Source organism: Paracoccus onubensis, from assembly GCF_003591515.1.
In the GTDB taxonomy this organism is placed as follows: domain Bacteria; phylum Pseudomonadota; class Alphaproteobacteria; order Rhodobacterales; family Rhodobacteraceae; genus Paracoccus; species Paracoccus onubensis.
The window spans coordinates 110,087-167,757 of sequence record NZ_QZCG01000009.1 but is presented as its reverse complement, the minus strand read 5'-3'; the positions used below and the strand labels follow the sequence as shown (position 1 = coordinate 167,757).

Sequence of the window (57,671 nt, the reverse complement as noted above, 5' to 3'; positions counted from 1 at the left end):
CATCAATTGATATGTCGCTGTAAAGACCGTTCATTGCATAAATAATGGCGAATTGTTTCAATTTCGGAACGGATATCATTTTCCTTGATCCAGATTCTCTTAATGGTTGAAGTCAGGGTGAGAATAAAATAGGGCGCAGATACTGTCCTATCGACTCTTCCATATCGACATTGTCATTACATGGATCGATGAGACCCGGCTTTGTCGATCCACAATTATTGGTATTTTGACAAATTCACGGCAACCAATCTGCGCGAGCGTTTTCAAACGGTCCTGATTCGGTCTAAGCTGACAGATGAACAAACCGGAGGTCGCGCCCATGTGTTTTTCGCTGTGCTCTTCCGCTCATCACTCGATCAACTGCATCGTTCCGCCTCATATGCTGCGGGTATTGGCTTTGCGAGGCGACGAAAAAACTGCTCAAATGGCGCGTAGCCTATTGAAGCAGACAGAGAAACTGCGTGATGATCGGGCAGGGCAGGTTACGCCGCCATTGCCGATCAGAACGGGCGCCCTTGGTGGACCTGCACTGGACGATGCCGGAGAGATTTGCTGTCCGGATCGCCGCATTCATGACGGCGAATACAAGGCCGCCTTGCCCGGCAAGCTGGTTCGCAGCGAAGGCGACCCGCCTTCGGGTATCGAGGACGCGGATCTTGCTTATGACGGTGCGGGGCAGGTATTTTCGCTTTTTGCCGAAGAATATGGCCGCAATTCGCTGGATGGTTCGGGCATGCCGCTGATTGCTTCCGTACATCACCGCCGGAACTACAACAACGCTTTCTGGGACGGCAGCCAGATGGCCTATGGCACCGGCGATGGCAAACTGTTCCGCAGCTTCCTGGAGCTTTCCGTCATTGGGCACGAGATGGCTCATGGCGTTATCCAGCATTCGGGCGGGTTGATCTATGAGAATCAGGCCGGGGCGTTGAATGAAAGCATCGCCGATGTGTTTGGCAGTCTGACGCTGCAACGCGGCCTTGGTCAACAGGTGCATGAAGCAGACTGGCTGATCGGCCGTGGCATCCTTGGCCCTGATATCAATGGCGTGGCGCTGCGCAGCATGAAGGCACCCGGCACCGCCTATTCGGACGATCTGCTGGGGCAGGATCCGCAGCCGTGGCATATGGACGGATTCGTCTCGACCGGCGAGGACAATGGCGGTGTGCATATCAATTCAGGCATCCCCAACCACGCCTTTTACCTGTTCTGCAATTATATCGGGGGCAAGTCGTGGGAATTGCCGGGTCGCGTCTGGTATCGTGCGCTTGAGCGGTTGAACAACCCGATGGCATCATTTGCGGAATGGGCGCGGCAGACAATGGATGCGGCGACGGAACTGGCAGGTCTGGGCAGTTCCGAAACCGCGATGCTGAGGCGGGCATGGAAACTTGTCGGAATCGGCATCTGAACCTACATTCGACACAGGCGGAACTTTACAGGCAAAAAGGTCATGCTCATTGAAATCGACGCTCAGGGAGGATTTGGCGGCATTGCGGCGTCGGCTCTGCACAAGCGAATCGATGTGGATGCACAGGCCGAGCCGACCCGGCAAGAGCTGAATGACGCTTTCCGCCCGGCAGAGCTGCAGCGCCTGGCCGCCCGCGATTGCGGGGATTGTGCCGATCGGGTGACCTATCATATCACCGTTACGATCGAAGGGCGCGGCAGCCGCAGCTTTACCCTGCGCGAAGATCAATTGCCGCCCGAGATGCTGGATCTGATCGACCGCTTTTAGAACAACCCGCCCGTCCCGAATGATTCCGGTTGAGTGCGAGTGATCACAGCGACTCGATGACCTGGTCCCGCAGATATGCGGCCAAACGCTGCGTAGCATCACTGCGACTGCTCCAATCATCTGCAAGCTCGCCCAGATAAGCGCGTCGCGCATAGTCCAGTGTCGAAGCATCCCGGCTCTGAATTTGCGGAATTGCCCAAACGGCCGCCGCATCTTTCGTGACGAATTCTCCGGTGCTGGCCGTGCGCCACATCCTCGCAAGAGTCAGCAGGACATTTCGCTCGTCCCCGTGTATTCCGCCCAGTAACGCCGGTAGCGCATCGCCTATGGCGCGCCGGACATGTTTCTGCGGAATTTCGGGCAGAAGCTTATCCGCGCCTGCGCCGAACAGAGGGATGGCATCCTGGCGCGCCTGCGCCAGAACCAGCGTATGCTCGGGATCCCGGGTGGGCATTGGTCTTTCACCAGCCTCGAAACCGTCCCGTAGCCATTCGCCATAGATAAATTCTGCCCGCGCCGGGTAAGCGGTGCGGGCAAGGTCAGATCGGCGAAACAGCATGACTTCAAGGCAGCGCGCGCCTCCTGCAGTGGCTGGGTGGCGACCGGAAATCCGGAGCAGAGCCGTCAGGAGACCGTCGCGCTGATCTTCGGTCAGGTCGCGCTCTGTAATGGCCAGAAGATCGATGTCGCTTTGTGGCTGAAGACGGCCCGAAACCGCCGATCCATGCAGATACACAGCCAGCAACATATCCCCAAGGATGTTGTGCAAGGCCGCCAACGCAGTCTGAATCTGCTCGGACATGTCAGAAATAGGCCCCGGCGAATCAGATGACCCGGACGGACAACTCTCCCAGACCGGCAATGCTGCCTGTCATCACGTCGCCCTTCTTGACTGCGCCTACGCCGGCAGGTGTGCCGGTCATGATCAGGTCACCGGGCTGAAGGTCGAAATACTGGGAAAGGATCGCGATCATCTCGGGAATTTTCCATATCATCTGGTTCAGATCGCCCGATTGCCGGCGTTCGTTATTGATGTCCAGCGTGATTTCACCCTCGGTCGGATGGCCGATCTCGGATGCCGGACTCAGCGGACCGCAGGGGCCAGATTGCTCGAAACTTTTGCCGACTTCCCACGGACGGCCCATTTTCTTCGCCTCACCCTGCAGATCGCGGCGCGTCATGTCGAGACCGATACCGTAGCCCCATACATGATCAAGGGCCGTCTCCTGGGGAATGTCCCTCCCTCCCTGTTTCAACGCGACGATCAGTTCGATTTCGTGATGCACATCCTCGCTCATCGGGGGATAGGCGAAGGTTCCGTCAGAGGTCAGGTTGCCCGGGCTTTTGAAGAAGAAGAAGGGGGGCTCGCGATCAGGGTCGTGGCCCATTTCTACGGCATGAGCGGCATAGTTCCGTCCGATGCAAAAGACCCGATTGACCGGAAAGACCTTGTCGCTGCCCGCGACCGGCAGGCTGGCCACTGGCGGGGGCGAGATCACGAATTCGGGTGAGATTTGACGAGTATCGGGCATCAGTTTCTTTCTCCTGCATAGTATTGAATGCGTTTTTCAAGGCGTGCGACCAGTTCGGCAAGGGACAATGCGCAAGCAAAAAGCAGAAGAACAAGCGCCCAGAAATGGGCCATCTGGAAATTCTGCTGATAAAGCGAAAACAACGCTCCGACGCCGATGATCGATACCAGAAGCTGACCAATCACAACGCCTTTCACGCCACGGATCATTCCAAGCCGGATACCGGCCAATATCTCGGGCAATGCGGCAAGGAAGATGATCTTGAACAGCTCGGGCCATGAGGCGCCGAAAGACCGGGACATCTCCAGCAGAGAAGGCGCGACATGCCGGACGCCCGCGCGCGTGTCCAGCACGATGATCCATACCGCGAACATGAAGACCGTCACGACCACCGTCGGCGTTCCCAGCCCGAACAGGATCATGAAGACCGGGACCAATGCGGATAGCGGCGCCGAAAGGAAAGTGTTGACCCACATGTTCAGAAGCTTGTCGGCGGCCCGCGAAAGCCCCATGAGAAAGCCAAGCGGGATGCCCAGAACAAGCGCAAGCGCCAACCCCAGAAGATAGGATATGACCGTTATCCTGATCGCCTCTGCGAAGCTGCGGGATGTCACGACCTCGCCCATCGCCGCGATCACCTCGGTGAAGGGCGGAAACAGCATGAGCAGACCGAAGCGCCCGACGATTTCCCAGAGGATGACCCAGACGATCAGCGAGGCCATCTTGGGCACGTGGTATCCGTAAAGGGTCATCACATCACTCCACGTATTTCTTGATACCGGTCCAGATACGCTCGACGGTATCAAGATAATTTTCGTCGCGGCGCAGGTCGTCGGGCGAAATCTCTCTGGAGATCTGCGGATCGATGATCTCGGATACGCGGCCCGGACGCGGCGACAGCAATACGATCCGGTCCGAGACATAGACCGCTTCCTCGATCGAATGGGTTACGAACAGGAAGGTCTTGTTCTCGACTTCACGCAGGTGCATCAGGTCCTCTTGGAACTTGCGCCGCGTCTGCTCGTCCACGGCCGAGAAAGGCTCGTCCATCAGCAGGATGTCGGCATCGACCGCCAGCGCACGGGCAAGACCGACACGCTGCCGCATTCCGCCCGAAAGCTCATGCGGGTATTTCTTTTCGAAACCGTGAAGGCCCACTTCACCGATATAATGCCGGGCGCGGTCCTCCCGTTCGGATTTCGCGACGCCCTGCACCTTCAAACCGTAAGCCGCGTTTTCAAGCACCGACGCCCAGGGCATCAAGGCAAAATCCTGAAATACGAAGGCCCGTTCCGCTCCGGGACCATTCACGGGTTTGCCTTTGACCCGAATTTCGCCCGAACTGGGCTGCAAAAGACCGGCCACGATTTTCAGCAGGGTTGTCTTGCCGCAGCCCGACGGCCCCAGCAGACTGGTCAGATGGCCCTTCTCGAAGCTGAGATCGATATCCTGAAGGGCGACAACGGTATTCCCGTAAAGTTTCGAGACATTCCTGACCTCCACAATCGGCTCGCGGACCGGCGCGATCGGAACACCGGATCCGGCTGCGGTCGTCATCGAAAGCTGCATCATTCTCTCCTTTCGGGGCGGAACAGTTTCGCCTCGACCCATTGCAACAGGCCAACAGCGATGATTGCGAAGAGCACGATGGCCACGATGGTCGCGTACATATGCGCGAAATTGGCGATCGAGCGATGATAGGTGATCAGGTCGCCGACTCCGGTCGGGGTGATCAGAAGCTCGGCCAGCACGGCGCCGGAAAAGCCTTCCGCCACGCCAAGCCGCAATCCGGCGAACATCATCGGGCTGGCCGCGGGCAGAATGATCTGGGTAATCTGCTGCCGGCGCGTTCCCGTATAGGATCGGCACATGTCGACAAGCGAGGGCGAGACGTTCCGTACGGCTTTATAGCTGTTCATCGCGATGACCGGCAGCGACAACATCACGACCGCCACGACCTTCGAGGCAAGACCAATGCCATAGACGAATGTTACAAGCGGGATCAGCGCGGCCATCGGTGCGGCCTGCATGGTGATGAAGATCGGCAAAGTTATCCACTCGACATCAGAACGCAGGCCCATGGCGATCCCCGAGCCCACACCCACGACGACAGAAAAGACCAGGCCGATCACCAGCGGCTCCATTGTCCGCAGGAAAGCCGCGATCAGCGATCCATCCGCAAGCATCTCCCATAATGCAGCGATCATGGCCGTGAAGGATGGAAAGGCGAAGTTGAAACCGCTCATGGCAGCAAGCTGCCAGATCAATGCGAACAACGCGACCGAGGCGATTTTCCAAGGAAGCCCGGATCGCAGAACGCGGGCGAAAAGACCGGGATCGGCTGTATTGCGCATCCGGCTGATATCCATGCTGGTCATTGTAAGGTCCTGTAACCGGCAGGCGATGACGCAGATATTGGCGTCACGCTCCGTGAAGTGTCAGTTCCGGGCGGCGTTCAGCAGATCGAAATCCCAATATGCATTGATATCCACATCACCTTCTGGGGCATCCACCTGACCTGCGGCGGCCAGAAAGTTCAGATCATCCACGACATCTTCTGGCTCACCCCCCGATACGGGTAGAACCCCGTCCTGTGCGGCGCCGGTGTAATAGGGCACGATATCATTCACCGCGTCTTCCGGCAGATCCGGCAGCAGGTCATATTGCGTCCGGAGTTCGGCTACGATTTCGGGATTTTCATTGATCTCCGCCCAGGTGCGCATCAGCTCCTCGACAAACACCACCACATCGGCTTCGCGCTCGTTAAGGAAATCAGAGCTGCCATAAAGGGCTTCGTCGGTTGCGTTCACTCCTTCGATGGGAAGCCGTTCGAACTTATCGCCGCCCTGCTCGGTCAGAAGGCGGAAGGACGACGAATCCACGATCGACGCCTTCACGGTGCCTTGCAGCATGGCTCCGGCCCGGACCTCGGCGCCGGGGACATAGCTGATCGCCGAATATTCGATTCCGTGCTGTTGCTCCATAAGGCGCATCAGTGCTTCGGTGCCCGAGCCCCGCGAATGGACGGTCACTTCCTGACCGTCGAGATCTTCCCAACTGCTATAATAATCGGTGTTGACGACCGGAAAGAAGAGTAATGAGCTAAGCCGGTAGAACATGCGCAGGGGCGCCTGCGAGTTCTCGATAAAGGCATAGGGGGCGCCAACCCCGATATCCGCCTGTCCGCCGACAATCGCCTGCGTGGCGACATCTTCCGAGTTGAAGAAAGTCAGTTCCATCGGCACGCCGCGCTCTTTTGTGCGCTCCATCGCGACAAGCAGGCCCAGCGACTCGACCGAGGCGATATCGCCCATGGCCACCCGGATCGGCGCGTCCTGCGCCTGTGCCGGAATTTCAGTGACGGCAAGCGTTACGGCGCCCGCAATCAATCCCAAGAGTTTGCTTCTGATTTCGATCATCCCGCACATCCTCCCCGATGCTGGAACAGTTATCCAAACCAATCTTAACCAATTACCATGATTGGTTAAGCTAATTCCATGATACTGGTTACGAGTCAACGTGAAATCGCATTTAATCCTCCTGTAATCACAAGAATCGCCTAGATTGACAGATTGCGCGAGCTGTTCTAGGCACTGATCAATGTAAAAATTGGTTAGGAAATATCAGGTGTCTGACGTTACGGGAAAACGCTTTTCCTCCGCTCAACCTGACGCGGATCCTCATCAGGCGACGCTTGTGCAATTGCGTGCATGGCTCGCCAATCAGGATCTTGCCGCCGGAGAACGGTTACCGCCAGAACGTGAACTGGGCGATGTTCTGGGCGTATCCCGGGGTGAGTTGCGCAAGGCACTGGCTGCGCTTGAGGCAGAAGGCCAGCTGTGGCGTCATGTCGGTAAAGGGACATTTGTTGGCGCGCGCCCGATGAATGTGCTGAACCTGTCCGAAATTGGCCGTATAACCAATCCGGCAGAGGTGATGCGCACGCGATTGTTGATCGAACCGCTGATCGCGCGCGAGGCTGCGTTGCATGCGACCCAGGCCCATCTTGACGCGCTGCATGTCTGTGTCAGCCGGACGCATTCGGCGACAAGCTGGCGTCAATACGAGGCGGCCGATAACGAATTGCATCGCCTTGTCGCGGAGGCCACGGAAAATCGCCTGCTACTGGCTTTGTTCGATGCGCTGAATGCGGTCCGGCGCACCGTCGTCTGGGGCATGCTTCGTTCCGGAAATCAGAAGCCTCCGCCCAATCATCACTCTTTCGAAGAGCATGACCGGCTGATCAGCGCTATCGAGCGGCGCGATCTGGATGCCGCTGGCAAGGCGATGTTTAATCATCTGCAGGTGGTTCAGCAGAAAATGGTGACTCCTGCGATGCCGGAATCCTGAATAATAGGCTGGTGGGCAGGCGGTGATGGATCAGCGTTCGCGCTGCAGACATTATGAGCCGTCACTACCGCCATGCAGCTTGCGATCAAAAAGACAGCAGTTTAACCGGCTTCGTCAGCGGCATTCTTTGTAAGTAGAATGTCATAATGCTCGGCGCGCTCGTCAAAGCGGGAAAGCACCTCTCGCGCCCGGGGCGGTACATGGCTGCGTTCGAAATCTTCGCCGGTAAAGGCCCGGACGGAAGCAATATCGCGAAACCACATGATGGTGATGAATTCCACCTCTGTGTCGCGGTCTCGGCGGAACAGCTCGATCCTGTCGAAACCCGGTATTTTCATTGCGATGATATCCGGGATGACCTCGCCGGTGACGATGGTCTGATAGCTGTCCGCGTTATCGGTTGTGGTGTAGCCGTGCCAGATGCGGCTGATCATCGGCATCTCCTGCCTTTCAGATTTTCATGTCCCGGGCGGGGCCGGATACCTTTCAGAATAGGCGTTATCCAAAGAACATGTCCTGCCAAAGATTGCTGTTCGTGGCATGATTATTGGCATATATAGCTAATAAATTTCTTAAGATTAATCTATACTGCCATTATGGATGATATAGATCGCAGAATCATAGCCGCGCTTCAGGAAGATGGCCGGCTCAGCAATGTCGATCTGGCGGAGCGGGTCGGTCTTTCTCCGTCTCCCTGCCTCAGGCGCGTCAAGCTGCTCGAGGAGCGGGGCGTGATCACCGGCTATACGGCACGTATCGATCGCGAGGCCGTGGGGCTTTCGCTGACGGTCTTCGTCGAGATCACGGTGGGGCGGCATTCCCGGCAGAATGCGGCGGCTGTCGAACAGGGTTTCGCCAAAATTCCCGGCCTTGTCGCCTGCCATATGGTGTCCGGGGATGCCGATTTTCTGGCCGAGCTGGTCGTGGCCGATCTCAAGACCTACCAACGTATCCTGACGGAAAACATCCTGACGATCGAAGCGGTGGAGCAGGTTCGCTCGAATTTCTCGCTGCGTCCGATCCGCATCGCCCAGCCCCTTGCGCTGCCCTAGGGTGAGGCGCGTTGGATCGGAAACGCTTGATATTTGCGTCCCGCCATGACCGGGGGCAGCCCGTCGCCGGAAGGTCTCTTGAACCGGTGACGCACCCGCCGGCGACCCCCAGAGGTATTTGGACAAAGAAGAAGGAGGCGCGCGAATCCGGACAGGCGTGACAGGCTCCGGATTGGCCGGGCGGGATGTTGCGGCCTGCAAGCTCGCCATCTTTTGCGTCGCTCTTTTTTCCGCTCCCCAGAGATGCGATCTTGCACGGCTCTACGGCGTTTGGGCATATCATTTGAGTGCCGAAATCCCATAAGTTCTTGCCTTGATGCTTTTTCGGGTTGAAAAATGGTGCCGGTTTTGCCGGAAATGCTTTATTGTGGATATCCACAATAGCACGCGCGTGATCTACGTGATTTAATTAGCAAAATTCAGCGAACCGCCGGGAGGGCGGTAAACAGGAGGAAAGATCATATGCTGACTCGTCGCAGCTTCGCCCGTTTCGCGGGCGCCGCGGCCATTGCGCTTTCGGCTACTTTGCCGGCGCTGGCTCAGGACACCATCGTCATCAAGTTCAGTCACGTCGTCGCCCCGGATACGCCCAAGGGCAAAGGCGCCGAAAAATTCAAGGAACTTGCAGAGGAATATACCGAAGGCAAGGTCAAGGTCGAAGTCTATCCCAACAGCCAGCTTTACAAGGACAAGGAAGAGCTGGAGGCGCTGCAACTTGGCGCTGTGCAGATGCTTGCACCGTCACTGGCGAAATTCGGCCCGCTCGGCGTCCAGCAGTTCGAGCTGTTCGATCTGCCCATGCTGGTGGACGGCTATGACGATCTGCGCAAGATCACCGATGGCGAGATCGGCCAGGAGTTGCTGGCCATGCTGGAGGACAAGGGCATCAAGGGTCTGGCCTATTGGGACAATGGCTTCAAGATCATGTCGGCCAACAGTCCGGTGATCGTGCCCGACGACTTCCTTGGGCTGAAAATGCGCATCCAGTCCTCGAAGATTCTCGAGGCGCAGATGGAAGCGCTCGGCGCAGTGCCGCAGGTCATGGCCTTCTCGGAAGTCTATCAGGCGCTGCAAACCGGCGTCGTTGACGGCACCGAGAACCCGCCTTCAAACATGTATACCCAGAAAATGCACGAAGTGCAGTCGCATGCCACGATCTCGAACCATGGCTATCTGGGCTATGCGGTGATCGTGAACAAGACCTTCTGGGAAGGATTGCCCGACGACGTGCGCGGCAATCTCGAAAAGGCCATGGCCGACGCAACCACTTATGCGAACTCGATCTCCGAGGAAGAGAACGACAAGGCGATGGAGGCGATGAAGGCCGCGGGCACGACCGAGTTTCACGAGTTAACTGACGAGGAGCGCGCCGAATGGTACGAGGTTCTTAAGCCCGTCCACGAGGAAATGTCGGACCGCATCGGCGAAGACCTGCTTCAAAGGGTCTATGACACGCTTGGCGTAGAAAGCTGATCCTGTCTTAACCGCGAGGACCCGCAAGGGTCCTCGTATCAATCATCGGGGTTCGCCATGTTACTGCGCTTCCTCGACCGCTTCGAAGAAATCCTGATTTCGGTCCTCATGGCTCTTGCAGTCATGCTGATCTTCGTTGCGGTCGTCCATCGTTTCTCGATCGGCTTTGCCGCGGATATGGTCGGCTGGGCCCGGGCACATGAGATGCCTGGACTTCAAGATTTCGCTCGATCGACCTTCAAGGCGATCAATTCGCTCAAGCTGACCTGGGCGCAGGAGGCCTGTATCTACCTGTTCGTCTGGATGGCCAAGTTCGGCGCCGCTTATGGCGTACGCATCGGTATTCATGTCGGGGTGGACATCCTGGCCGAGAAGCTCGAAGGCAGCGCCCGCAAGGTCATCACCACGATTGCCATGTCCGGCGGCATCATCTTCACCTTCATCATCGCATGGATCGGAACGACTTTCGTCTGGGAGGTCGCCAGGGGCGGCCAAACCTCGCCCGATCTCGAGATGCCCATGTGGATCATCTACCTGGCCGTGCCGCTGGGTTCCGCGCTCATGTGCTTTCGCTTCATCCAGGCGCTCTGGATCTATCTGACCACCGGCGAGATCGCCCATCATGACCTCAACTCGGTCGAGGGCGTCGAGGAACAGGCCGAAGAAGCCGCAGAGGGTAAGTCATGACCGCACTCATCATCTTCATGATCCTGGCGGTGCTGCTGATCACCGGCATGCCGGTATCGATCGCGCTTGGGCTTACCGTCTTCTCGTTCCTGTTCGGTTTCACCAGTATTCCTTTGGACAGCATCGCTCTGAAGCTGTTCACCGGCATCGAGAAATTCGAGATCATGGCGATCCCGTTCTTCATTCTGGCCGGAAATTTCCTGACGCATGGAGGCGTGGCGCGACGGATGATCCGTTTCGCGACCTCGATGGTGGGGCATTGGTATGGCGGCATGGGACTTGCCGCGGTGGTGGCCTGCGCGCTTTTTGCCGCGATTTCCGGTTCGTCGCCGGCTACGGTGATGGCGGTGGGTTCGATCCTCATTCCGGCCATGGTCAAGCAGGGATATCCGCCCCAATTCGGTGTCGGCTCGATCGCTGCCGCCGGCGGTCTGGGCATCCTGATTCCGCCTTCGATTGTGATTGTCATGTATGCTGTCGCGACCTCGGGCATGGTGGTAACTGACGCCGAGGGCAACTCGGTCATGTCAGCCTCGATCGGAACGCTGTTCATGGCGGGTGTGATCCCGGGCCTGATGCTGGCGACCATGCTTGGAACAACGACATTCTGGCGAGCCTGGAGGGGTGGCTATCCGCGCATGCCCAAGGCCACCTGGGGCGAGCGCTGGACGACATTCCGACAGTCGATCTGGGGATTGATGCTGATCGTTATCATCATGGGCGGCATCTATGGCGGCATCTTCACCCCGACCGAGGCCGCCGCTGTGAGTGCCGTCTATGCCTTCGTGATCGCCGTCTGGGTCTACAAGGATATCCGGCTGCGCGATGTGCCGCAGGTCTTGCTGAGTTCTGCCGCGATGTCGGCGATGCTGCTCTATATCATCACCAATGCGGTCATGTTCGCCTTCATCCTGACCTCCGAGCAGATCCCGCAAGCCATGTCGGCCTGGATCGTGGATATGGGGCTGGGCAAGATCGGGTTCCTGCTGGTGGTTAACCTTCTCCTGCTTCTCGTGGGCATGGTGATGGAACCCTCGGCCATCGTGCTGATCATGGCCCCGATCCTTTATCCGGTCGCTGTCAAGCTGGGTGTGGATCCGGTACATTTCGGGATCATGATGGTGGTCAACATGGAGATCGGATTATGTACGCCACCGGTCGGGTTGAACCTCTATGTCGGGTCAGCGATTTCCCGGTTGGGGCTGACGCAGGTCAGCAAGGCCGTGCTGCCCTGGTTGATGACGGCATTGGTGTTCCTGATGCTGATCACCTATATCCCTGAAATCACGTTATTCCTGCCCCGTCTGCTGGGACTGCACTGAGATGCGGTAAAGCCTTTGGCTTACCGCGTACTCAGCGGGGCTGGAATCGGTTGCCAGAGGTTTCGAGGGATTTGGAAACGCGGGTTGATGCGGAGGAGTCGACGACATCTCTGATGCGCAGGCTTCCCGGTAACCGCCAGCAAGCGGGTTGATCAGAAAAACACAGCGCGACCGGAAACGGTCGCGCTGTTTCTTGTTATAAGTGGAATTTGATCAGAACGGGCTGTCGGGGTAGAAGAAGTTCTCGGCGTTTTCTGGCGTGATCAACTGGCTGCCAATGATGAAGCGGCCCGTCATCGGTGCGTTCGAGACGAAGTTGAGCGCCGTCATCTCGATGGCCGAGGAAATCAGCGCCGGCGGATAGGTCACGTTCACCGGCAGTTGCGGGTCGCCGTCCATGATGCGCTGGACGATTTCCTTCATCCCGGCACCGCCGATCACCCACATTTCCTCGTCGCGGCCTGCGGCAGAGATGGCTTCCAGAACGCCGATAGCCATGTCGTCATCGGCGGCCCAGACCGCGTCGATCTCGGGATATTTCGACAAATAGTCCTGCATGACGGTAAAGGCGTCGTCGCGATTCCAATTGCCGTGTTGCATATCGAGGATTTCCACCTCGGAGCCTTCCAGCGCTGCCTGGAATGCTTCGACACGTTCATTGTCCAGCGTGGTCGGTATGCCGCGCAGAACGACGACCTTGGAACCGGCTTCCAGATTGTCACGGAAATATTCGCCCGCCACACGCCCGAAAGCGGTGTTGTCGCCCGCCACATACAGATCCTCGATACCTTCCTGCGACAGGCCGCGATCCACCACGGTCACGAACTTGCCCGCATCCTTCACTGCGGCGACCGGCGCGGTCAGCGGCTCGGATTCGAAAGGCAGCACGACCAGCCCGTCGATATTGCGGGTGGCCATCATGTCTTCGATATCGTTGACCTGCTTGGCCGCGTCACCGGCGGTCGACAAGACGAATTCGATATTCGGATATTGCTCGCCCAGACGATTGATCGTGTCCTGAGCATGCCAGTTCAGCCCGCCCATGAAGCCATGGGTGGCCGAGGGGATCGACACACCGATGACCACTTTCTCGTCATCCTGTGCAAAAGCGGCACCGGATGCTACGCCCATTGACATGATCAATGCGGTGGCTTTCATCAGGCTTCTGCGTTTCATGGATTTCCCTCCCAAGAATTACCGCTCGTCGGCGGCACGTTTCTCCCGCTGCAGCACAACAGCAAGAACGATGATGACCCCCTGGATGGCCCCGTTGAGATAGGGGCTGACCAGATCGGCCAGATTCAGAATATTGTCGATCAGTGACAGGATCAGGACGCCGATGACGGTGCCCCAGACCCGGCCGCGGCCGCCCTTCAGGGCGGTGCCGCCGATAATCACCGCCGCAATTGCCTCGAGTTCCCACAGCACACCGGTGGAGCCCGAAGCCGAGCCAAGGCGCGGGACGTAAAGCACCGTTGCAAGCCCGACCAGCAGGCCCAGCAGCAGATAGGTGAGAAGTTTCACACGATTCACGTCGATCGCGGAATAGCGCGCCACCCGGTCATTCGAGCCGATGGCCTCGACATGGCGTCCGAAACGGGAATGACGCATCGTCCATTCGCCCAGTACGGCGATGATGGCGAAGACGATGATCGGCCATGTGATCCAGCCGATGCCGCCGTAATAAACCGGGCGGTAAAGCGTACGCAGCCCGTATTCGAGGCTGAGGGTTCCGCCATCGGCCAGCCAGGTGACGAGCGAGCGAAAGATGCCCATCGTGCCAAGGGTAACGATGAATGGCTCGATTCTGGCCTGTGTGATGAGAAGCCCGTTCACCAGTCCGGCGATGATCCCGCCCAGAATGGCGACTCCCATCCCGATCAGAATGGTACCCCAGTTCTCGCCGATTTCCGGCAGGGCGGCATTCATGGCGATGATCGTGATCCCGGCCAGAAACGCGGCCATCGAACCGACTGAAAGATCAAGCCCGCCTGCGGTGATCACAAAGGTCATGCCGACGGCGATGATCCCGATGAAGGCAGAACGGGCCAGCACATTGGTAATATTGGCCGGGGCCAGAAAGGCGCTGTTCAGCAGCGCACCCAGGACGACCAGCGCGATCAATGCGACCAGCGGGCCAAGGAGATGGAGATCAGGTTTTTTCATGCGGCTTTCCCGCTGTCAGAGGTAACGCCCATGGCAAGGCGCACGATGTTGTCTTCGGTCATGGCATCGCCTTCGACCTCGCCCGCCAGCCTGCCTTCGCGCATGACCAGCACGCGGTCGGACAGGCCGATCACTTCGGTCATTTCACTGCTGATGACGATGACGCTGCGGCCTTCGGAGGCCAGCTTGCGGATGAAGGCATAGATCTGCCGCTTGGTGCCCACGTCAATGCCGCGGGTCGGTTCGTCAATGATGATGATCTCGGGTTCGGGCAGCATGGTCTTGGCCAGCAGCAGCTTCTGCTGATTCCCGCCCGACAGCTTGCCCGCCAGCATATTTGAGTCCTTGGCGCGGATGTCGAAATCCTGAGTGGCGCGGGCAAGTGCCTTGTCCTCGGCCCGGGTGTCAATGCGCCATGTGCCGAACTTCTCCAGCTTGGCCAGCGTCAGGTTGACGCGCAGGCCCTTTTCCAGAAGCAGCCCGGCTTCCTTGCGGTCCTCGGTCAGATAGGCAAGCCCTGCCAGGACGGCATCGCGAAGGCTGTCGATCCTGACCGGTTTGCCATTCACGCGGATTTCGCCGGTCGCACTGCGCAGGCCAACCAGCCCCTCGGCAAGCTCGGTGCGCCCCGAGCCGACCAGACCGGCAATGCCCAGCACCTCGCCCTTGCGCAATTGCAGGGAGACGTCATGGACACGGCCGGGCACAGTCAGGCCGGAAACGGAAAGGGCCGCCTCTGGCGCGGGATTACCTTTCGGCGGATAGAAATCCTCCAACTCGCGTCCGACCATAGCGGTGGCCATACCGTCCTCGGTCAGTTCTCCCTGCAATGCCTGCCGGACCACGCGGCCGTCGCGCAGCACGGTGATGCGATCGGCCAGATGGGCGACTTCGTCCAGACGGTGCGAGCAATAGAGGATCGCAACCCCTTCGGCCCGCAGCCGGTCGATCTGTTCGTAAAGCGTGCCGACCTCGCGATGGGTCAGAACGGCGCTTGGCTCGTCCATGATCAGGACGCGGGCATTGCGGGACAGGGCCTTGGCGATCTCGACCATCTGCCGGTCGGGAACCGAGAGACGTCCGATCTTCGCATCGGGCGAGATTGTCGTGTTCAGCCGTTTCAGCAACGCCGCGGTCTGTTCGCGCATGGCGGCGTGGTTCAAGCGGAAACCGCCCAATTCGCGGCCAAGGAACACATTCGCCGCAACCGTCAGGTCAGAGGCGAGGTTGAATTCCTGATGGATGACGACAATCCCCTGCGCCTCGGCATCGGGGCCGCTGGCAAAGGCAACCGGCTGGCCATCCAACACGATCTGCCCATCGGTTGGATCAAGAAACCCACCGAGGATCTTCATGATCGTCGATTTGCCCGCGCCGTTTTCACCGATCAGGGCATGAACTTCACCCGGTTCCAACGCCAGATCGACATTATGCAGGACCTGAATCGGCCCGAAGCTTTTCGATACGTTTTGAAGGGAAAGGATGCTCATGTCCGAACCTCGATCCATGCGCCGTCGCGGGCGGCGGATGCTTGCGTGGCCGCGATGAAAGCCATGCCGGACAAACCGGCCTGAAGACCCGGAACGCGATCGATGTGGGTCGAATCGCCTCGAATAACCGATGCGATATCGCTGTAAAGATTTGAAAAACCCTCAAGGTAGCCCTCGGGATGACCCGGGGGCGTGCGAAAGGATCGGCTGCGGTCCTGTGCACGGGTCAGGATCCGGGCCGGGCCGTCCTTGGGCGTGACGATCAGCTCTTCCGGGCGTTGCAGCCGCCATTCCAGTGCGGCTTCCGTGCCGAAGATACGCAGTGACAGGCCGTTCTCCTGTCCCACCGCGACCTGAGACGCCCAGATGCCGCCCTTGGCGCCGGAGGCATAGCGCAGCGCGATCCGCGCATCATCGTCAACCTGACGCCCCGGCACCATGCTGGACAGATCCGCCGACAGGAAGGCAGGCGTCTGCCCGGTCACATATTCGGCCAGTTGCCACGCATGCGTTCCGATATCGCCGATCGCACCGGCACCCGCCCGCGCGGGATCGGTGCGCCATTCGGCCTGTTTGCTGTCAGTCTGGCCGGCCAGCCAGCCCTGAAGATATTCCACCCGCACCAGCCGGATCATGCCAAGCGCATTCTCGGCCACCAGCGCCCGCGCCTCGCGCACCATCGGCAGAGCGCTGTAATTATGTGTCAGGAAGAAGCGTGCATCGCTGGCTTTCGCGGCATCGGCAATCTCGCGTGCCTGCTCTGCCGTCGCGGCCAGCGGCTTGTCGCAGATGACGTGGATTCCTGCCCGCAGAAAGGCTGTCGCAGGGGCGGCGTGCATGTGGTTGGGCGTGACGATACTGACGGCTTCGATACCATCTTCCCGCGCCGCCTCGGCCACCGCCATGTCGTTGAAGTCGGAATAGCCTCGGATCCCCAGTTCCGCCGCGCTTTCAGCCGCACGTTCGGGGTTCGAGGACAAGGCGCCCGCGACCAGCGCGAAATGCCCGTCCATCCGTGCCGCGATGCGGTGGACGGCGCCGATGAATGCGCCGCTGCCTCCGCCGACCATGCCAAGACGAATCGGGGTCATAGGCCAAGTGCCTTCTCGAGCGCCGCATGATCCACGTGGCTTGCAGCGAAATCATCGAAGGCATGCGGCGTGACACGGATGATATGATCGCGCACGAAAGCCGCGCCTTCGCGGGCGCCGTCCTCGGGGTGCTTCAGTGCGCATTCCCATTCCACCACCGCCCAGCCGTCGAAGCCGTATTGGGTCAGTTTGGAGAAGACCGCCTTGAAATCCACTTGCCCGTCACCCGGACTGCGGAAACGACCGGCGCGGTCCACCCAGGACTGATAGCCGCCATAAACGCCCTGCCGTCCGGTAGGGCGGAACTCGGCATCCTTGACGTGGAACATGCGGATGCGGTCGTGGTAGATGTCGATGTTCTGCAGATAATCAAGCTGTTGCAAAAGGTAATGCGACGGATCGTAAAGCATGTTGGCGCGGGCATGGCCGCCAACGCGGTCAAGGAACATCTCGAAGGTCACACCATCATGCAGATCCTCGCCCGGATGGATTTCGTAGCAGATATCGACGCCCTGATCCTCGGCCAGATCCAGCAGCGGAGACCATCGCGCGGCCAGCGTATCGAAGGCGGTCTCGATCAGGCCGGGTGCGCGTTGCGGCCATGGATAAAGATAGGGCCAGGCCAACGCGCCCGAGAAGGTTGCCATCCGGTCCAACCCCAGAAGGCGGCTGACGCGAATGGCCTTTGATACCTGATCGACCGCCCATTTCTGCCGTGCCGAAGGGTTGCCGCGCACCGAATCAGGCGCGAAGGCGTCGAAGCCCGCGTCATAGGCGGGGTGGACCGCCACCAGCTGGCCCTGAAGATGCGTGGAAAGTTCGGTCACCTCTACGCCGTTCTGTCGGGCAACGCCCAGAAACTCGTCCCGATAATCCCGTGATTCCAAAGCGCGATCCAGATCCAGCATGCGCGGATCATTGGTCGGAACCTGTACGCCGGCATAGCCGCATTCCGACGCCCAGCGGGTGATCCCATCCCATGTATCGAAGGGGGCGTTACCGCCGATGAATTGCGCCAGAAACAGTGCGGGGCCTTTGATCGTATGCATGTTCACCTCTTCCCGGCGGCCAACCTGCACTGCTCTGCAATCGATTGCAAACATTTTCTTGTCCCGACCGCATGTCGCGCATAATGTCTGGCCATGGATAAACCGATCATCCCGCCCGGACGGGTCAAATTGCTGGATGTCGCGCGGGTGGCGGGCGTGTCGACCTCGACCGTCAGCCGCGTATTGTCACAGCCTGATCTGGTGGCCGAGGCGACGCGTGAGGCGGTGATGAATGCGGTGACCGAAACCGGCTACCGGATGAACCACGCGGCGCGAAACCTCAGGATGCAGCGCACCGGCTGCGTGGTGGCGCTTGTCCCCAATCTGGGCAACCCGTTCTTCGCCAAGATCCTTGATGGCATGGGCCGCGAACTGGCGGCTGCCGGATATGACCTGCTGGTTTCGGATACCCAGGACGGGGACGGGCGGCATGTCAGCCTGCACCGTTTCCTGGACCGGTCGCGTGCGGATGGGATCATCCTGACGGATGGATTGGTGCCGCAGGCGGGGCTGGAAATGCCGGACTCGCCCCCGGTCATCACGGCGTGCGAGTGGATCGAGGGAGCAAAGCTGCCGCGCGTCATGCTGGACAATCGCGAAGGCGGCCGCATGGCCGTGGCGCATCTGCGCGAATTGGGCCATCGCCATATCGCGGTGATAGGCGGGCCGCCCGACAACGTGCTACACAAGGCACGTCTTGCCGGGGCAGAGGAAGCCGCCGGAGATAGGCCGCTGACCGTCTTTCGGGGCGATTTCACCTTGCAGGCGGGCGCCGCGGCCGCACAGGCATGGATGGCCCTGCCGGTGTCAGAGCGCCCTACGGCGATCTTTGCCTTCTCGGATGAAATGGCCTGCGCCTTCACCGCCGGTCTTCAGCGGGCGGGGATGCAGGTGCCGCGCGACGTTTCGATCGTGGGGTTCGACGATATCGAGATGGCCTCGCATCTGGCCCCGGCGCTGACCACGATCCGCCAGCCGAAGCGCGAACTGGGCATGCAGGCGGCCCGCGTGATCCTGCGCCGAATCGAGGGCCGTGAGGTCGCGCCGATGACGCTGCTGCGTCCGCTTCTGATGCTGCGGGAGACGACTGCACCCGTGAGTCGTTAAGTGGTTCGACCGCCTTGAGCCGGCCCGGCGATCCATGCCGGGCGCAGCAACTGGCGCGTGATCAAATCCGGTTCAGCACATCCCGGATCGCTTTCGCATAATCTGTTGCGATTCGGGTGCGGTGGATGTGACGCCCCTCGCGGACCAGATGCACTCCCGCGGCCCAGAGATCGGCCACTCGCAGGTCGCGTCCGAAGACCCAGCGATCCATCAGCCGGTCATCGGGCATTTCCAGCCGACAATTATCGCTCAGGGCGACCAGATCGGCAGGGTGTCCGGAGGCGATCGCCGGATTGGGGGCGTCAAGAGACTGGGCGCCTCCGCTGAGTGCGGCGTGAAACAGGCTGGCACCGGTCGAACCGTTCACAGCCAGTGCGTTGCGCAGCCGCAGGGACAGGCGCTGCGAATATTCCAGCTGCTTCAATTCGCCCGGCAGGGTAATTTCCACATTGCTGTCAGTGCCGATGCCGATCCGTCCGCGCTGCGCCAGAAACTCGACGGCTGGAAAGATGCCGTCGCCCAGATTGGCCTCGGTGATCGGACAAAGCCCGACCACGGCGCCAGAGGTGGCGATGCGCCGGATTTCATTCTTGATCAGATGGGTTGCGTGGATCAGGCACCATGATGGTCCCACTGGCGCGTTGGCCAGCAGATATTCCACCGGCCGGGCACCGGTATGGGCAAGGCAATCCTCGACTTCCTTTACCTGTTCACTGATGTGGATATGGAAGGGCCGCCCGGGAAACGCCTCGGCGAGCGCGATGATTTCGGCCATGGTCGCGGCCCGCAGGGAATGCGGGGCGATGCCGACGCGGTCCTGTGGGCGGATATATCCGTCGCAGGTCTCGATCAGCTGAAGATAGTCGTCCAGCCCGTGCAGGAAGCGCCGCTGCCCTTCGCCTGCCGGTTCAGGGCCGAAACCGCCATGAGCGTAAAGGACCGGCAGATGGGTGAGGGCGATTCCCGTGTCCGCGGCCGCCGCGAAAATGCGCTGTGACATCTCTGCCGGATTATCATATGGCTGCCCGTCCGGCCCATGGTGCAGATAGTGGAATTCGCCCAGCCGGGTATAACCGGCCTCGAGCATCTCGATACAGGCCAGTGCGGCAACGGCCTGCACTTCATCGGGCGAAAGGCTCAGTGCGAAGCGATACATCATCTCGCGCCATGTCCAGAAACTGTCCTGGCCCGGCCCGCGCCGCTCGGTCAATCCGGCAAAGCCGCGTTGAAAGCTGTGGCTGTGCAGATTGGCCATGCCGGGCAGCAATATTTCTGCGCGATGATCGCCCGGCTGTGGCGCGACGCCGGTCTGTACCTGTTCGATCGTCGCATCGGTGAGGGTAATGCCCACATCGCGCGCCCAGCCATCGGGAAGGAGTGCAGCCGTCGCATGAATTCTCATCAGATTCCCCGGTTTCGCATTCGCCAAAAAAATCGCTTTCCTTGGTTCTTTTAATATGTATATACTTGAAAGATGCTCGGGGAAAGCGCAAACTGCCCCTCGGACGCATTTCCGGGCAGGTCGCAAGCAGGGAGAGCGCCGAATGACCGCGACGCTATGGATCAATGCGAGAGTCGTTACCTGCGATGGTGATGTGGAGCGTGCACCGCTTCCCGCCGCGCTGGAGGTCGAGACCGAGAATGGCCGGATCACGGCGGTTGGTGCGGGCTTGCCCCGGCGCGGCCAGCAAGAGGTCGATTGCGGTGGCAGACTGATGACGCCGGCGCCGATCGACTGTCACACCCATCTTGTTTTCGGTGGTGACCGAGCGAATGAATTCGAGATGCGGCTGGATGGCGCGACATATGAAGAAATCTCTCGCGCGGGCGGGGGCATCAGGGCCTCGATGCACGCGGTGCGCGAGATGGGGGTCGAGGAACTGGTCCAGGCCAGCCTGCCACGCCTGGATCATGTTCTGGCCGAAGGGGTGTCCACTATCGAGATCAAATCGGGCTATGGGCTTTCGGTTCCGGCGGAACTGAACATGTTGCGCGCGGCGCGGAGGCTGGCGGAACTGCGCCCGGTGCGGATCCGTACCACATGGCTGGCCGCCCATTCCCTGCCGCCGGAATATGCGGGGCGCGCGCCGGATTATATAAGCGAGGTCGCGATTGCCGGTCTGAACGCCGCCCATGCCGAAGGACTGGTCGATGCGGTGGACGGTTTCTGCGAGGGTATCGCCTTTTCGACCAGGGAGCTTGAACCGCTCTATCTGCGCGCGCGCGAACTGGACCTGCCGGTGAAAATCCATTCCGAACAATTGTCGCATGCCGGCGGCACCGCCTTTGCCGCCCGCCATGGTGCATTGTCCGCAGATCATCTGGAACATGCGACCGGGGCGGATGCGCGGGCCTTGGCGGCGGCGGGAACGGTGGCGGTCCTGCTGCCCGGCGCCTTCTACATGCTGCGCGAGACGGTTTGTCCTCCGGTTTCGGCATTCCGGGCCGCCGGCGTGCCCATGGCATTGGCGACGGACTGCAATCCGGGGACATCGCCGCTTAGCTCGATCCTGCTGACAATGAATATGGGGGCAGTGCTGTTCGGCCTGACGGTGCCGGAATGCCTTGCAGCGGTCACCAGCCATGCGGCCCATGCGTTGGGACTGCAAGATGAGATCGGGCGGATCGCCCCCGGCCTTTCGGCCGATTTCGCGCTGTGGGATGTCGAAACGCCTGCACAGCTTGTTGCGCGGATCGGGTTCAACCCGCTTCATGCGCGGATTTTTCACGGAGAAATGGTCTGAACATGCCTGAATTGCTGACCCCCGGATCGGTCCCGCTTGCCGCCCTGCGCCGTATCTATTGGGAGGGAACCGCACCCGGCCTCGATCCGGCCTCGGCGGCGGGGATCGCCCGTTCTGCCGCCCGTATTGCCGAGGTGGCAGCGGGCGAGGATGCCGTTTATGGCGTCAATACCGGTTTCGGCAAACTGGCCTCGATCCGCATTCCGGCAGAGGATGTGGCAACGCTTCAGCGCAATCTGATCCTGTCGCATTGTTGCGGCGTCGGAGAACCGTTGCCCAGGGCGGTGACGCGACTGATCCTGACGCTGAAGCTGATGTCTCTGGGGCGGGGGGCTTCGGGCACGCGGCCCGAGGTGGTGGCGTTGATCGGTGACATGCTGGCGAAAGGCGTGATGCCGGTCATCCCTGAAAAAGGCTCGGTCGGGGCATCAGGCGACCTTGCGCCACTGGCGCATATGGCCGCCGTGATGATTGGCGAGGGCGAGGCGGTCGTTCAGGATCAACGCCTGCCGGGGGCCGAAGCTCTGGCGCGCGCGGGGCTGAAGCCCGTAGTGCTTGCCGCGAAAGAGGGGTTGGCGCTGATCAACGGCACGCAGGTGTCATGCGCGCTGGCATTGGCGGGATTGTTCCGGGCCGAACGCGCCTTGCGCGCCGCTATCGTGACCGGTGCGCTGTCGACCGATGCGGCCATGGGCTCGACCACCCCGTTTACCGAGGAAATCCACATGCTGCGCGGGCATCAGGGCCAGATCGAGGTGGCCCGTGCCCTGCGCGCGCTGCTGGCCGACAGTCAGATTCGGGACAGCCATGTCGAAGGGGACGAGCGGGTGCAGGATCCCTATTGCATCCGCTGTCATCCTCAGGTCGCGGGTGCTGCGCTGGACGTGCTTCGCCAGGCCGCCCGGACACTCGAGATCGAGGCAAATGCAGCAACCGACAACCCGCTGATCCTGTCCGACGGTCTGGTTGTCTCGGGTGGGAATTTCCATGCCGAACCGGTGGCCTTTGCCGCCGACATGATCGCTTTGGCCGTAGCCGAGATCGGCGCCATCGCACAGCGTCGCGTCGCGTTGCTGGTCGATCCGGCGCTGAGCTATGGTCTGCCGGGCTTTCTGACGCCGGCGCCGGGACTGAATTCCGGCATGATGATCGCCGAAGTCACCACCGCCGCACTGATGAGCGAAAACAAGCAGATGGCGCACCCGGCCAGTGTGGACAGCACGCCGACTTCGGCCAATCAAGAGGATCACGTGTCGATGGCCTGTCACGGCGCGCGCCGCCTTTTGCCGATGACCCGGAACCTGTGGTGGATCATCGGCGTCGAGGGAATGATCGCCGCGCAGGGGGTGGATCTGCGCGGGCCGCTTAAATCCTCGCCCCGGCTTCAGGCCGCGATCGACATCATTCGGGCACGGATCCCGGCTTTGGAAGCGGACCGTTTTATGGGCAACGATATGGAGGTCGCGGGGGCGCTGGTGGCGGAAGGCGGGCTGGACCCGGTCGGGGCGGATATTCTTCCGGAGGTAGGTTGATGCAGCCGGTTCGCGTCGAAAGGGGCAATAGCCCAGTCATCCTTGCCTTTCCCCATGTCGGCACCGATTTGCCGATCGAAGTGGCCGATCGGCTGAACGAAGAGGGCCGGCTGCTGCGCGACACCGACTGGCACATCCACCGGCTTTATGACGGGCTGCTACCGGGCGTGACAACGGTGACCGCCACCCAGTCCCGCTATGTGATTGACCTCAATCGCGATCCGTCGGGTGTCAGCCTTTATCCGGGGCAGACCACGACCGGGTTGATCCCGTTGACCACCTTCGACAACGTGCCGATCTGGCGCGAGGGCAGGGAGCCGGCCGATCAGGACAAGGACCATTGGCTGAATACGGTGCATCGCCCCTATCACGATGCCCTTTCGGCCGAGATCGCGCGGGTGCGGGCGATTCATGGTGCGGCGATCCTTTATGACTGCCACTCGATCCGTTCGCATATCCCGTGGCTTTTCGACGGGCGACTGCCGGATTTCAATATCGGCACTGATGGTGGCGCGACTTGCGCCCCGGAGCTGGAGGCCGAAACGCTGCGCATCTGTCAGGCGTCGGCGGATCACAGCACTGTCCTGAACGGTCGTTTCCGTGGCGGCTGGACGACGCGGCATTACGGCCATCCTGAAACGGGCGTTCATGCGATCCAGATGGAACTGGCGCAGATCTCGCATCTGGCCGGCGAAGAACCTCCATTCGAGCTTCACCCCGCGCGCAGCACCCGTATGCGTGAGATCCTTGCCGATATCCTCAACGCGCTGGCCGGGCTTGTTCCGCGCCTGATCCGTCCCTGAAAGGTCTCTGACATGAACAACCCGCGTCACAATGCCCGCATCGTCTATCCCGCTACCGGCATAGAGCTGACGGCGAAGTCATGGCTGACCGAGGCGCCGCTGCGGATGCTGATGAACAATCTGCATCCGGACGTGGCAGAAAATCCGCATGAGCTTGTCGTTTACGGCGGTATCGGTCGCGCGGCCCGCACCTGGGCCGATTTTGACAGGATCTGCGACAGTTTGCGCGAACTTGAAGCCGATGAGACCTTGCTGGTGCAATCGGGCAAGCCGGTCGGCGTGTTCCGCACGCATGAGGATGCGCCCCGCGTGCTGATCGCGAATTCGAACCTCGTGCCGCATTGGGCGACCTGGGAGCATTTCAACGAACTCGACCGAAAGGGGTTGATGATGTACGGCCAGATGACGGCCGGGTCATGGATCTATATCGGCACGCAGGGCATCGTTCAGGGCACCTATGAAACCTTTGCCGAAGCCGGACGCCAGCATTACGATGGCGATCTGTCTGGCAGATGGATCCTGACCGGCGGGCTGGGTGGCATGGGCGGTGCGCAGCCGCTGGCTGCCGTCTTCGCCGGTGCCTGCTGCCTGGCGGTCGAGGTGGACGAGAGCCGGATCGATTTTCGTATCCGCACGAAGTATCTGGATGCCAAGGCCACCACGCTTGACGAGGCATTGGCGCTGATCGCCGACTGGACCGCTAGAGGCGAGGCGAAATCGGTCGGTCTGCTTGGCAACGCGGCCGAGATCTTTCCCGAAATCCATCGCCGGATGGCGGCGGGCGAGGCGCTGCCCAACGGCCGCCCCGATATCGTGACCGACCAGACCTCGGCCCATGATCCGCTGCATGGCTATTGCCCGGCGGGCTGGGCCGTGGGCGACTGGCATGCGCGGCAGGAAACAGCCCCCGAACAGGTGGTGAAGGCTGCCAAAGCCTCGATGCGCGATCAGGTCAAGGCGATGGTGGGCTTTCACGAAGCCGGTGTGCCGACAGTGGATTACGGCAACAATATCCGCCAGATGGCGCAGGAAGAAGGATTGCAGAACGCCTTTGCCTTCCCCGGTTTCGTGCCCGCCTATATCCGCCCACTTTTCTGCAAGGGCATCGGGCCGTTCCGTTGGGTGGCGCTGTCCGGAAACCCCGAGGATATACGCAAGACCGACGAGGCGATGAAGAAGCTATTTCCGGACAACAGCCATTTGCATCGCTGGCTGGATATGGCGGGCGAGCGGATTGCCTTTCAGGGCCTGCCGGCGCGGATCTGCTGGATCGGCCTTGGGGAGCGTCACCGCGCCGGTCTGATGTTCAACGAAATGGTTCGCAATGGCGAGTTGCAGGCCCCGGTGGTGATCGGGCGCGACCATCTCGATTCGGGATCGGTCGCCAGCCCCAACCGCGAGACCGAGGCGATGATGGATGGATCGGACGCGGTGTCCGACTGGCCGCTGCTGAACGCAATGCTGAATGTGGCCGGGGGCGCCACCTGGGTCAGTCTGCATCACGGAGGCGGCGTCGGTATGGGCTTTTCACAGCATTCCGGCGTCGTCATCGTTTGTGACGGGACCCGGGCCGCCGACAGGCGCTTGGAGCGAGTATTGTGGAACGACCCTGCAACCGGCGTCATGCGCCACGCCGATGCGGGTTATGACATCGCCAGGGATTGCGCGCGCGAACAGGAGCTGCACCTGCCTGCGATCCTTGGATGAGGGGCGTTTACCCGCTGAGTGGTCGGAAATTTCACCAATGGAAAAATGGGCAGGGCGAGACGGCGGAAATCCTTGTCTTGCCTGTCGATGCCGGGTTTGACGGTTTCGACTGGCGGATCTCGACCGCCATTGTTGCCTGTGATGGCCCGTTTTCCACCTTTCCCGGCGTGGATCGGATGCTGACGGTGATCGAGGGCGGGCCGATATGGCTGACAGTGGCGGGGCAGGAATATCGCATTGACTCCACCAGCCCTCCATTGAGTTTTCCGGGTGATACCGCATGCGAAGCGCGGCTGGAGGGCAAGGCGGTACTGAATTTCAACGTGATGCTGCGCAGGCCCTTTCGTGCCAAGATGATCAGAGGGCCGCTTGAGCCGGTGCAGGTCGCGGCGCGGGCACGGCTTGCACTGCTGCTTGAGAATCGCGCCGGGTTGTCGCGCCTGGATCTGGTTGATCTGGATCGTGCCGATCCCGATCTGGCCGTCGCACTGTCGGAAGGCATGGCGATCTCGGTTGTCATATTTGACTGAAGGTCAGCCGGGTTCCGCACCGCTGCCGGGGCCGAATTGCGCGACAAGCTGGTGTCGGTCGCCGGGATAGGTCTGCGTTGCCAGCGTCACCCATTGCCCGGAGGTTTCGGTGCGCCGCGTCACCTCAAGGCAGGCGCTGCCGGTGGCAAGGCCCAGATCCCGCGCCACCAGCCCCGAGGCGGGCACCGCGCGGATGCGATGTTCGGCCGAACTCCACGGGATTTCACGGACGAGCCATGCTCCGGGGGCGAGTTGATGGAAATCCACCCCGGTCGCGGCGGGGGCGATATCGGCATTGATGATCCGCCTTTCATGGCAGAAGGGAAGATCGCCCGCGTAATGCACCCCGCGCAGCGCCAGCACATTCAGGCTGTGATCCCTGATCCGGGCGGCCAGCACCTCTTGCGGCAGCGGCGGGCGCAGACTGCGCTCCTGCAGATCGAACCGCCAGGCCAGTCCCATCGCAGCCACTTCGGCCTCGATATCCGCGATTTCCATCACCGCGGCCTGTGTCATCGGCCGCGCGACGAAGGTGCCCAGCTTGCGCCGCCGGACAAGGAAGCCTTCACGCGTCAATTGGGCCAGAACCTTGTTCATCGTCATGCGCGACACACCATGACGTTCTGCAAGCTGGATTTCGAAGGGTAATTGGAACCCGGGCTGCCATTCGCCGCCGGTGATGCGGTTGCGCAATTCGGTCAGGATGCGGTCGTGATGGGTGACGCGTGGTCTGTTTTCGTCCCTGCTCATGGCATCCTCTTGTCTGAACCGGCTGAAGGTTAAGGGATCGGTTTCCGGTGGTCTACCGGGGCAATGCGATTGGTGATGCCAAAATGACACCCATCTTGCCTGGCGGGTTGTCACGCCCGGAAGAGATGAAGATGAACCCGAGCCTGTCCGCCTTGGTGTTTTTGTCGTCAGGCAGAAACCCGGCTAGCCGCCTGCTATGCAGTGACCGGCCAAAGCGCAAGTTTAGTTTCCCCGGATCGCGATTTGGAGAACGTCCCTTCACATATCGTGACACATTTAGAATGGCTCGGGCAGTCATGTGCGGATAATCTACAGTTAAGCAGTCGTCTTTTCGTAGATATCTGTTCCGACCACCACCGGCCCGGTTCGGCCAGACATGAAGGGACGTCCTGATTGCGTGGAATTTCGATGGCCATGTCCGGGCTTGGCCGCATGTCTGAAACAATATCAGCGGAGACGTGATATGCTTGACGCGGTAAAGAAAGTCTCCAGAGTTCTGAAGCAAGAGGGCGTGACCGGTGCGGTCAATCGCGTGAAATACAGGCGTGATAACTTGCTCATGACCGAGCGTGCGCACATGCCTTTGCAAAGCTTCACAGTCTCGGGAAAAGGCAGGTTGAAAGCGCGTTTTCTTGCCGAGTTGGCGCGGCATGGTCTGTTGGGCGCAGCGACCGCAACGACGACCGGCAGGAAACTTGTCTTCAACCCCGATCGTGAAGATTTTAACGGCAGAGACGGGGTCACCGTTGTGCTGGAGGACGATTATCTTGATGCGATACCAAACCTTGGTGACGACGCTCTTGCCAGATTATTCCCCGGTTGTCCGCTGATAGTGACCTCGGGTGCCGGGCTGAAAAAAGCGGTCGCGGCAGGTGCCGAACTGCGCAATGTCACACTGGTGCCCACCGATGAGTCCGCAAATGAGACACGATTGGCGATTGGTCGCTGGCTTGTCTATGCCGGCGCGTTGCCGCCGGACATTTATTTTGCGGATCTCATGGCATTCGGCGCTCCGATCCGCAACCGCAATTGTGTCTGTATCAGCCTGCCTGAATACCACAGCAGGCGCGAAACATTTCAGGATGATGTCGATCCGAAGTTCAAATTCTTCAATGGGCTGAGGATGCTTCCGGCGTGGAAGGGCTGCGCCTGGAGCTATAAGGTCATCGCCGCCAAGGCACTGCAATCAGGTGCCCGTCGTCTGACGATATGCGAGGATGACGCTTCTTTCGGGCGGGATTTCCCACGTTACTACGCCGCGATCAACCGCTATCTGGACCGGACGCGCTGGGATGTGTTTAACGGCGTGATGACGCGTGTATCGGGCAGAGCCGATATCATGCTGCAAAAACCGATGGGTGATGCCAGCATCATTCACACGTCGCATATGATGGGGATGGTCTTCAACGTCTATAACAGGACGGCACTGGAATGGATGGCTGACTGGAATCCTGACGAAGGTGGTGCCGAGACCAATACGATCGACGAATGGCTGAACGCAATGCCGGGACTAAGGGTGGTTTCCGCGGTGCCCTTTGTTGCCGGTCATCGAGAGGACGTCCATTCGACGATCTTTGGTTTCAAGAATATACGCTACAGCGGCATGATCAGTGCAACAGAGCAGAAGATTCTGTCGCAGCTGAAACCGGTTTGAGCCGTAGCCGTCAGGCTGAATCGCGTCTGCCTGAGATCTTCCTGTAGTAACTGACGGCCTTGTCGCGCAGCTTGTTCCTGAGAAATCTGGGGGCGGGCCACTGAAAGAACCGTTCGTCCCGCAGTTTAGTGACCGCTTCTCCCGGGATGTCATCGACGGGGCAGCGCTGCTGGTTTGCCAGATAGGCCATGATCGCTGCAGCGCTGCCCAGTTCCATCCATGTCGGTTCCATCCGGATCGAGCCGAACGCAACATGGGTCGCCGCCACTCCGCAGACAGAAAAGAAGTTCCGGCAATCCGCGGGCTCCGGCAGGATGATCCATTTTGGAAGAGAATACCGGTAGGCATCCTGCGTAAAGAACATTCCTTCGCGCACGATGTTGGTACCGCTGTGGTTCGCTCGCCAATGCACCGGTTTGCAGTCCAGATGATATTTCGCCTCGCAAATAGCATCTGCGCGGCATGCCCCTCCGCTTTCGATGTCCTGCTGCCGGAAGATGTGCCGGTTCACCAGCCGGCGCCCTTCGCGCACATAGACGTCAGGGGGAATATGATCGGTACTGCCATATTCATCCGCGGGCAGGCCAAATTCGCCGAAGAAATCGCGCACACCCTGCGGCACGGAACTGTCGTTCTGGATGAAATACAAAAGCGCCCGTGTATAGCGGGAAAACGCGTGCGCCATCTCCTGACGCTTGTCATATGTGGCGGTAACCCATCCCTGCGTCAGCATGGGATTGTTGAGTGGTGCCGCCGGGCCCGAGTTCATGTCGAACTTGCCGTTCGGCAGTTCGGCCAGATTGAAATAGGCCGATTTGAAAGTCGTGCCCATCATGGGGATATCTTTCGATGCAACCCGGCCAGTGCGTATGCCTTTGCTGATACGGCGGAAAAGCTCGAATTCGCCGAAGTCGAAATCCTTGGGTGGGGTGATTGGAATCCGATTATCCGGCCGGTTCGTCAAAGTGGGGCGGAGGCAGTAGCTTTGCACCTCGTCATCGGCGGAGCCCACCGGGTTCCGCGATACAGGGGCAATATAGGGTAAAAGTTTCCCGGTGTCCGTATGGGGAGAAACATTGTAGCCCGAGGCCCAGGGCAGCATCGAGCGAAAGGGCTGCCGCCCCGCGAAGGATTCACCGTATTCGTCCGCGGCTTCGCGGCCAAGCCGATAGCGCAGGTGAGCCAGATTTATCAGATCTCCTTCATAAGAGGCATCGACCCACCAGCGCGACGCAAGGATACGATTGTCGTTCAGGGTGCAATTGATGATCCGTGCGCTGTCGCGGCTGACGAAACGGATATCGCGCTTCTGGAACAGCTCGACCTTGCTTTCCGCCAGCATGCCGCGAAAGACCCTGAGTGCGACTTTGCTTTCGATCCGCGCAGGGAGATAGGGCAGATCGTATTCGTCGCGGACTATCCTGAAGAATTCGCGGACGACGCCGTTGACCAGTGTGGTGTTCAGGATATCCACCGCGTTCAGGCCCGAAGTCATCATGCCGCCGATACGATCAGACGGCTCGATCAGGGCCGTTCGCAGATTGAGCCGCGACGCGGTGATCGCTGCCATGATTCCGGCGGGCGTGGCACGATAAACCAGGAAATCATAGCGAGATTGAGAGTTGGAAAATGTCACTGGCCGTCGGCCTCGCTTGCTGTTTCCGTCTGAACCTGGGTGCCGCGGTTTCAAACCTGATGGATATGTGGATGCGTATCTTTATCCCCGGATAAGAACACCAAAGCGCTGATTCACGATGCAGACAAAATTATGTTGCTCCATGCGCATCATGGCCTTGAAACCGTCGCGTGCCGATTCCGAATAGGACAGGTCGTCCACGACGATGATGGATTGGGCGCCCATCCATCCGCTGAGAGATTTGAAGCTGCGCAGCATGCTGTCTTTTTCATGCATCGCGTCGACAAAAGCGAAATCGACCTGCGCGGTCCCCGCAAGGTGGCTTGGGAAGCACGCAAAATCGTCCTGCACCACGCGGGATCCCGGATCAACGAGATTGACCGAAGCCTGCGCAAGCTGCGAGTACTTCGAGATCTCGAAGGACAACAAGATGCCACCCTGTTCTTCACGGGCTGCGGCCGCAAGATACATGGAGGAAATACCAAAGCCGGCTCCGTCTTCGAGGATCAGCTTTGCATTGACGCTGCGCGCCAGATTATACAGCACGGAGCCATAGGCGGGTGAGATTGACACGATATCCGATGTGACCGCTATGGGAGGGTGCCCTGAATGGGCATTGTCATCATATGCCTCGTGCAACCGCCACGGCGCAAAATTGCGTAAGGCGACCCGGCGATGGGCAATTTCGCCCAGCGTCGCCGGATCGATCGGGGCTTCCAGCACCTCGCGAAAGCGCACGCGGTCCCATGTCGACGATTTCTCGCGTAGATAGGTCACTGGCAGGCGTGGGGAATCCAGAGCCGATTTCGGTGGATTGCACTCTTCGGTTTGTTCACGCTCGCCTGTTGGGTGGTCCATATGTCATGGCCTTCTTGGTTAATTGCAGGTTTGCCATTATATAGCCCTGTCCGGCCAGTTTTGCATCCATTCTTGCGCGGCGGCCGACACACCCGCCGTTACCGCAAAAGGAGCCGCCTCGAGCAATGCGGTCAGATCTATGGGCTTGCGGGCCAACAGGAAGCCATCCGGATGTATGACGTCATCGTCAATGATCAGGAATTGCGAAAGATCCACTTCCTTAGGAGCATGCTGGTATCCGATCGACTGATAATAGTCATCGAACTTGATGCCATCGCCATGAATCTGGGTGCTGGACGACGTGACCGTGGCGAGACATGCCGGGATACCATAGGCCTGTGCGATGATAACCCCGTGAAGCGACGAAGAGATGATACGTTCGCAATCATGCATCTCATCCAGAAATGCCTCGATTTCGGAATAGCCCAGCCGGCGGATATCGATGCGCTTCACGTCCGGCGAGACGGGGGTGGTCATGGCTTCATGGGTGAAGTGCAGGATCAGTCCGGTCTTGTGGGTCGGGTGGAGTTTGCGCGGATATAGGATCGGCAAGAGCCAGGCGGGGTCGCCGTAGATCTCGGGGCATTGGCCACCGTTTTCGATGATCAAATCCCGCGTCAATGGCCCGCGAACAGCGTGGTAATGCGCACCGGCGGCCAGAGTGTCGCGCGAGTTCGGGGTACCGCTGCCCCAGACGTGACTGCCGTCGCGGGCATATTTGATGACCGAGCCGATCGCGCATAATCCGATGCCACGTCCGGCCCATTGTGGGGGAATGCCTGTGACCTTCTCGACAATATAGGGGTTCACGATATCGCCAAGATTGCCCGGATAGGGTTGCTCCCACCAGAAAAGCTTCACCCGCTCCGCCTGCGTCAGCCCCCTTTCCCCGGCGCGCCTGTCAAGCGAGGCACGGAACAGGCGGCTGCGCGAGAAACTTATGACCGCCTCGTTTCCGGTGCTTTCGATCTGCGAGAACAGCTCATCCGCCAGCGGCCAGTCCTGCTTTTCCAGCGCCTGCAGCAGGCGAAACCGCATTGCATAGGGAAACAGATGCTCGTTGTTGCGATATAGTTCTAAATTCGTCGCCAGTACCGAAGGGTCCGAAAACTTGGCCGAGATTTCCAGCAAGCGATGATAGCTTCCGAAATCCTCGGGATCGCGCGCCAGGATTGCGTGCAGATATTCGCAGACCAATGTGCGTTTGCCTAAGCGGGCGGCGTCCGAGATCAATTCCTGAATGACTACTTTCTGGCTTTCAGGGCGAAGAATGTCGGGTGTGTGCTGAAGAACCTTTCCTTTGAATTCCTTGACGTTTCCGCTATCGCCGTGCAGGAAGTATGCACCGGGATTTTCCGGGTCCTGCGGGCGCGAGACGTCGTTGGGAGACATGATCATAAGACGCGGGCGGGCCGTGGTGCGGCGAAATGCTTCTTCAAGGATATAGTCGTCAGTGTAGTCGCCCTTGGTTTGTTGCTCGATCCGTTTGCATTCATAAAGAAGTTCCAGCGTCTCCCGGGTGTAGTTCAGGATGAGATAACCCGGATGAAAGCGCCGCGTGTAAAGGGAAAAATTTTCCTGCGGCAGAAAACGGAAACCACGCATGAAAACTGCAATGTCATAGGATTTGCTTGCGAGATTATCGATATTGCGAAGCAGTTTCGTATCGACATCAACCCACATCACCGTGCTGCGATGCTTCAACAGCATTTTGCGGTAAAAACGGACCTTGGCACGACAGATTTCGCTCCATGACGTGCCCTCTGCAAAGGTGATCGGCTGTATGTCGTGCCGCATTCCCAATGCATCGCAACGGGCGCGCAGTTCATTCGCTTTTTGTTCGTAATAGCCGCCTTCGGTGTAAAAGCTCACGATGGTGATACGTTGCCGGGATGGCTCGGTTTTCTGCCTGACCAGACGCAATATCGTTTCGGGTAGAATCCGCTTGGCGATGCGCTTCGGGAAAGAGGCCGGTGTCGGTCGAAAGGACGTCGTGAGGGTGCTTGCTTCGGTCATGATTTCAGCTTTTCCTGATCGGTTCCACCAGTGGGGCGCTGGATGGCGAATGGGAGGAGGAGGTCGACATCTTACCATTGACTGTTTCGGCTGCTGCCGCCTGATCATGTGGGACGGGTCTGCCCTGCCTGATCATCGTTGCGCCAGATCACGATGCCACTTGGTCAGCAATGCGAGGCCAAGACCAAATAGAACGGCGGCAATCACGGCGACATATACCGGCTGGACATATTCGGCGCGGTAGGTTGAGTAGAATCCGGATCGGTTGGTGCCGACGATGTGAATAAGGGGATTGAACCACAATATATTGCGGAATCCCTCGGGCATGCTGTCGAACGGAATGAAAATACAGGAGATCAGGAACAATGGGCGCGTAATGATCGCCCAGACATTGGCCCAGAGGGGAAAGCGCCGCATAAGAAAGCAGTTCGTGCAGCCGACGCCGAGCGCGAGCCCCGCCGACATCAGAAAAGCCGAGACGATCCGGGGCAGGTCCAATATCAGCTCGACATTGTCATAATAGACGATGCCGGTCAGGACGATGATACAAACCAGCGCATGTATCATGCAGGCCAGCACGAAACGCGCAACGATCGCATCGACGAAGGTCACGCCCGGATAAAACAGCAATTGTTTCGAGAACGCCAGGGATTGTGCGATCCTTCGGCTGATATCAAGAAACATCAGGAACGGCAGCAGCCCCGAGGCATAGAACAGCGCAAAGCTGGATCCCATTGGCGGCACGCGAACCGCCAGCGAAAATATCACCGTCAGAAGCGCGATGCCGCCCACCGGTTCGAGTACGGTCCAGATGAAGCCTCCCGGCGATTTGCCATATGAGGTGGACATTTCCCGAAAGATCAGCGCGCCGATGGTACGGATCGCGGGGAAACGGGTAAGCGGATGACGATAAGGCAGCAGACGTTCCAGCATCACCTAGTCCTCGTCATTATTGCTACCGGCGCCGATATTCGACAAATGGACCTCGATGGCCTGTTCCACGTCTTCGAAATATGTCAGATGCCCCTCGTGAAGCACTGCGGCGGCATTGCAGACAGAACGTATCATGCTCATCGAATGCGAGACCATGATCGCGCCGCTGTTCAGCAGGCGGTTGCGGAAATAGGCTTGGCTCTTGTCGCGGAAATTGCCATCCCCGACCGAGGTCACCTCATCCACCAGATAGGTGTCGAAATAGATGCCCATCGAGACTCCGAAAGCCAGACGCGAACGCATGCCTGACGAATAATGCCCGAAAGGCAGATACAGATGATGTCCCAGGTCGGAAAAGCGGGCGACGAAGGTCAGGAGTTTGTCGGCATTGACATTATAGACGCGGGCTATGAAGCGCGTGTTCTGCGCTCCGGTCAGTTCGGGATGGAAACTGCCCGCAAAGCCGACCGGCCACGAGACGCTTCCCGTGGTCGCCACCTTGCCGTGATCCGGGCGCACCACTCCTGCGATCATTCGCAACAATGTGGACTTCCCCGCACCATTCTGTCCCAGAAGACCGATGCTGGCGCCGGACGGGAAGGTCACGTTGACATCGCGGGCAACCACTGTGGTGCGGCCATTGACGGTGAAGCTTTTTGATAAGTTTTCCAGCCTGATCATCAGTGACGGTCACGGTTGCTATAGCCGATCAGCACAAGGCTGAGCCAGCCGATGAAGATGAAGGTGACGGCCAGAACGGTGATCATCAGCCGCCGCGGGCGGGTCGCCGTCTCGGCGAGCGTGGGCTCGACGAAAGTTGCCAGATAGCGGCTGTCCTGTTCCGATTTCGACCGTGCCGCTTCTACGCCGCCAAGCGCGATGGAATAGCTTTTCTCCGCGAGTTCCAGATCGAGTTGCAGCTTGGTATATTTATCGACGACGGTACTGAACTTGACGTCGCCCGTCGTGTCGCCGCCATAGCGCTGCTGTTCCTGCTCGATCCGACGCTGCAGGACGTCGACGCGCATTTCTGCCTGATTGATGCGCACATCAGCCGTACCCTGCTCGCGCAGGGTTTCAAGCTGGACCATTGCTTCGGTCATCTCCTGCGACAGGCTGGTGATGATGGTCGCGTTGGTGGTAATGAGCGCTTGCGGATCGATGAGTTTGTACTCATCGCGGAACTGCGCCAGGGCTATCCGCGCATCGGCAAGTTGCTCTTCCGTCTGCTTCAGATCACGCCGGGCATAACGCAAGGTATTGTCTCGCGCTTCGTCCGAGATCGTGTTGACGAGCCGGCCCGCCGCCCTGTGAATGCTTTGCGCAATCAGATTGGCGTCTTTTGACGTAAAGGCGCGAACTTCAATCTCGATCATTCCCGTGGCGGAATCCACGCTGATCGTGACCATTCGCTGCCAATATGCGACCAGTTCCTCGAGGCTGGAGTTCTCGCCAAGCGTGAAGAACCGGTCGCCCTCGGGCTTGGTATAAAGGGCCCGCAATCCGATTTCCCGATCCAGCTTGTTGACGAAATTCGGACTACGCAGGTATTTATAGAGGATCTGCGCATCGGTCGTCGTATTGCCCACCGACGGAAGCCCGAACCCGGCAAGAATACCCAGATTCTGCGCCTCTTCGTCACGCACCACAAATGAAACTTCCGAGACATATTGATCCCTGGCGATCAGGAACATGTAAGTGGTGACAAGCAGGGCGGGCAAAGCAAATAGCAGCAAGAAGCTGCCAATCACCAGCGTGTGCCTTTTGGCCCAGCCCGCTTGTCCGACAGGTGCCGGGATACGTGGGTTTGCGGATTTTACGCGCAATGGAGGATCAAGATCTTTCAAGGTTTACCGTCCATTCTTGCGTTCGGGGTTGGATATCCCGTCATAGACGGCTACGGCATCGGTCAGTGCCGCTTCGACCTCATCCATAGCGGCAGCAGGAATCCGATCTTCGTGAACGAGATATTCAAGCGCGCGATGACGCAGGTCGTGGCCGATGCTTTGCGGCATGCGTTCCGGCAGACCGACACCGGCGGCATAATCGCGATATTTGAGGTTGTCGCCGCTAACCGCGTCCTCGAATCCTTCAAAGGTAATGAGGGCGACGGGAATGCCGTAAGCCTGACAGGTGATATAGATGTGCATCGCGCTGGTCAGCACCGCATCATATTGCAGAAGCGTTCCGATCAATGCCTCGATATCGCTGCGGCGGGATACCAGAACGGAATGTTCGTCAACATTTTCGGGCAACCGCAAAGAGATGTTGCGATGTGCAAAATGACGTATCAGCGCCAATCGCCCGTTCGTCCTGTGGCGCTTCAGCGGGATAAGCCGGGGTAGAATCGCCGCCGGATCGCCAAAGCGGTCTATTTTCCGACCTCCTGCCTCGGCAACAAGCTTGGCGGAATATGGTCCTCGCAGCGAGATATAGGTGGCATTCGGCGCGATGCTGGTATCTGCACGGCTGAAACCGGTTCCCGCAAGGACGGAGCTGCGCTGTGCGAACCGCCCGACAGAACCCACTGCCATGAGATGAGGCGCTGCATTCATCTCGTCAGGGCGCTGAAAACGCACGGGCCGGTCGAACAGCCCTTGCAGGATCAGGGGCGAAAGCCAGTCTCCGTAATTCCCGGGATAGGGTTTGTCCCACCATAGCAGGGGCAAAGCATCGCCTTTCGGGGATGTGGCGTAATCCAGTAACGCGAATGCCGCCCCGATCACGACGCGGTCGGCATTTCCCAACAGACGGCGCGAGGTGATATCTGCAATCCGGGTGTGAACCGCGTCATGACGACCTTCACGCGCATCATGTATGATGTTGTAAATACTGCGCGGCGACAATTGCCGCGAAGCGGGCAAGCTTGGCGACAGATATTCCGTCAGCCCGATTTCGTCCGAGAGTCTGCGCAACGGAATGGCGACACGCTGGGGCAGGGCGGTCTGCACCTGCCGCGCGGCTTTCAAAGCCATTGCCTTCATTTCAGGCCTTAGCCTGCTGCCATTATGCGTGGCGCTAGAACGATTATGCTGGGCCGCCAGCCCCTTGAAGGCTGTGACATTGCCACTGGAGCCGAAATAGAAGAAGGGGCGGCGTTCGCCTTCAGAGAAGTTCGCGCGTCCCAGCAACGCCGATGACGGGATCATCTGGAAGGTGAGGCGTTCGGCATTTTTGCGCCATGCTTCTTCGAAAAAGAAATCATCCGTCGCACGCAGACTTATGTTGTTACAGGCCGCATAGGCATCGCGAATATAATCGCGCGCCGCCGGAGTCGTGTTGATGCCCCAGAAACATGGCTCCCAGAAGCGGGATGTGTTGGAATATCCGATCCGCATCGGATGGCCGAAGCCGCGCTGGAAACCGATGATATCGGCTGAAAAATCTGAAACGAAATCCGGTAGATAATCGATGTCGCAATCGATATCGATCCAGAAAATCTTGCGATGGGGGTTCCGCTCGCAGACCGAATGCAGGAAAGGGATCTTCTTACGGCAGATTTCCAGCCATTCTTCGCCCGGTGCCTTGGGCACTTCCGCAATTTCATGGGCGATGCCCAGACGATCAAGCGAGTTCCGCAACGTTGCCGCCGACTGTGCATAATAGTCGTCCGGCGTATGGAATGAGCAGAAAAGGACTTCTGGTGAAATCGGTGCGCCGAAATGCATGATCTGGGTTCCGCTTTCGGCTCGTACAGGTATCTGCAAAATTATCACCACTCTTGCAATTTTCGCCTCTATTTTAGGTTGAAACTGCGTCTGTCAGCAATAGATGGGCTGAAAAGAGACAAAAACTTGCAAATTTTACCAAATTTCAGCGAAATTTATTCATCGATGTGGCTGCTGCAAAAAGTTTTATATTCTTTGAGCGGCTCCAACAGGTTTTTCGTACCTCTCGGCAGCGCCTTCCGGACGGCCCTGATCGCGAATTTTGAAAATTTAGGCCGATTTGTGCTCATTCGCCTTCTGGCGGTCACGTGCGATCGGAACGACGCGCATTCGTAAATGCCGGGATGGCTTTCCCTTCGCATCCAGAAGCTCGATGTGAATCGCGACAATTGATCGTCGGGCCGGTTTTCTTTTCTTCCCATAATAAAAACGAGGTCAGAGGGCAAAGTTCCTTTTCTTGCGCGAACTGCCCCCTGCAAGCCAGATGGAGGGCGGAAAGCGGGGTAGATCAATGCCGATGGAATTGCTGAAATACGGGTTGAGACGGGGGCATCGGCCCTATGGCGACATTCCCGCGACCCCCGATCTGCGCAAGCGATATGATGTGGTGATCATCGGCGGCGGCGGGCATGGGTTGGCGGCGGCCTATTACCTGTCGCATTATCACGGCATTTCCGACATCGCAGTGCTGGAAAAAGGCTATCTCGCCGGGGGCAATACGGCGCGGAACACGACGACGATCCGGTCGAACTATCTGACTCTGCCCTCGATCGAATTCTATCGCGAGGGCCTGTCGCTGTTTGAAAACATGTCGCAGGAGCTTGGCTTCAATGTGATGTTCTCGCAGCGGGGTCAGTTGACGCTGGCCCATTCCGACGCGGCGATGCGCAGTTTTCGGCTGCGTGCGGAAATGGGCAAGCATGCCGGCATTCGCGCCGAGGTCGTCGATGCCAGGACGGTGCAGACACTGTGCCCGCATGTGAACATGGATTTCGGCGGCCAGCACGAGGTCCTGGGCGGGTTATGGCATGCAGATGGCGGTACCGCGCGCCATGATGCCGTGGCCTGGGGCTATGCCAAGCGGGCCGCCGAAAAGGGCGTCGAGATCCATCAGCGCACGGAGGTCACGGGCTTCGGCATCACCGGCAGCCGCGTGACCGAGTTGCATACCAATCGCGGCACCATCGTGGCGGGGCAGGTCCTGCAAGCGGCGGGTGGGATGAACGGGCGTATCGGGGAAATGGCCGGGATCCGGTTGCCGATCCGGAATTTTCCTTTGCAGGCCATGGTAACGCAGCCGCTGAAACCTTTCATGGATATCCTGCTGTCATCCTCGAATCTGCACACTTATCTGGTGCAGTCCTCGCGCGGGGAGATCGTGATCGGCGGCGGAACCGATCCCTATCAGTTGATCTCCACGCGCTCCAGCCTGCCGCAGAAAGAGGCGCTGGCGACCGGCGCGCTGCAGCTGATGCCCTTCCTGCATAATGTCAAGATTTTGCGGCAATGGGCCGGGATCACCGATATCACGCCCGATTTCAGCCCGATCATGGGAGCGTCGCCCCTGCAGAATTACTGGCTTGATGCCGGATGGGGGACATGGGGGTTCAAGGCGACGGCGGTGGCCGGAAAACGCATGGCGGAAACCATCGCGACGGGGCGGGTGCCGGATCTTCTGACGCCCTTTGCTCTGGCGCGTTTCGAACGGTTCGAGCTGTTGAACGAAATGGGCGCCACGGCTGCCGGGCATTAGGAACAGGCGATGAAAATCATGACTTGCCCGGTGAACGGGCCCCGCAACATCTCGGAATTCCAGTGGCTTGGTCCCGTCCATGATGCGTCCGAGGCGACGGATGAAAACCTGATCACCCGCCTGTTTCATGCGCCCAATCCGATGGGTGTATTGCGTGAATGGTGGCGTCATACGCCGTCCAGCACCGTGTTCATCGCCGAACGCAATCTGATCACCGATGAAATCCTGCGGACCTATCTGCAAAGGCCGGACGCAGACAAACCACAGATGAATCCATGAGCGCAGCATGATGAACAGACTTGGCAATGGCTGGGGCAGCCGCATCGACCGCAGCGCCCATATCGGCTTTACCTTCGAGGGACGCAGCATGGCGGCCCATCCCGGCGATACCATCGCCAGCGCGCTGGCCGCGAATGGCGAGTGGATCCTGTCGCGATCCTTCAAGTATCACCGTCCACGCGGCATCCTGACCATGGCGGGACAGGATGCCAATACGCTGGTCCAGATCGGGGATGAGGCCAATGCGCGCGCCGATCTGCGCCCGGTCACCGAGGGCATCTCGGTCATGCCGCAGAATGTCAGCGGCAGTCTGCGCCGGGATCGGGGACGCATCATCGATCATCTGGGCCGCTTCCTGCCGGTGGGTTTTTATTATCGCAGCTTCTTCGGCCCCGGCCGGAACAGCTGGTTGAAATGGTGGGAGCCGATCATCCGCAAATCCGCCGGGCTTGGCGTGGTCAACCTTGATCCGGCGCCACGCCGCTATCTCAAGGAAACCCGGTATTGCGATGTGCTGGTGGTGGGCGCGGGACCCGCGGGTCTGGCCGCCGCGATCCGCGCGGCCGAGGCGGGGGCGGATGTGCTTCTGGTTGAAAAAGAACCCGATCTGGGCGGTGCGCTGACCTATGCCCGCTTTGACGTCGAAACCGCTGACGCGGCCGAAAAGCTGGCCGGTCTTGGGGACAGGGCAGCGATGTTGCCGAATCTCACCGTCCTGCCGGGCGCGACCTGCAACGGGTATTTCACCGATCACTGGATGCCGGTCCTGTATGGTGACCGCCTGATCCGTATTCGTGCCTCGGAACTGGTACTGGCGACGGGGGCGCATGAACAGCCTCTGACATTTCGCAATAACGACCTGCCGGGGGTGATGCTTTCCTCGGCTGCTCAACGGCTGATGCGGCATTACGCTGTGCGCCCCGGTCAGCGAGCGGTGGTTTATGCTTGCGATCGCGACGGCTATCTGACGGCGCTGGATCTTGACGATGCGGGCCTGCAGATTGCCGCCGTCGTTGATCCCGAGGTCGGGGATCGCGATGGGTTGTCAGTCGAACTGGCCCGGCGTGGGATTCGGGTCATGCGCGGTTGCCGTATTCTTCAGGCGCGGGGCAACCTGCATCTGAAGGCGGTCGAGATTCAGGACGGCAAAGGTGCCGGAACCAGGCTGGATTGCGATCTGCTGGTCATGGCCGGGGGTTATACGCCGGGCTATCAGCTTGCGTTGCATGCCGGGGCGCGGCTGTCCTCGGATGACAGCGGTACGCATTTCTCGATCACCGATGTGCCGGCCCATATCCATCTTGCCGGAGCGGTGGCGGGCCTGTTCGATCTGGCCGCGGTGATCGCCAGCGGCGAGATCGCCGGGACAAGGGCTGCAGCAGGGTTGGGGTTGGCTGTCGCGCCGGATCTGCCTCCGGTGCAGACCGGATGGCGGCGAGTGACACCTTTGCTGGCACATCCGAAAGGCCGCGATTTCGTTGATTTCGACGAGGATTTGCAGGTCAAGGATATCGAAAATACCGTCGCCGACGGTTATCGTGAGCTGGAACTGGTCAAACGCTATTCCACCGTTGGCATGGGTCCGTCGCAGGGTCGCCATGCCGCGCTGGCGACGGCGCGAATCGTCGCCCGGAAGACCGCACGCAGTCTGGCCGAGATCGGTATCACCACTTCGCGCCCACCCTTCGGCCCCGAAAAGCTGGGTCTGCTGGCCGATACCACGCCCGAGCGGTATCGCCACACCGCGCTGCATGCCGCGCATCTGGCTGCGGGCGCGAGGATGATGCCGGTCGGCGCATGGTGGCGTCCTTTCGTCTATCCGGGGCAGGATTCTGTGGCCGATGCGATCCGTCGCGAAATCCGCATGGTCCGCGAGGCAGCGGGGATGCTGGACGTATCGACCCTTGGCAAGCTGGAACTGCGCGGGCCGGATGCGGCGGTCTTTCTCGATCGTGTCTATACGATGGCGCATGCCTCGCAGCCCGTTGGCCGGGTCCGTTACTGCCTTGCCCTGAACGAGATGGGCTCGATCCTGGATGACGGCGTGGCCTTTCGGCTGGCGGAGGACCATTTCTATGTCACGGCCACCACAGGCGCGGTCGAGCGGCTTTATGCCGAGATGATGCTGCAAAAGACCATCCACGGCATGAATGTCGATATCCAGAACGTTACCGCAGCCTTTGCGGCGATCAACCTGACCGGTCCCCGCGCACGCGAGGTGCTGCAACGCCTGTCCGGCACGCTGGATTTCAGCCGCGAGGGCTTTGCCTTTCTGGATGGCCGCAGGGGCGAACTAGTGGGCTGTCCGGTCCGGGTCATGCGGATCGGCTTTACCGGCGAACTCAGCTATGAAATCCATCTGCCGCAATCCCATGCGGCGGGTCTTTGGGCGGCACTGCTCGAGGCGGGCGCGGATCTGGGCCTGCGACCTTATGGGCTTGAAGCCTCGCGTATCCTGCGGCTGGAAAAGGGTCATATCATCATCGGTCAGGATACCGATGCGCTGACCACGCCGGATGAGTTGGATATGGGGTGGGCATTATCGCGCAAAAAGCCTTTCTACATGGGCAAGGCCGCAATCGAACGGCGAAGGAGGCTTGGCGAGAAGCGCTGCCTTTGCGGTTTCGTTCTGCCGGGCGAGAATATGGCGGAGATAGGGGAATCCTCATTGGTGCTGAAGGAGGGACATCCCGTCGGTCATGTTACCTCATTCGGGTATTCGCCCAGCCTGGCGAAATGGATCGGACTTGCCTATGTCGCGCCCGATCAGGCCGGGCCGGGAGCGCAGATCAGGTTGCGCGGCTTTACAGGGGCCGAGATCGACGCAGAGGTCACGGCTTTGCCTTTCTATGACGCAGAGAATACAAGGCAGGAGATGTAAATGACCCCGCATATCATACCGGCCCGGAACTGGCCGCTTGAAAATCGGCTGCCCTTGCTGGCCACTTGGCCGGCGGATCGGCGGAACCGGCTGCTCGATCTGTCCGCATTACCGCGTTTCGGATTGCGCGGCCCCGGCACCACCGCGTGGCTGATTGCTTGTGGTTACCCTCTACCGGAAAGCATGGATCACGCGATCGAAACCGATGGCATGACCATCGCCCGGCTGGGCGCGGAAGAGTTTGTCATTCTGGCCGATCCCATCGCCGGATCGCCCCGGCTGGCGCAATTGCGGCGGGAATGGCGGGATGCGCCCGATCCCAGGGGATTTGACGCCTATCGAGAGGAAAGCTGGTGCTGGCTGAACCTGTCCGGACCGGCTGTGCCCGAGGCATTGCCGCTTCTGACCGGGATTGACAGCCGGATCCATGTCTTCGGGCCGGGGACAGTGATGCAGACGCGTGCCATGCATATGGATGCGGTGCTGATCCGCAATGAACGAGGTGGCCAGCCGGGGCTGGATATGCTGTTCGATATTGCCTCATCCGAATATGCGGCAGATTTCATTGCGGATATCCTGCCGGATTTCGGGATGGGCCGATTGGCGGGCTGATCGTCCGCCCTGCACCAAAAGCCGAAGCAAAACCTGATTGATCTGATGAGCTGGGAGAAGAGCGTGTCGCGCTGAATCGGAAACGCCGGTTATTTGCGTCCCGCGATGGCCGGGGGCGCTGCCCCCGGACCCCTGAGGTATTTGGACAAAGAAGAAGCAGAGGAGAAGGAAAGGAAGCGAAGCCGGGCGGGCGCGACATGCCCCATTGTGGGCTTTCGGATGGTGAGGGCGGGATAGCGCCCCGGCCGATGACCCGTTTACAGCACCTGATCCAGAAAGGCGCGGGTGCGCGGGTCCCTGGCCTGCGTAAAGAACTCGGCCGGAGGCCCGTGTTCGACGATGATGCCGCGATCGGTGAAATAGATATGGTCCGCGACCTCGCGCGCGAAACCCATCTCATGGGTGACCAGAATGCAGGTCATGCCCTCGGCGGCCAGATCCTTTATGGTGACAAGGACCTCCTTGACCGTTTCGGGATCCAGTGCCGCCGTCACCTCGTCGAACAGCATCACATCGGGCTGCATGGCCAGAGAGCGGGCGATGGCCACGCGCTGCTGCTGCCCGCCAGACAATTCGCCGGGATATTGGTTTTCCTTGCCTTCTAGGCGTACCTTTTTCAGCAGGGCGCGGGCGCGGGCCTCGACCTCGGCAGGTTTTTCCTTAAGCACCTTGATCGGGGCCATCATCACATTCTGCAATGCGGTCTTGTGCGGAAACAGGTTGTATTGCTGAAATACCATCCCGACCTTGCGTCGCAGGGCCAGCTTGTCGAGCTTGGGGCCATGGACCTCCTGGCCCTCGACCTGAATTGAGCCGGCCTGAATATCGTTCAGTGCGTTAATGCAGCGGATCAGGGTGGATTTGCCCGATCCCGAAGGGCCGATGATACAGATCACCTCGCCCCTCATGACATCCATGCTGATGCCGCGAATGACCTCGACCTGGCCAAAGGATTTGTGAACGTCGCGCAGCCGGACGATGGGTTGATCGGCGGTCCAGTTGGTCATGGGACACCCTTTCAGTTTTTGACCGCGAACCGACGCTCGAGCCGCATGGTCAGGCGGGCGATCGGATAGCAGTATGCAAGGAACAATAGCAGGGCGAAGCCGTAGAAGGGGATCAGCAATTCCGGCTGATTGCCCTCGGCCTCCATTGCCTGCCGGGTCAGGCTGATGATTTCTCCGACGCCCAGCAACGAACAAAGCGGCGTGGACATGGTCAGGATCGCGTACCAGTTCATCCAGGGCGGCAGCATCCGCTTGAAACATTGCGGCAGGATGATCTGCCAGATGGTCTGCCGACGCGTAAAGCCAAGCGATTCAGCAGCCTCCCACTGAGCGGTGGGAACGGACTGGACGGCGCCGCGTACCACCTCGGCGATATTGGCGGAAACCGGAAGCGCAAGGCCGATCACGGTCTTGAACCAGCCGGGAAATGGAATCACCGTGCCGAAAATCCGAAGCTGGAAGGGAAAGGACAAAAGCACGATGAACAGCAGCACAAGCCAGGGCACATTGCGGAAGAATGTGACATAGACGCGTATGACGCCCCGCAGAATGCGCGAGCGCGAAATCAGCGCCAGCCCGGCGAAGGCGCCGATAGCGGTTCCGATCGCCATCGCCAGAACCGAGATCAGGACGTTGAACAGAAAGCCCTGTGTGAACAGGAACGGCATCCACTGGAACAGCTTCTCCAGTGGTGTCCGGATCGCGGCGGTCCCGGCCTGCGCCATGACCATGGCGGGAAACAGGGTCGCCAGCGCCAGAAACCAGAATGCCGGGATAGAGGCCAGCCAGCGCGTAGCAAAGAAATCGTCATAGGCCGGGCCGCGGGGCGTAAAGGGCAGCAAAACCGGCAGCGCGCCCTTATCCACCGGATTCCAGGACATCGGAACGGGCATTTTATGTGCCATAGCCGGGGATCCTCAGCTTGCGTTCCCATTGCCCCATACCGGCCGACAGCAAACCGACCAGCCCCAGATAACAGATCATCATCAACAACATGGTGGGCTTCTGAGCCGAGGGAAAATCATTCCAGATGGAAACGGATTGATACAGCAATTCGGGCACCGCGATGGCGAATGCCTGGTTGGTCGTCTTGACCAGATTGACCAGATTTGCCGACAGCGCCGGCAGCGAGATCCGCAGCGTCAGCGGCAGAACCACGTTCGTATAGGTCTGAAGACGTGTCATTCCCAACGATTCGGCTGCCTCGCGGGTAGAGGTCGGCACCGCCTCGACGCCAGCACGGAAGATTTCGATATTGAACGCGCCCGCAAAGAAAGACAGTGCGATGATCGCCCAGCCGACATTCGAGATGATTGGCACCTCAAGCCAGCCGTCGGGGCTGTAGCTGGGGGTGAACTGGCCCAGGGCGAAATAGAAGAACAGAAGCTGGATCAGCGGCGGTGTGTTGCGGAAGAATTGCACATAGACCTGTACGATCCCACGCAGAAACCGGCTTCTCGACTCCTGTGCCCATGCGCCGACGATGCCGATGATGACCGAAAACACCAGACAGAACAGGCTGAGCTTGACCGTCATCCACAAGCCGGTCAGAACCCGGTTCATCTGAACCGGATCATAGATCCAGATGAAGTTCCAGTGTGGCGACGTCGCGGCCAGTTCCCGGAAAAAATCCTGTATTTCCGCCAACATCGGCATGGGCCTTACTGTGCCAGCGGATCGGCCATCCGCTCATGCATCTCGGCTACGAAGGGGCTGGGGGTGACTTCCCATTTTTCCTCGAGCTCGATCAGCGTGCCGTCACGGTGCCAGGCATATTGCAGCCCCGACACGATCTGGCCCAGAGCGCAGTTTTCTTCCGGCTTGGCGACCGCGATACCCCAGGGCGCGAAATCCTCTGTTGGCAGGGAAATCTCGAAATCCTCCCAGCCTCCGGCGGCGTAATCTGCGCTGATGGTTGTATCGTCATAGACGAAAGCCACGCATTTCTTGTCGCGCAGAGCTTGCTTGGCCTCGGCGGCGTTGTTGAAGGCGGCGATGGTGGCGCCGTATTCCTGCTCGATCTTCTGCAGATAGAACGATCCCTGGACACCGCAGACGGGCTTGCCTTTCAGTTCGGTCCATTCGGTCATGCCGACGGCCTTGGGCGTCAGAGCGGCGGTGCCCGAGGCGTAATAGTTCGGCCCCTTGATGCCCACCATTTCGCGCCGGTCGGCGGTATCGGTCATGGTGGCGACCATCACGTCGATCTGACCCTGCTGCAGGAATTGCATCCGGTTCGAGGCGATCACCGGCACCAGTTCCAGCCCGACGCCAAGCGTATCGGCGATCTTCTGCGCCAGATCGATCTCCAGACCGACAATATTGCCGTCAGTGTCGCGGTAGCCCCAGGGCTTGTAATCGGCCTTGACGCCCGCGATCAGAGTGCCGCGATCCTGAACCCGCTTCAGTCCGGCATTCGTACAGCTTTCTGCGGCCGCCGCCATGGGGGCAAGTGTAATCGCGGATGCGAGAAGTGCGGTAACGACATTTTTCATGTATTTGTCTCTCCCTATGATTATGACAGGGTTATCAAAGCAAACCGGTCAGGTGTGAGAGGCGAAAACATTGCCCTCCTGCGGCAACTTTATTTCACCCGACAGAGACAGGGTCTTCACGCCATCATGCTGGGTGAAATGAGCAACATGGCCGACATGACCGATGGCGGGATGTGCCGCCGGTGCCTGCTATCCGCGCTGGTGGGTGGCGCGGCTTGTCTGGCGGCGCCTGCCGTTCTGCGCGCGCAGCCCGAGATCTGGACCATGGCCGGGATGGACGAATTCGCGCCCTATAATCATATGGAGAAGGGCCGGTTCGTCGGCGCCGATATCGACATTCTGACCGAAGCTGCCGCGCGGATGGGAATCGGAATGCATTTCGTGCCGCTGCCATGGCGGCGGGCATTGCTTGCCCCGGATATGGGCGAGGCTGACGGGTTGTTCCAGTTGGCGCCCACCCCCCAGCGTTTCCGCAGCTGGCTGATGACCGGACCTTTGCGGACGACGCGCATAGTCTTTGTGGTGATGGCGGATGCGCCGCTGGCCGATTTCACCAATCTCGATGATCTGACGGGGCTTTCGGTTGGCGTGGTGGATGGTTTCAGCTATACGCCCGCTTTTGACAGCGCCACGCATTTCCATCACGAGGGCTCGATCGATGACGAAACCAGCCTGCGCAAGCTGCTTTTGCGCCGGGCTGACGTGATCGTGGGGGGCGAGGCCAATCTGCATCACGCCATGCGCAAACTGGAGATCGAGGACAGGGTGCGGACCCTGCCCACCGCCCTGGATATCCAGGGCCGTTTCGTCGGGTTCAGCCGGACCGCCGCCGGACAGGAAAAACATGACCGGCTGGGCCCCGTGCTGACCCGGATGCATGTCGAGGGCCGGATCCCGGCCATCCTGCGCGAGAGGCTGGGCGAATGAGGCGCCCTTCGTGATGCGTCTTGCGGGAACAGGCAGTATCGCACGGCGGCTGGTGCTGGCCGGGGCCTTGGTCAGTATCGTTTCCGGCGTCGGGCTGGGTGGCGCGAGCGCGCTTGCCGATCTGCGGCGTGGCATCAAGATTGCCACCGGCAACGCCGATAGAATTCTCTATTCCGCCACACCGCAGCTGGAGCGCGCTTATTGGGACGTGGATCTGATGACGGTTCAGGCCATTCTGGACCGGCTGGTGGACGATCCGCTGATCCGTGCGCTGTGGATAGAGGATCTGCTGCTGTCACCCGAACAATTGCGGATCGCGCAGATACCCCGGTTTCAGGTGGAACGGCCCGCAGCCGAGATTCCCGCCCTGGTCACAAGCGGATTGGTGCCCGCCGAACGGCTGACCCAAAAGCGCGAGATCGTGCTGCGGGCCCCGGATGGGGTGCGGGCAATCGCAAGGCTGGATGTGACCTTTTCATTCGCCGGATTCTATAATGATTTCGCTCAGCAGGCGCTGCGCATCGTGCTGACCGCCGTATTGCAGGCGCTGCTTCTGGCCGCGCTGTTGTTCCTGCTGACGCGACGCTACATCATATCGCCGCTGGGCGTGCTTAGCCGCGCGGCGCAGGGTCTGCGAGAGGGGCAGGGCTTTCGCCTGACCGGCCCGGCGGCAGGGCGGCTTGGTTCGCGTGATGACGAGATTTCGCGGTTGGCACAGGATTTCGCGCGCACGGTCGCGCAGATGGAACGTTACCGTGATCATCTGCGCGAAGAGGTGGAACAGCGCACCGCCGAACTGGTGGTTGCGCGCAATGACGCACTTGCGGCATCGCGGGCGAAATCGGCTTTTCTGGCCAATATGAGTCATGAGTTGCGGACCCCGCTGAACGCGATTACCGGCCTGTCGGAATTGCTTCTGGCCGAGCGGCTGCCTTTGGCCTCGCGGCGTCAGGTAACGGATATGCAAAGCGCTGCCCGCCAGTTGCTGCGCAGCATCGACAGCGTTCTGGATCTGTCCAAGCTGGAAGGCGGCCATATGGTTTTCGAGCAACGCCCTTTCGCCGTCGATGCTGTTTTTGACGAGGTGATCGCCCAGACGCGGGTCCTGATCGGCGCGCCTTCGCCACAGCTGGAAGGCGATATCGCCCCGGCTGTGCCACTGATGATCACGGGCGATCGTCAGAAACTGACGCAGATTCTGCTGAACCTGACCAGCAATGCAGTGAAGTTCACAACCCGGGGCCGGATCGCATTACGGATTTTTCGCCGGGGCGATCGGTTGCGGTTTTCCGTTTTCGACAGCGGCACCGGGATTGCCGAAAGGGATCAGGCGGTGATTTTCGATCCCTTCACTCAGGCGGATGCAACCATCTCGCGCGAAGTGTCGGGCACGGGTCTTGGCCTTGCCATTGCCCAGGAGATGGCCGAGGGCATGGGCGGCAGGCTTGCCTTGCGTAGCCGGCCGGATATGGGCAGTCTGTTCATTCTGGACCTGCCGCTTGATCCGGCGGAACAAGCCGCTGCGGCATCCATCCTGCCGCGACCGTTGCTGGATATCCCCGATCTCCGGATGCAGGTCCGGCTGGGGCGGATGCTGCACCGTGCGCGGATGACCGGCGAAACCGATGGCCGCCGGCTGCGGCTGGCTGACGGAACCCTGTCGCTTGACGGGACGGAATTGCCCCTGCCGCTGACCCATCGCGAATTACGCATGGCGGTGGAACAGGCAGATGCGGAGCTTCCGTCATCCCCGGCATTGCGGGAAAAGCGTGTCCTTGTGGTCGAGGACCGCAAGATCAACCGCGAGGTGATGGAGGAATTGCTGCGCCGCAATGGTGTCAGAGCTGTCTCGGTGCCGGGTGCATCGGCCGCGCTGACGGCTTTGAACCATCAGCATCCCGACGCCATCATCACCGATCTGCACATGCCGGAAATGGACGGGATCGCCCTGATGGGCAGATTGCGCGGGCGGGGGCTGACGATCCCCGTCATCGCTTCCAGCGCGGATGTTTCGACCGAAACGCGGCTGGCCTGCAGGAACGCGGGATTCACCGCCTTCCTGCCCAAGCCGTTGACCGGTGCGACCCTGCTGGACACGCTGACCACGGTATTCCGTGATGCCATGCCGGTGCTGGACGATGCCGCGCTGGTGCGGAATACCGGGGGCGATCAGCGGATGGCCGCGCGCTGGAAGGCCCGGATCCCCGACGAGATCGAGGACTGGCGCGAATTGCTGGCCGGCAAGGTGCCGCTGGCCGAGGCGCTGCATGCGATCAGAGGCGCAGCCTTGCAGCTGGGCGCGACCGAACTTTGTCATGTTGTGCAGGAAAAGCCCGTGGACATGCCGCGAATCGAGGCGGCGCTGGATCGTCTGCGCCATGCCGCAATGGGTCCGAACGGCGATCAATCCCCGTAATCGGCCAGCCTGTTACGGATATCGGCCAACAAGGTCTCGGCCCGTTCCAGCCGATCTGCCCGGCGCTGCAACAGGTTCTCCAGCGCGAGGTTGGAGCTGCGCAGGTCCAGTTGCACCCTGATCCGGGCAAGCAGCACGGCCGGGGCGAAAGGTCGGGCGATATAGTCGCAGGCGCCAACCGAAAATCCCTCGGTCTCGTCCTCGGGGGCATCGAGGCTGGTCAGGAACATGACCGGCACCTTGGCATAATGCGGCATCGCCTTGAGCCTGCGGCAAAGCGCATAACCGTCCATCCCCGACATTCGCACGTCCAGCATGATCAGATCGGCCGCGCCTCCGGCAAGCAGCCAGTCAAGCGCGTCCTCGGCACGGGTATGGGCGGTAATCTGATATCGATCCTGAAGTACGTCCTGCAACCTGCGGATATTGGCAGCCATGTCATCGACGATCAGGATGTGTTCCTGATCGGACTCGACCGGCAGTTCAGGCGGAACGCTCTCATCCTCGTCGCCCCGGATCGCGACCGAGGCCAGCGCGATATTTTCCAGATTGCCGGACACTGTCTCGAAATAGCGCGCGCCCCAGTCCCGCAGCACGGTGCTGTTGGCGCTGCGCTCGAACAGCGACAGGCCGAGATGCGCTTCAAGCGCGCGGATTTGCCGGCTGACGGCCTCGCGCGTGACATTCAATTCACGCGCGGCATCGGAAAAACTGCCTAGACGAGCCGCGGCCTCAAAGGCGACAAGGCTCGTCAGTGGCGGCAGGTTTCGCTTGAGATTCTCCATGACGGTCAGGATTGCTTGGGCCGGGACGGTTATGCAAGGGGCACCAAGGACTTTCATCATGCGATGCGGAAGCCGATGGAAAGACAGGTTTCCTGTTGTTTGATTTTGCAAAAAACCGTTATTCTTGATTCATTGAGTGCGCAAGATTGTCCGAATATCGGTACTCCCGCCGCGGGAAAAGAGAGTCCTGTATCCTGTCCCGAAAAGCTGTAAGCAAAGCCAATGCGCGAACTTCCCCATCTTGTTTATCTTCAGGCTTTCGAGGCTGCGGCACGGCATCTCAGCTTTACCCGCGCTGCGGAAGAGCTGAACTGCACGCAGGCGGCCATCAGTCAGCGGGTGCGGGCGCTTGAACAGTATTTCGGCCGCCCGCTGTTTCGCCGGCAACCAAGCGGGTTGGAACTCAGCTCGGTCGGAAAGGCCTATCTGCCGGGTATCACGCAGGCGCTGGACATGGCCGAGGCCGCGACCTGTGGCCTGACCGGTCGCCGCGAACGGCAGGGTATAACGATATCGGGGCCGATTTCTTTTCTGAATCTGTGGCTGGCGCCGCGACTGCCCGAATTTCTTGCCGGTAATCCCGGTATCGCCGTGCAATTGAACAGCTCCATCTGGACGGATCCCAATATCGATCTGGCCGATGTCAGTTTCGCCTTTGAAAAGCGCGACCTGATACCGTCCGAGGCAATCGTGCTGTCCCATGAACGACTGGTTCTGGTGGGGGCCGGGCAGCATGCTGAGCGTCTGGGGACAAAGGCATCGCTTGAAGACATCCCACAGATCGAAATTCAAGGAAAATATTCGCTTTGGGACATGTGGTCGGACGGCATGGGAGTGCCCCGGAGATCGGGGCTGCCGGTGCTGCGTGTCGATACCGCGATCTCGGCGCTTGATCTTGCGGCGGTCGGGGCCGGTCTGACGGTTCTTTATGCGACCTATGCGGAAGGATACCTGTCATCCGGCAGAATCATTGCGCCTTTGGGGCCGGGGATCGCCGTGCCGCATGTGCTGTCCATGAGCCGGCACGCCAAGCGCAAAGAGACCGAAGCGGTGCGGATTTTCACGAACTGGGTATCGGACCTGTTCTCAGCCTGAATGATCGTTTTCCGGGGCGTGCCTTTGCCGGGGGATTCCTCGCTTGCGAAGGCTGCAGCAGGTCCTGTTTCACGCTTATTTTCAGAATCCAAACTGAACACTCAATGCGATTTTTTGATGATTTTCATCTGGAATCGTTTGACGTACGGCATCCAATTTGCATACTGATATTTGAGAATCGAGTTGTGGGACATTGGGGTCCCCATAATTATAATTAAAAATCAGGAGGATATAGATGGGAGATTGGGTGATCGGTGTTGATGTGGGTGGAACCTTCACCGATTTTTCGGCACGGCAATTATCAACGGGACTTTCGGTCCTGCATAAGCGCCCGTCGACGCCGCATGACCCATCCGAGGCGATTCTGAATGGCTTACGGGAATTGCAGGAAAAGGCCGAAATCGCCGGCGATGATATCGCCCGATTTGCCCATGGCACGACCGTCGCGACCAACGCTTTGCTGCAGCGGAAAGGGCCGAAAACCGGTTTGGTGACCACCCGCGGTTTCCGCGATCTGCTGGAAATCGGCCGTCAGGTCCGCCCGGCCATCTACGACCTGCAAACCGACGCTCCGCCGCCGCTGGTCGATCGGGAACATCGTCTGGAGATCTCCGAGCGGATCGGCCCGAAAGGAGAGGCGATCATCGAACTGACCGATGCCGAGATCGATGCCATCATCGCGGAACTCGGTCCGATGACCGATGTCGAATCGCTTGCGGTCTGCCTGATCTTTTCTTTCCTCAATCCTGCTCATGAAGAACGTATCGCGGCCGCTTTGCGCAATGCCTATCCGGATCTCTGCGTCTCGATTTCAAGCGAAGTGCATCCTGAATTCCGCGAATATGAACGCTTCTCGACCACGGTCATCAATGCCTTCCTGCAACCCGAGGTCGGACGTTACATGGACCGGCTGAGTTCGGCGATCCAGAAGGTCGCGCCAAAGGCCGCGCTTGGCATCTTTCAGTCAGCGGGAGGGTTGATGTCCATTGAACAGGCATCCCGCTTTCCGGTTCGCACGGCGCTTTCGGGGCCAGCCGCGGGTGCAGTCGGGGCGGCGGCCGCAGCCGGGATGTCCGGGATCGGGAACATCATCACTCTCGATATCGGCGGCACAAGCACGGATGTCGCGTTGATACAGGACGGTAAGGTCGGAACCTCGAACCTGCGCGACATCGCGGGTTTCCGTATCCGCCTGCCGACGGTCGATATTCATACTGTCGGTGCAGGTGGAGGATCCATCGCGCATCTGGGCGCCGACGGGCTGCTGAAAGTCGGCCCGATGAGCGCGGGCGCCGTGCCCGGCCCGGCCTGTTATGCGCGGGGTGGCGACAAGCCGACGGTTTCGGACGCCAATGTGGTGCTGGGCCGCCTGCCGGCGCGTCTTGCCAATGGCTTTCCGATCGACAGCGATCTGGCCCGGACCGCCATCGAAGAGATCAGCAGGCCGCTTGATCTGTCGCTGGAAATGGCCGCGCATGGTATCGTCAGCATCGCCGCTTCGAATATGGCACGCGCCATTCGTGCGGTCACCATCGAGAAAGGGCAGGATCCGCGCGGCTTCACCCTGATGTGCTTTGGTGGCGCAGGCGGTCTGCATGCGGCGGATGTGGCCGATATCCTCGCCATGCGCCGGATCCTTGTTCCCCGCGCGCCGGGCATTCTCTGCGCCGAGGGGCTGATCGTCGCAGATTTGCAGGAAAACTATGTCACCACTTGCCGCTGTCCGCTTGACGATGATCTGACGATCATTGCCGAGGCGGTCAGCCGGCTGAGCAAGCAGGCCGAGGAATGGCTGGCGGCACAGGGCGACGATTCCGCTTTCATTATCAGCCGCAACCAGACCGTCATTCTGGACCTGCGTTATATCGGCCAAAACTATGAATTGCCGGTCGAGATCGGTACCGGCCGCCACGCGACAGGATTGCCGCCGGTCGAGCCCCTGAAACAGGCTTTCTTCCGGCAGCATGAAGCCGCTTATGGTCATCACGACCCCGATGCCGGCGTCGAGATCGTCAATGTCCGCATCCGCGCGACGATGGAATTTGCCAAGCAGGCGGTCGATGCGGCACGTCCCTCGGGTAAGGCGCAGCCCGCCGCAACCGAGCAGATCTGGTTCGAACGGACAGGCTTTGTGCCGACCCCGGTCTATGATCGCGACGGGCTGGCCGAAGGCGCTCGCATCAGCGGCCCGGCCCTGATCACGCAATTCGATACCACCACGCTGGTGCCGCCCGACTGGACGATTTCGGTCGATGCCGCAATGAACATGATTATGGAGCGTAACGATGGCTGATGCCGTATCGCTTGATCCGATCACGACCGAGATAAGCTGGAACAGCCTGCGCTCGATCGCCGATGAATGCTTCCTGACATTGATGCGCAGCGCATTCTCGACCAATATCAAGGAAAGACACGATCATTCGACCGCGATTGCGGATCGGAACGGTCGGCTGATCGTTCAGGCCGAAAACGCCTTGCCGATCCACCTTGCCTCGATGTCCGGCCTGATCGGGCTGATCCACAAGCAATATTCCGACAGCCTCGCGCCGGGCGATATCTTTATCGCCAATGACCCCCATGTGGCGGGCGGGTCGCATCTGCCGGATATCAACATGGCGATGCCGGTTTTCGACGGCGACCGGTTGCTGGGCTTCGTGGCCAATATCGTGCACCATGCCGATGTGGGCGGGGCCTCGGTCGGCTCGATGTCGGGCGGGTTGAACGAGATCTACAAGGAGGGGCTGCGAATCCCGATCCTGCGCCTTTTCCGCAAGGGTGAGCTGTGCGATGACATCATGCGGCTTTTGCTGCTGAACATGCGCTTGCCGAATGAACGGCTGGGCGATCTGAATGCGCAGATTGCGGCGGTCAAGATCGGGGTGAAACGTCTGAAAGAGGTGATCGCGCGTCACGGGGCGGATCATCTGGCGGTTTTGTGTGACGAGATCGTCAACCGCACTAATCTGCGGATGCGCAATGCCATCGCCAGCGTTCCCGACGGCGAATACAGCTTTGCCGATGTGATGGATGATGACGGATTGGGCACCGAGGATGTGCGGATCGCCCTGACCGTCAGAAAGACAGGCGATAAGATCGTCTTCGATTTCACCGGGACCTCGCCGCAGGTTCCGGGCAATTTCAACATGACGCTGAATACCACGAAATCGGCGGTCTGCTATGCGCTTAAATCGCTGCTGGATCCCGAAGTTCCCAACAATCAGGGGATTTTCGATGCGATCGAGATCAGGGCAGAGCCGGGAAGTTTCGTCAACTGCATCCATCCGGCGGCTGTGGCGATGCGGGCAAATTCATGTCAGCGGGTGGTGGATGTCGTGCTGGGCGCCTTTGCCGATGCGCTGCCCGACCGGGTTGTCGGGGCGGCCAACGGAGCCAATACCAGTGCCGTCTTCGCGGGAACAGATCCGCAGACGGGAAATTCCTATGTCTATCTGGAGACTCTTGGCGGCGGTATGGGTGCAAGGGCAGGCAAGGACGGCAAGGATGGTGTTCAGGTCCATATCACCAATACCGCCAACCTTCCGGTCGAGGCGATCGAGCTGGAATATCCGCTGCGCGTCGAGGAATATTCGCTAATCACCGATTCAGGCGGAGCAGGAAAATATCGCGGCGGGATGGGCATCCGGCGGGCGATCCGTCCGATTGGTCATCTGTGTGAATTCAACGGCGTCGGTGACCGTTTCCGCCACCAGCCCTGGGGCATCTTCGGTGGCAAGCCGGGGGCGACGGGTGAATTCCATTTGCGCAACGACGATGGCACATCCAGAAATCTGCCATCCAAGGTCACGGGAATTTTTGTGACCGATGAAACCGTGGTGGTGATCGAAACCCCCGGAGCCGGAGGTTACGGCGACCCCGGCGAGCGGACGGCCGAGGCAATTCGCGAGGATCTGGTCTCGGGCAAATTCACCGAGACTTTCGTTGCCGAAAACTATGTCTCGGAAAAGGTCGCGTAACGATAAGAACCGCCGTTGTCCACAAATCAACAGAGAGGAAAATAACATGCAGAACAGAATCCTGAGTGCGGCATTTTCCCTGATGGCAATGTCAGGGGCCGCCATGGCGCAAAGCTATTCCTGGGATCTTGCCAATGAATACGGTGAAAGCACCATCATGGGGCAGGCGGATCAGGTGTTTATCGAGGCGGTGCAGGAAGCCTCTGGGGGCGAAATGACGATCACCGGCCATTACGGTGGCTCGATCGGATATAAATCGGTCGATCAGTTCGATGCGGTGGGCGATGGCGCGCTGGATATGGCCGATACCATCACCACTTCGCTGTCGGGCATAGAGCCGCTGTTCCTGTTATCGTCGCTGCCGTTTATCGCCAACACGAATGCCGATGCGAAACTTCTCTGGGAGGTCGCGCGCCCGCATTACGAGGAATTGTTCGACAAGCATAATCAGGTATTGCTCTGGGCGACGCCATGGCCGCCTTCAGGTATCTGGGCGCAAGAGCCAATCACTTCTGCCGAGGAAATGAAGGATCTCAAGATCCGTGGCTGGGACGCCAGCGGCGTGCGGACTCTTTCGAATGCCGGATCCACCGCTGTCCAGATCAGCTGGGCGGATACCGTCCCGCAGCTTGCCGCGGGCAGCATCAATTCGGTCCTGACTTCCGCAGATGGCGGGGCAAGTTCCAAGTTCTGGGAATTCCTCGATGACTTCACCGCGGTGAATTATTCGATGGCCTTGAACATGACCCATATGAACAAGGACATCTACGACAGCCTGACCCCTGAACAACAGGACATCATCCGCGCCGCCGCCGAAAAGGCGAGCGACGCGGCCTGGGAAGATCTTGAAAAGCGTGTGGAGCAGAACTTTGAAGAGATGCGCGCCAATGGCGTCACCATCACCACTGACGTTCCCGCTGATTTTCTTGAGTTTCTGCGCCAGTCCGGTCAGGAGGTTTACGATGAATGGCTAAGTAATGTCGGGCCTGTCGGACAGCAAATCCTGGACGAATACGCCGAAAAGCGTGGGTCGTAATCTGACTGGGCGCGCGTATGGTTGCGCGCCCGCAACTCAATTCCCGAGGTTGGAAACATGCTTTCGCGTACAGTCATTCGTGTGTCCGAGATCTGCTCGGGCGCTGGAATCGCGGTTGCGGCCGCCCTTCTGGTCTATATGGTCATTCACATCATCCTTGAAATTATCCTGCGGAACTTTTTCGCAAGTTCGACCAATTCGATGGGCGAATATGTCGGTTATGCGACCGGCGCGATGGCCTTTATGGCGATGGGCCACACCTTCATGAGCCGCAAGCATGTGCGCGTCAGCCTGCTACGCCGCTTTCTCAGGGGAAAGATCGCCATTGCCGTCGAACTGTTCTGCATCATGGCGACATTCGCCATGTTCGCTTTCATGACCCGCTATATCTGGCTGATCCTGATGCGCGATTATACGCGCGGTTCAGTCAGTCCCAGCCTGATGGCGACGCCGACCTGGTATATCGACGCCGCGCTTTTCGCCGGCCTGGTGATTTTCCTGATTCAGCTTGTGGCTTCGGCGA

At 59.7% G+C, this 57,671-nt stretch carries 51 protein-coding genes (1 of these 51 cut by a window edge); 25 read left to right on the top strand and 26 right to left on the bottom strand.

What is annotated here, in order from left to right:
- The first annotated feature begins 424 nt into the window (after positions 1-424).
- On the top strand, positions 425-1,411 hold the full coding sequence (locus D3P04_RS14180) for a M4 family metallopeptidase (protein WP_220475344.1): 987 nt from the start codon (positions 425-427) through the stop codon (positions 1,409-1,411).
- A 42-nt stretch (positions 1,412-1,453) separates the two neighbouring features.
- A complete protein-coding gene (locus tag D3P04_RS14175) occupies positions 1,454-1,738 on the top strand; it encodes a protealysin inhibitor emfourin (RefSeq protein ID WP_119749991.1) in 285 nt (94 codons plus the stop codon).
- 43 nt (positions 1,739-1,781) lie between these two features.
- Here D3P04_RS14175 and D3P04_RS14170 read toward each other — a convergent pair whose 3' ends face one another.
- From D3P04_RS14170 to D3P04_RS14145, 6 genes are read right to left on the bottom strand one after another with little or no spacing between them, the layout of a single operon-like run.
- The gene (locus D3P04_RS14170; protein WP_119749989.1) at positions 1,782-2,540 is read right to left on the bottom strand and encodes an aminoglycoside adenylyltransferase family protein; all 759 of its coding nucleotides are present in this window, start codon (positions 2,538-2,540) and stop codon (positions 1,782-1,784) included.
- Between the two features lie 22 nt (positions 2,541-2,562).
- Positions 2,563-3,270, bottom strand: coding sequence for a fumarylacetoacetate hydrolase family protein (locus D3P04_RS14165; protein WP_119749987.1), 708 nt, complete (start codon positions 3,268-3,270; stop codon positions 2,563-2,565).
- A complete protein-coding gene (locus tag D3P04_RS14160) occupies positions 3,270-4,022 on the bottom strand; it encodes an ABC transporter permease (RefSeq protein ID WP_119749985.1) in 753 nt (250 codons plus the stop codon). Before D3P04_RS14160 ends, D3P04_RS14165 begins: the two co-directional genes overlap by 1 nt.
- 4 nt (positions 4,023-4,026) lie before the next feature.
- A complete protein-coding gene (locus D3P04_RS14155; RefSeq protein ID WP_232845008.1) occupies positions 4,027-4,842 on the bottom strand; it encodes an ABC transporter ATP-binding protein in 816 nt (271 codons plus the stop codon).
- Positions 4,839-5,648, bottom strand: coding sequence for an ABC transporter permease (locus D3P04_RS14150; protein ID WP_119749981.1), 810 nt, complete (start codon positions 5,646-5,648; stop codon positions 4,839-4,841). The genes D3P04_RS14155 and D3P04_RS14150 overlap by 4 nt, the downstream gene beginning before the upstream one ends.
- Before the next feature lie 60 nt (positions 5,649-5,708).
- Positions 5,709-6,689: an ABC transporter substrate-binding protein gene (locus tag D3P04_RS14145; protein WP_182912865.1), complete on the bottom strand. Its 981-nt coding sequence runs from the start codon at positions 6,687-6,689 to the stop codon at positions 5,709-5,711.
- A gap of 208 nt (positions 6,690-6,897) precedes the next feature.
- Here D3P04_RS14145 and D3P04_RS14140 point away from each other — a divergent pair, with 208 nt between their 5' ends.
- Complete coding sequence (locus tag D3P04_RS14140) at positions 6,898-7,620, top strand: FadR/GntR family transcriptional regulator (protein ID WP_119749977.1); 723 nt, start codon at positions 6,898-6,900, stop codon at positions 7,618-7,620.
- 101 nt (positions 7,621-7,721) lie between these two features.
- Here D3P04_RS14140 and D3P04_RS14135 read toward each other — a convergent pair whose 3' ends face one another.
- On the bottom strand, positions 7,722-8,054 hold the full coding sequence (locus D3P04_RS14135; protein ID WP_119749975.1) for an antibiotic biosynthesis monooxygenase: 333 nt from the start codon (positions 8,052-8,054) through the stop codon (positions 7,722-7,724).
- A gap of 162 nt (positions 8,055-8,216) precedes the next feature.
- Here D3P04_RS14135 and D3P04_RS14130 point away from each other — a divergent pair, with 162 nt between their 5' ends.
- The 4 genes from D3P04_RS14130 (at position 8,217) to D3P04_RS14115 (ending at position 12,154) form a co-directional block, all read left to right on the top strand.
- A complete protein-coding gene (locus tag D3P04_RS14130) occupies positions 8,217-8,672 on the top strand; it encodes an Lrp/AsnC family transcriptional regulator (RefSeq protein WP_119749973.1) in 456 nt (151 codons plus the stop codon).
- A 462-nt stretch (positions 8,673-9,134) separates the two neighbouring features.
- Positions 9,135-10,145, top strand: coding sequence for a TRAP transporter substrate-binding protein (locus D3P04_RS14125; protein WP_119749971.1), 1,011 nt, complete (start codon positions 9,135-9,137; stop codon positions 10,143-10,145).
- A gap of 57 nt (positions 10,146-10,202) precedes the next feature.
- Positions 10,203-10,832 (top strand): TRAP transporter small permease, encoded by a 630-nt coding sequence (locus D3P04_RS14120; protein WP_119749969.1) that lies wholly within the window; start codon positions 10,203-10,205, stop codon positions 10,830-10,832.
- Positions 10,829-12,154 carry a TRAP transporter large permease gene (locus D3P04_RS14115; RefSeq protein ID WP_119749967.1) on the top strand — a complete coding sequence of 442 codons (1,326 nt, stop codon included), beginning with the start codon at positions 10,829-10,831 and terminating at the stop codon, positions 12,152-12,154. The genes D3P04_RS14120 and D3P04_RS14115 overlap by 4 nt, the downstream gene beginning before the upstream one ends.
- 213 nt (positions 12,155-12,367) lie before the next feature.
- Here D3P04_RS14115 and D3P04_RS14110 read toward each other — a convergent pair whose 3' ends face one another.
- The 5 genes from D3P04_RS14110 to D3P04_RS14090 are packed head-to-tail and all read right to left on the bottom strand — an operon-like array spanning position 12,368 to position 17,950.
- A complete protein-coding gene (locus D3P04_RS14110; protein WP_119749966.1) occupies positions 12,368-13,330 on the bottom strand; it encodes an ABC transporter substrate-binding protein in 963 nt (320 codons plus the stop codon).
- Between the two features lie 18 nt (positions 13,331-13,348).
- Positions 13,349-14,320, bottom strand: coding sequence for an ABC transporter permease (locus D3P04_RS14105; protein ID WP_119749964.1), 972 nt, complete (start codon positions 14,318-14,320; stop codon positions 13,349-13,351).
- A complete protein-coding gene (locus D3P04_RS14100; RefSeq protein WP_119749962.1) occupies positions 14,317-15,810 on the bottom strand; it encodes a sugar ABC transporter ATP-binding protein in 1,494 nt (497 codons plus the stop codon). The genes D3P04_RS14105 and D3P04_RS14100 overlap by 4 nt, the downstream gene beginning before the upstream one ends.
- Positions 15,807-16,901: a Gfo/Idh/MocA family protein gene (locus D3P04_RS14095; protein WP_119749960.1), complete on the bottom strand. Its 1,095-nt coding sequence runs from the start codon at positions 16,899-16,901 to the stop codon at positions 15,807-15,809. Before D3P04_RS14095 ends, D3P04_RS14100 begins: the two co-directional genes overlap by 4 nt.
- The gene (locus D3P04_RS14090; protein ID WP_119750166.1) at positions 16,898-17,950 is read right to left on the bottom strand and encodes a sugar phosphate isomerase/epimerase family protein; all 1,053 of its coding nucleotides are present in this window, start codon (positions 17,948-17,950) and stop codon (positions 16,898-16,900) included. The genes D3P04_RS14095 and D3P04_RS14090 overlap by 4 nt, the downstream gene beginning before the upstream one ends.
- Before the next feature lie 93 nt (positions 17,951-18,043).
- Between D3P04_RS14090 and D3P04_RS14085 the strand changes: the two genes are divergently transcribed.
- A complete protein-coding gene (locus tag D3P04_RS14085; protein ID WP_119749958.1) occupies positions 18,044-19,057 on the top strand; it encodes a LacI family DNA-binding transcriptional regulator in 1,014 nt (337 codons plus the stop codon).
- A gap of 61 nt (positions 19,058-19,118) precedes the next feature.
- Here D3P04_RS14085 and D3P04_RS14080 read toward each other — a convergent pair whose 3' ends face one another.
- A complete protein-coding gene (locus D3P04_RS14080; protein ID WP_220475343.1) occupies positions 19,119-20,459 on the bottom strand; it encodes a formimidoylglutamate deiminase in 1,341 nt (446 codons plus the stop codon).
- 142 nt (positions 20,460-20,601) lie between these two features.
- Between D3P04_RS14080 and hutI the strand changes: the two genes are divergently transcribed.
- The 5 genes from hutI to D3P04_RS14055 are packed head-to-tail and all read left to right on the top strand — an operon-like array spanning position 20,602 to position 26,373.
- Entirely contained in the window at positions 20,602-21,801 is a 1,200-nt protein-coding gene (gene hutI, locus D3P04_RS14075) for an imidazolonepropionase (protein WP_119749956.1), read from the top strand.
- Between the two features lie 2 nt (positions 21,802-21,803).
- Positions 21,804-23,333, top strand: coding sequence for a histidine ammonia-lyase (hutH, locus tag D3P04_RS14070; RefSeq protein WP_119749954.1), 1,530 nt, complete (start codon positions 21,804-21,806; stop codon positions 23,331-23,333).
- The gene (gene hutG, locus D3P04_RS14065; RefSeq protein ID WP_119749952.1) at positions 23,333-24,136 is read left to right on the top strand and encodes an N-formylglutamate deformylase; all 804 of its coding nucleotides are present in this window, start codon (positions 23,333-23,335) and stop codon (positions 24,134-24,136) included. Before hutH ends, hutG begins: the two co-directional genes overlap by 1 nt.
- A 12-nt stretch (positions 24,137-24,148) precedes the next feature.
- Positions 24,149-25,843: a urocanate hydratase gene (gene hutU, locus D3P04_RS14060; RefSeq protein ID WP_119749950.1), complete on the top strand. Its 1,695-nt coding sequence runs from the start codon at positions 24,149-24,151 to the stop codon at positions 25,841-25,843.
- A complete protein-coding gene (locus D3P04_RS14055; protein ID WP_119749948.1) occupies positions 25,840-26,373 on the top strand; it encodes a HutD/Ves family protein in 534 nt (177 codons plus the stop codon). Before hutU ends, D3P04_RS14055 begins: the two co-directional genes overlap by 4 nt.
- A gap of 3 nt (positions 26,374-26,376) precedes the next feature.
- Here the strand turns inward: D3P04_RS14055 and D3P04_RS14050 are convergent, their stop codons facing one another.
- The gene (locus tag D3P04_RS14050; protein WP_119749946.1) at positions 26,377-27,123 is read right to left on the bottom strand and encodes a UTRA domain-containing protein; all 747 of its coding nucleotides are present in this window, start codon (positions 27,121-27,123) and stop codon (positions 26,377-26,379) included.
- Between the two features lie 463 nt (positions 27,124-27,586).
- Between D3P04_RS14050 and D3P04_RS14045 the strand changes: the two genes are divergently transcribed.
- Positions 27,587-28,777, top strand: a complete 1,191-nt coding sequence (locus tag D3P04_RS14045; RefSeq protein ID WP_119749944.1) for a glycosyltransferase family 25 protein — start codon at positions 27,587-27,589, stop codon at positions 28,775-28,777.
- Between the two features lie 10 nt (positions 28,778-28,787).
- On the opposite strand, the gene D3P04_RS14040 is transcribed toward D3P04_RS14045, so the two are convergent.
- From D3P04_RS14040 to D3P04_RS14010, 7 genes are all read right to left on the bottom strand, one after another.
- Entirely contained in the window at positions 28,788-30,413 is a 1,626-nt protein-coding gene (locus tag D3P04_RS14040) for an FAD-dependent oxidoreductase (protein ID WP_119749942.1), read from the bottom strand.
- A gap of 81 nt (positions 30,414-30,494) precedes the next feature.
- On the bottom strand, positions 30,495-31,271 hold the full coding sequence (locus D3P04_RS14035) for a class I SAM-dependent methyltransferase (protein WP_119749940.1): 777 nt from the start codon (positions 31,269-31,271) through the stop codon (positions 30,495-30,497).
- A 36-nt stretch (positions 31,272-31,307) separates the two neighbouring features.
- A complete protein-coding gene (locus D3P04_RS14030) occupies positions 31,308-33,287 on the bottom strand; it encodes a polysaccharide pyruvyl transferase family protein (RefSeq protein ID WP_182912864.1) in 1,980 nt (659 codons plus the stop codon).
- A gap of 132 nt (positions 33,288-33,419) precedes the next feature.
- The gene (locus D3P04_RS14025; protein ID WP_119749936.1) at positions 33,420-34,220 is read right to left on the bottom strand and encodes an ABC transporter permease; all 801 of its coding nucleotides are present in this window, start codon (positions 34,218-34,220) and stop codon (positions 33,420-33,422) included.
- A gap of 3 nt (positions 34,221-34,223) precedes the next feature.
- On the bottom strand, positions 34,224-34,901 hold the full coding sequence (locus D3P04_RS14020) for an ABC transporter ATP-binding protein (RefSeq protein ID WP_119749934.1): 678 nt from the start codon (positions 34,899-34,901) through the stop codon (positions 34,224-34,226).
- Complete coding sequence (locus D3P04_RS14015; RefSeq protein WP_182912863.1) at positions 34,901-35,971, bottom strand: hypothetical protein; 1,071 nt, start codon at positions 35,969-35,971, stop codon at positions 34,901-34,903. The genes D3P04_RS14020 and D3P04_RS14015 overlap by 1 nt, the downstream gene beginning before the upstream one ends.
- Positions 35,972-36,070: 99 nt before the next feature.
- The gene (locus D3P04_RS14010) at positions 36,071-37,888 is read right to left on the bottom strand and encodes a polysaccharide pyruvyl transferase family protein (RefSeq protein WP_119749930.1); all 1,818 of its coding nucleotides are present in this window, start codon (positions 37,886-37,888) and stop codon (positions 36,071-36,073) included.
- 511 nt (positions 37,889-38,399) lie between these two features.
- Between D3P04_RS14010 and D3P04_RS14000 the strand changes: the two genes are divergently transcribed.
- From D3P04_RS14000 to D3P04_RS13985, 4 genes are read left to right on the top strand one after another with little or no spacing between them, the layout of a single operon-like run.
- On the top strand, positions 38,400-39,641 hold the full coding sequence (locus D3P04_RS14000; protein ID WP_119749927.1) for an FAD-dependent oxidoreductase: 1,242 nt from the start codon (positions 38,400-38,402) through the stop codon (positions 39,639-39,641).
- 9 nt (positions 39,642-39,650) lie between these two features.
- Complete coding sequence (locus D3P04_RS13995; RefSeq protein ID WP_119749926.1) at positions 39,651-39,920, top strand: sarcosine oxidase subunit delta; 270 nt, start codon at positions 39,651-39,653, stop codon at positions 39,918-39,920.
- 7 nt (positions 39,921-39,927) lie between these two features.
- The gene (locus D3P04_RS23880) at positions 39,928-42,801 is read left to right on the top strand and encodes an FAD-dependent oxidoreductase (protein ID WP_220475342.1); all 2,874 of its coding nucleotides are present in this window, start codon (positions 39,928-39,930) and stop codon (positions 42,799-42,801) included.
- Complete coding sequence (locus tag D3P04_RS13985; protein WP_119749924.1) at positions 42,802-43,413, top strand: hypothetical protein; 612 nt, start codon at positions 42,802-42,804, stop codon at positions 43,411-43,413. It abuts the gene before it with no gap.
- Between the two features lie 257 nt (positions 43,414-43,670).
- Here D3P04_RS13985 and D3P04_RS13980 read toward each other — a convergent pair whose 3' ends face one another.
- The 4 genes from D3P04_RS13980 to D3P04_RS13965 are packed head-to-tail and all read right to left on the bottom strand — an operon-like array spanning position 43,671 to position 46,915.
- Positions 43,671-44,420, bottom strand: a complete 750-nt coding sequence (locus D3P04_RS13980; RefSeq protein WP_119749922.1) for an amino acid ABC transporter ATP-binding protein — start codon at positions 44,418-44,420, stop codon at positions 43,671-43,673.
- Between the two features lie 11 nt (positions 44,421-44,431).
- Positions 44,432-45,325 carry an amino acid ABC transporter permease gene (locus D3P04_RS13975; RefSeq protein ID WP_232845007.1) on the bottom strand — a complete coding sequence of 298 codons (894 nt, stop codon included), beginning with the start codon at positions 45,323-45,325 and terminating at the stop codon, positions 44,432-44,434.
- Positions 45,315-46,070 (bottom strand): amino acid ABC transporter permease, encoded by a 756-nt coding sequence (locus D3P04_RS13970; protein ID WP_119750158.1) that lies wholly within the window; start codon positions 46,068-46,070, stop codon positions 45,315-45,317. Before D3P04_RS13970 ends, D3P04_RS13975 begins: the two co-directional genes overlap by 11 nt.
- Positions 46,071-46,081: 11 nt before the next feature.
- Entirely contained in the window at positions 46,082-46,915 is an 834-nt protein-coding gene (locus D3P04_RS13965) for a transporter substrate-binding domain-containing protein (RefSeq protein ID WP_119749920.1), read from the bottom strand.
- A 147-nt stretch (positions 46,916-47,062) separates the two neighbouring features.
- Here D3P04_RS13965 and D3P04_RS13960 point away from each other — a divergent pair, with 147 nt between their 5' ends.
- The gene (locus D3P04_RS13960; protein ID WP_182912862.1) at positions 47,063-47,842 is read left to right on the top strand and encodes a substrate-binding periplasmic protein; all 780 of its coding nucleotides are present in this window, start codon (positions 47,063-47,065) and stop codon (positions 47,840-47,842) included.
- Between the two features lie 13 nt (positions 47,843-47,855).
- Positions 47,856-50,258 carry an ATP-binding protein gene (locus D3P04_RS13955; protein WP_232845017.1) on the top strand — a complete coding sequence of 801 codons (2,403 nt, stop codon included), beginning with the start codon at positions 47,856-47,858 and terminating at the stop codon, positions 50,256-50,258.
- Here the strand turns inward: D3P04_RS13955 and D3P04_RS23875 are convergent.
- Entirely contained in the window at positions 50,246-51,043 is a 798-nt protein-coding gene (locus D3P04_RS23875; RefSeq protein WP_182912860.1) for a response regulator, read from the bottom strand. The two genes, D3P04_RS13955 and D3P04_RS23875, sit on opposite strands and share 13 nt — an antisense overlap.
- A 222-nt stretch (positions 51,044-51,265) precedes the next feature.
- Between D3P04_RS23875 and D3P04_RS13945 the strand changes: the two genes are divergently transcribed.
- The 5 genes from D3P04_RS13945 to D3P04_RS13925 all read left to right on the top strand — a co-directional run.
- Positions 51,266-52,138, top strand: a complete 873-nt coding sequence (locus D3P04_RS13945; RefSeq protein WP_119749912.1) for a LysR family transcriptional regulator — start codon at positions 51,266-51,268, stop codon at positions 52,136-52,138.
- A gap of 235 nt (positions 52,139-52,373) precedes the next feature.
- Positions 52,374-54,431: a hydantoinase/oxoprolinase family protein gene (locus D3P04_RS13940; protein WP_119749910.1), complete on the top strand. Its 2,058-nt coding sequence runs from the start codon at positions 52,374-52,376 to the stop codon at positions 54,429-54,431.
- Entirely contained in the window at positions 54,424-56,112 is a 1,689-nt protein-coding gene (locus D3P04_RS13935; RefSeq protein ID WP_119749908.1) for a hydantoinase B/oxoprolinase family protein, read from the top strand. The genes D3P04_RS13940 and D3P04_RS13935 overlap by 8 nt, the downstream gene beginning before the upstream one ends.
- Before the next feature lie 46 nt (positions 56,113-56,158).
- The gene (locus tag D3P04_RS13930; protein ID WP_182912859.1) at positions 56,159-57,148 is read left to right on the top strand and encodes a TRAP transporter substrate-binding protein; all 990 of its coding nucleotides are present in this window, start codon (positions 56,159-56,161) and stop codon (positions 57,146-57,148) included.
- 57 nt (positions 57,149-57,205) lie between these two features.
- Positions 57,206-57,671: the 5' portion of a TRAP transporter small permease subunit gene (locus D3P04_RS13925; protein WP_119749904.1), read on the top strand. 50 nt of this gene lie beyond the right edge of the window; the window shows 466 of its 516 coding nt (coding positions 1-466); its start codon is at positions 57,206-57,208; its stop codon lies beyond the right edge, outside the window.

Bases quoted from the DNA above. Each gene is read 5' to 3' on its own strand.
- D3P04_RS14180 (WP_220475344.1), top strand. From the start codon at position 425: ATGGCGCGTAGCCTATTGAAGCAGACAGAGAAACTGCGTGATGATCGG.
- D3P04_RS14025 (WP_119749936.1), bottom strand. From the start codon at position 34,220: ATGCTGGAACGTCTGCTGCCTTATCGTCATCCGCTTACCCGTTTCCCC.
- D3P04_RS14045 (WP_119749944.1), top strand. From the start codon at position 27,587: ATGCTTGACGCGGTAAAGAAAGTCTCCAGAGTTCTGAAGCAAGAGGGC.
- D3P04_RS14050 (WP_119749946.1), bottom strand. From the start codon at position 27,123: ATGAGCAGGGACGAAAACAGACCACGCGTCACCCATCACGACCGCATC.
- D3P04_RS14010 (WP_119749930.1), bottom strand. From the start codon at position 37,888: ATGCATTTCGGCGCACCGATTTCACCAGAAGTCCTTTTCTGCTCATTC.
- D3P04_RS14085 (WP_119749958.1), top strand. From the start codon at position 18,044: ATGGATAAACCGATCATCCCGCCCGGACGGGTCAAATTGCTGGATGTC.
- D3P04_RS13985 (WP_119749924.1), top strand. From the start codon at position 42,802: ATGACCCCGCATATCATACCGGCCCGGAACTGGCCGCTTGAAAATCGG.
- D3P04_RS14110 (WP_119749966.1), bottom strand. From the start codon at position 13,330: ATGAAACGCAGAAGCCTGATGAAAGCCACCGCATTGATCATGTCAATG.
- D3P04_RS14020 (WP_119749934.1), bottom strand. From the start codon at position 34,901: ATGATCAGGCTGGAAAACTTATCAAAAAGCTTCACCGTCAATGGCCGC.
- D3P04_RS13930 (WP_182912859.1), top strand. From the start codon at position 56,159: ATGCAGAACAGAATCCTGAGTGCGGCATTTTCCCTGATGGCAATGTCA.
- D3P04_RS14150 (WP_119749981.1), bottom strand. From the start codon at position 5,648: ATGACCAGCATGGATATCAGCCGGATGCGCAATACAGCCGATCCCGGT.
- D3P04_RS14155 (WP_232845008.1), bottom strand. From the start codon at position 4,842: ATGATGCAGCTTTCGATGACGACCGCAGCCGGATCCGGTGTTCCGATC.
- D3P04_RS13980 (WP_119749922.1), bottom strand. From the start codon at position 44,420: ATGACCAACTGGACCGCCGATCAACCCATCGTCCGGCTGCGCGACGTT.
- D3P04_RS14080 (WP_220475343.1), bottom strand. From the start codon at position 20,459: ATGAGAATTCATGCGACGGCTGCACTCCTTCCCGATGGCTGGGCGCGC.
- hutI (WP_119749956.1), top strand. From the start codon at position 20,602: ATGACCGCGACGCTATGGATCAATGCGAGAGTCGTTACCTGCGATGGT.
- D3P04_RS14055 (WP_119749948.1), top strand. From the start codon at position 25,840: ATGAGGGGCGTTTACCCGCTGAGTGGTCGGAAATTTCACCAATGGAAA.
- D3P04_RS14170 (WP_119749989.1), bottom strand. From the start codon at position 2,540: ATGTCCGAGCAGATTCAGACTGCGTTGGCGGCCTTGCACAACATCCTT.
- D3P04_RS14105 (WP_119749964.1), bottom strand. From the start codon at position 14,320: ATGAAAAAACCTGATCTCCATCTCCTTGGCCCGCTGGTCGCATTGATC.
- D3P04_RS14120 (WP_119749969.1), top strand. From the start codon at position 10,203: ATGTTACTGCGCTTCCTCGACCGCTTCGAAGAAATCCTGATTTCGGTC.
- hutU (WP_119749950.1), top strand. From the start codon at position 24,149: ATGAACAACCCGCGTCACAATGCCCGCATCGTCTATCCCGCTACCGGC.
- D3P04_RS23880 (WP_220475342.1), top strand. From the start codon at position 39,928: ATGATGAACAGACTTGGCAATGGCTGGGGCAGCCGCATCGACCGCAGC.
- D3P04_RS14000 (WP_119749927.1), top strand. From the start codon at position 38,400: ATGCCGATGGAATTGCTGAAATACGGGTTGAGACGGGGGCATCGGCCC.
- D3P04_RS14030 (WP_182912864.1), bottom strand. From the start codon at position 33,287: ATGACCGAAGCAAGCACCCTCACGACGTCCTTTCGACCGACACCGGCC.
- D3P04_RS13965 (WP_119749920.1), bottom strand. From the start codon at position 46,915: ATGAAAAATGTCGTTACCGCACTTCTCGCATCCGCGATTACACTTGCC.
- D3P04_RS14100 (WP_119749962.1), bottom strand. From the start codon at position 15,810: ATGAGCATCCTTTCCCTTCAAAACGTATCGAAAAGCTTCGGGCCGATT.
- D3P04_RS13940 (WP_119749910.1), top strand. From the start codon at position 52,374: ATGGGAGATTGGGTGATCGGTGTTGATGTGGGTGGAACCTTCACCGAT.
- D3P04_RS14090 (WP_119750166.1), bottom strand. From the start codon at position 17,950: ATGCATACGATCAAAGGCCCCGCACTGTTTCTGGCGCAATTCATCGGC.
- D3P04_RS14160 (WP_119749985.1), bottom strand. From the start codon at position 4,022: ATGACCCTTTACGGATACCACGTGCCCAAGATGGCCTCGCTGATCGTC.
- hutG (WP_119749952.1), top strand. From the start codon at position 23,333: ATGCAGCCGGTTCGCGTCGAAAGGGGCAATAGCCCAGTCATCCTTGCC.
- D3P04_RS13955 (WP_232845017.1), top strand. From the start codon at position 47,856: ATGCGTCTTGCGGGAACAGGCAGTATCGCACGGCGGCTGGTGCTGGCC.
- D3P04_RS14115 (WP_119749967.1), top strand. From the start codon at position 10,829: ATGACCGCACTCATCATCTTCATGATCCTGGCGGTGCTGCTGATCACC.
- D3P04_RS23875 (WP_182912860.1), bottom strand. From the start codon at position 51,043: ATGGAGAATCTCAAGCGAAACCTGCCGCCACTGACGAGCCTTGTCGCC.
- D3P04_RS14145 (WP_182912865.1), bottom strand. From the start codon at position 6,689: ATGATCGAAATCAGAAGCAAACTCTTGGGATTGATTGCGGGCGCCGTA.
- D3P04_RS13970 (WP_119750158.1), bottom strand. From the start codon at position 46,070: ATGTTGGCGGAAATACAGGATTTTTTCCGGGAACTGGCCGCGACGTCG.
- D3P04_RS14035 (WP_119749940.1), bottom strand. From the start codon at position 31,271: ATGGACCACCCAACAGGCGAGCGTGAACAAACCGAAGAGTGCAATCCA.
- D3P04_RS13935 (WP_119749908.1), top strand. From the start codon at position 54,424: ATGGCTGATGCCGTATCGCTTGATCCGATCACGACCGAGATAAGCTGG.
- D3P04_RS13995 (WP_119749926.1), top strand. From the start codon at position 39,651: ATGAAAATCATGACTTGCCCGGTGAACGGGCCCCGCAACATCTCGGAA.
- D3P04_RS14095 (WP_119749960.1), bottom strand. From the start codon at position 16,901: ATGACCCCGATTCGTCTTGGCATGGTCGGCGGAGGCAGCGGCGCATTC.
- D3P04_RS14175 (WP_119749991.1), top strand. From the start codon at position 1,454: ATGCTCATTGAAATCGACGCTCAGGGAGGATTTGGCGGCATTGCGGCG.
- D3P04_RS13945 (WP_119749912.1), top strand. From the start codon at position 51,266: ATGCGCGAACTTCCCCATCTTGTTTATCTTCAGGCTTTCGAGGCTGCG.
- D3P04_RS14165 (WP_119749987.1), bottom strand. From the start codon at position 3,270: ATGCCCGATACTCGTCAAATCTCACCCGAATTCGTGATCTCGCCCCCG.
- D3P04_RS13960 (WP_182912862.1), top strand. From the start codon at position 47,063: ATGGCCGACATGACCGATGGCGGGATGTGCCGCCGGTGCCTGCTATCC.
- D3P04_RS13975 (WP_232845007.1), bottom strand. From the start codon at position 45,325: ATGGCACATAAAATGCCCGTTCCGATGTCCTGGAATCCGGTGGATAAG.
- D3P04_RS14135 (WP_119749975.1), bottom strand. From the start codon at position 8,054: ATGATCAGCCGCATCTGGCACGGCTACACCACAACCGATAACGCGGAC.
- D3P04_RS14130 (WP_119749973.1), top strand. From the start codon at position 8,217: ATGGATGATATAGATCGCAGAATCATAGCCGCGCTTCAGGAAGATGGC.
- D3P04_RS14125 (WP_119749971.1), top strand. From the start codon at position 9,135: ATGCTGACTCGTCGCAGCTTCGCCCGTTTCGCGGGCGCCGCGGCCATT.
- hutH (WP_119749954.1), top strand. From the start codon at position 21,804: ATGCCTGAATTGCTGACCCCCGGATCGGTCCCGCTTGCCGCCCTGCGC.